Annotated in this window: 53 protein-coding genes and 1 tRNA gene (1 of these 54 running past the window's edge); 22 read left to right on the top strand and 32 right to left on the bottom strand. The window is 53.1% G+C overall.

All coding sequences use genetic code 11. From position 1 onward, the window contains the following. A protein-coding gene (gene fsr, locus BZK41_RS12590; protein ID WP_003021788.1) for a fosmidomycin MFS transporter crosses the window boundary here: on the bottom strand, nucleotides 1-286 show its start. 935 nt of this gene lie to the left of the window's left edge; the window shows 286 of its 1221 coding nt (coding positions 1-286); it begins with the start codon at nucleotides 284-286; its stop codon lies off the left edge, out of view. A 174-nt stretch (nucleotides 287-460) separates the two neighbouring features. Between fsr and ushA the strand changes: the two genes are divergently transcribed. Beyond that, entirely contained in the window at nucleotides 461-2113 is a 1653-nt protein-coding gene (ushA, locus tag BZK41_RS12585) for a bifunctional UDP-sugar hydrolase/5'-nucleotidase UshA (RefSeq protein WP_079938349.1), read from the top strand. A 181-nt stretch (nucleotides 2114-2294) separates the two neighbouring features. On the opposite strand, the gene ybaK is transcribed toward ushA, so the two are convergent. From ybaK to BZK41_RS12535, 10 genes are all read right to left on the bottom strand, one after another. Then, nucleotides 2295-2774, bottom strand: a complete 480-nt coding sequence (ybaK, locus tag BZK41_RS12580; protein WP_003831056.1) for a Cys-tRNA(Pro)/Cys-tRNA(Cys) deacylase YbaK — start codon at nucleotides 2772-2774, stop codon at nucleotides 2295-2297. 201 nt (nucleotides 2775-2975) lie between these two features. Then, a complete protein-coding gene (locus tag BZK41_RS12575; protein ID WP_048226266.1) occupies nucleotides 2976-3770 on the bottom strand; it encodes a TraB/GumN family protein in 795 nt (264 codons plus the stop codon). A gap of 153 nt (nucleotides 3771-3923) precedes the next feature. Beyond that, a complete protein-coding gene (gene copA / locus BZK41_RS12570) occupies nucleotides 3924-6425 on the bottom strand; it encodes a copper-exporting P-type ATPase CopA (protein WP_079938348.1) in 2502 nt (833 codons plus the stop codon). A 361-nt stretch (nucleotides 6426-6786) separates the two neighbouring features. Continuing rightward, entirely contained in the window at nucleotides 6787-7557 is a 771-nt protein-coding gene (locus BZK41_RS12565) for a heme ABC transporter ATP-binding protein (protein ID WP_079938347.1), read from the bottom strand. Beyond that, nucleotides 7554-8546: an iron ABC transporter permease gene (locus BZK41_RS12560; RefSeq protein ID WP_079938346.1), complete on the bottom strand. Its 993-nt coding sequence runs from the start codon at nucleotides 8544-8546 to the stop codon at nucleotides 7554-7556. The genes BZK41_RS12565 and BZK41_RS12560 overlap by 4 nt, the downstream gene beginning before the upstream one ends. A gap of 51 nt (nucleotides 8547-8597) precedes the next feature. Beyond that, entirely contained in the window at nucleotides 8598-9221 is a 624-nt protein-coding gene (chuY, locus tag BZK41_RS12555; protein ID WP_079938345.1) for an anaerobilin reductase, read from the bottom strand. Further along, nucleotides 9221-9715 carry a heme utilization cystosolic carrier protein HutX gene (gene hutX, locus BZK41_RS12550; protein WP_079938344.1) on the bottom strand — a complete coding sequence of 165 codons (495 nt, stop codon included), beginning with the start codon at nucleotides 9713-9715 and terminating at the stop codon, nucleotides 9221-9223. Before hutX ends, chuY begins: the two co-directional genes overlap by 1 nt. A 12-nt stretch (nucleotides 9716-9727) precedes the next feature. Continuing rightward, nucleotides 9728-11065: a heme anaerobic degradation radical SAM methyltransferase ChuW/HutW gene (gene hutW, locus BZK41_RS12545; RefSeq protein WP_079938343.1), complete on the bottom strand. Its 1338-nt coding sequence runs from the start codon at nucleotides 11063-11065 to the stop codon at nucleotides 9728-9730. Nucleotides 11066-11083: 18 nt separating this feature from the next. Further along, entirely contained in the window at nucleotides 11084-11908 is an 825-nt protein-coding gene (locus BZK41_RS12540; protein ID WP_079938342.1) for an ABC transporter substrate-binding protein, read from the bottom strand. 2 nt (nucleotides 11909-11910) lie between these two features. Next, nucleotides 11911-14055, bottom strand: a complete 2145-nt coding sequence (locus tag BZK41_RS12535) for a TonB-dependent receptor (protein ID WP_079938341.1) — start codon at nucleotides 14053-14055, stop codon at nucleotides 11911-11913. A gap of 290 nt (nucleotides 14056-14345) precedes the next feature. Between BZK41_RS12535 and cueR the strand changes: the two genes are divergently transcribed. Continuing rightward, nucleotides 14346-14756, top strand: coding sequence for a Cu(I)-responsive transcriptional regulator (gene cueR / locus BZK41_RS12530; RefSeq protein ID WP_079938421.1), 411 nt, complete (start codon nucleotides 14346-14348; stop codon nucleotides 14754-14756). On the opposite strand, the gene BZK41_RS12525 is transcribed toward cueR, so the two are convergent. Genes BZK41_RS12525 through BZK41_RS12510 form a run of 4 tightly spaced genes read right to left on the bottom strand, consistent with a single transcriptional unit; the run spans nucleotide 14753 to nucleotide 18975 of the window. Then, entirely contained in the window at nucleotides 14753-15469 is a 717-nt protein-coding gene (locus BZK41_RS12525) for a DUF3142 domain-containing protein (RefSeq protein ID WP_079938340.1), read from the bottom strand. The genes cueR and BZK41_RS12525 overlap by 4 nt on opposite strands. Beyond that, complete coding sequence (locus tag BZK41_RS12520; protein ID WP_079938339.1) at nucleotides 15439-17583, bottom strand: hypothetical protein; 2145 nt, start codon at nucleotides 17581-17583, stop codon at nucleotides 15439-15441. The genes BZK41_RS12525 and BZK41_RS12520 overlap by 31 nt, the downstream gene beginning before the upstream one ends. A 19-nt stretch (nucleotides 17584-17602) precedes the next feature. After that, on the bottom strand, nucleotides 17603-18061 hold the full coding sequence (locus BZK41_RS12515) for an NfeD family protein (RefSeq protein WP_079938338.1): 459 nt from the start codon (nucleotides 18059-18061) through the stop codon (nucleotides 17603-17605). Further along, a complete protein-coding gene (locus BZK41_RS12510; protein WP_003831073.1) occupies nucleotides 18058-18975 on the bottom strand; it encodes an SPFH domain-containing protein in 918 nt (305 codons plus the stop codon). Before BZK41_RS12510 ends, BZK41_RS12515 begins: the two co-directional genes overlap by 4 nt. A gap of 134 nt (nucleotides 18976-19109) precedes the next feature. On the opposite strand from BZK41_RS12510, the gene fetA reads away from it, so the two are divergent. Next, the gene (gene fetA / locus BZK41_RS12505) at nucleotides 19110-19787 is read left to right on the top strand and encodes an iron ABC transporter ATP-binding protein FetA (protein WP_079938420.1); all 678 of its coding nucleotides are present in this window, start codon (nucleotides 19110-19112) and stop codon (nucleotides 19785-19787) included. Beyond that, nucleotides 19774-20553 (top strand): iron export ABC transporter permease subunit FetB, encoded by a 780-nt coding sequence (fetB, locus tag BZK41_RS12500; RefSeq protein WP_079938337.1) that lies wholly within the window; start codon nucleotides 19774-19776, stop codon nucleotides 20551-20553. Before fetA ends, fetB begins: the two co-directional genes overlap by 14 nt. Before the next feature lie 80 nt (nucleotides 20554-20633). On the opposite strand, the gene BZK41_RS12495 is transcribed toward fetB, so the two are convergent. The 3 genes from BZK41_RS12495 to tesA form a co-directional block, all read right to left on the bottom strand. Next, a complete protein-coding gene (locus tag BZK41_RS12495) occupies nucleotides 20634-21488 on the bottom strand; it encodes a co-chaperone YbbN (RefSeq protein ID WP_048226259.1) in 855 nt (284 codons plus the stop codon). Between the two features lie 58 nt (nucleotides 21489-21546). After that, nucleotides 21547-22317 carry an SDR family oxidoreductase gene (locus tag BZK41_RS12490; RefSeq protein WP_003835790.1) on the bottom strand — a complete coding sequence of 257 codons (771 nt, stop codon included), beginning with the start codon at nucleotides 22315-22317 and terminating at the stop codon, nucleotides 21547-21549. Nucleotides 22318-22480: 163 nt separating this feature from the next. Beyond that, the gene (tesA, locus tag BZK41_RS12485; RefSeq protein WP_087051704.1) at nucleotides 22481-23098 is read right to left on the bottom strand and encodes a multifunctional acyl-CoA thioesterase I/protease I/lysophospholipase L1; all 618 of its coding nucleotides are present in this window, start codon (nucleotides 23096-23098) and stop codon (nucleotides 22481-22483) included. Between tesA and ybbA the strand changes: the two genes are divergently transcribed. The 6 genes from ybbA (at nucleotide 23066) to BZK41_RS12455 (ending at nucleotide 30308) form a co-directional block, all read left to right on the top strand. After that, nucleotides 23066-23752: a putative ABC transporter ATP-binding protein YbbA gene (gene ybbA, locus BZK41_RS12480; protein WP_079938336.1), complete on the top strand. Its 687-nt coding sequence runs from the start codon at nucleotides 23066-23068 to the stop codon at nucleotides 23750-23752. The two genes, tesA and ybbA, sit on opposite strands and share 33 nt — an antisense overlap. Then, nucleotides 23749-26163 (top strand): putative ABC transporter permease subunit YbbP, encoded by a 2415-nt coding sequence (ybbP, locus tag BZK41_RS12475; protein WP_079938335.1) that lies wholly within the window; start codon nucleotides 23749-23751, stop codon nucleotides 26161-26163. The genes ybbA and ybbP overlap by 4 nt, the downstream gene beginning before the upstream one ends. 187 nt (nucleotides 26164-26350) lie before the next feature. After that, nucleotides 26351-27484, top strand: a complete 1134-nt coding sequence (locus tag BZK41_RS12470; RefSeq protein ID WP_079938334.1) for a porin — start codon at nucleotides 26351-26353, stop codon at nucleotides 27482-27484. A gap of 261 nt (nucleotides 27485-27745) precedes the next feature. Further along, on the top strand, nucleotides 27746-28576 hold the full coding sequence (locus tag BZK41_RS12465; RefSeq protein WP_063941337.1) for a MetQ/NlpA family ABC transporter substrate-binding protein: 831 nt from the start codon (nucleotides 27746-27748) through the stop codon (nucleotides 28574-28576). A 63-nt stretch (nucleotides 28577-28639) separates the two neighbouring features. Next, nucleotides 28640-29656, top strand: coding sequence for a virulence-associated ABC transporter ATP-binding protein SfbB (gene sfbB / locus BZK41_RS12460; protein ID WP_043015452.1), 1017 nt, complete (start codon nucleotides 28640-28642; stop codon nucleotides 29654-29656). Beyond that, on the top strand, nucleotides 29649-30308 hold the full coding sequence (locus BZK41_RS12455) for a methionine ABC transporter permease (protein WP_003831085.1): 660 nt from the start codon (nucleotides 29649-29651) through the stop codon (nucleotides 30306-30308). Before sfbB ends, BZK41_RS12455 begins: the two co-directional genes overlap by 8 nt. Here BZK41_RS12455 and mnmH read toward each other — a convergent pair whose 3' ends face one another. The 5 genes from mnmH to ppiB form a co-directional block, all read right to left on the bottom strand. Continuing rightward, the gene (mnmH, locus tag BZK41_RS12450; RefSeq protein WP_079938333.1) at nucleotides 30309-31394 is read right to left on the bottom strand and encodes a tRNA 2-selenouridine(34) synthase MnmH; all 1086 of its coding nucleotides are present in this window, start codon (nucleotides 31392-31394) and stop codon (nucleotides 30309-30311) included. 96 nt (nucleotides 31395-31490) lie between these two features. Continuing rightward, nucleotides 31491-32558, bottom strand: a complete 1068-nt coding sequence (gene purK / locus BZK41_RS12445; RefSeq protein WP_079938332.1) for a 5-(carboxyamino)imidazole ribonucleotide synthase — start codon at nucleotides 32556-32558, stop codon at nucleotides 31491-31493. Next, nucleotides 32555-33064, bottom strand: coding sequence for a 5-(carboxyamino)imidazole ribonucleotide mutase (gene purE, locus BZK41_RS12440; RefSeq protein ID WP_079938331.1), 510 nt, complete (start codon nucleotides 33062-33064; stop codon nucleotides 32555-32557). The genes purK and purE overlap by 4 nt, the downstream gene beginning before the upstream one ends. Nucleotides 33065-33302: 238 nt before the next feature. After that, nucleotides 33303-34025 carry a UDP-2,3-diacylglucosamine diphosphatase gene (gene lpxH, locus BZK41_RS12425; RefSeq protein ID WP_079938330.1) on the bottom strand — a complete coding sequence of 241 codons (723 nt, stop codon included), beginning with the start codon at nucleotides 34023-34025 and terminating at the stop codon, nucleotides 33303-33305. 2 nt (nucleotides 34026-34027) lie between these two features. After that, nucleotides 34028-34522, bottom strand: a complete 495-nt coding sequence (ppiB, locus tag BZK41_RS12420; protein ID WP_003021875.1) for a peptidylprolyl isomerase B — start codon at nucleotides 34520-34522, stop codon at nucleotides 34028-34030. A gap of 173 nt (nucleotides 34523-34695) precedes the next feature. On the opposite strand from ppiB, the gene cysS reads away from it, so the two are divergent. After that, complete coding sequence (gene cysS / locus BZK41_RS12415) at nucleotides 34696-36081, top strand: cysteine--tRNA ligase (protein WP_079938329.1); 1386 nt, start codon at nucleotides 34696-34698, stop codon at nucleotides 36079-36081. Nucleotides 36082-36171: 90 nt separating this feature from the next. Here cysS and BZK41_RS12410 read toward each other — a convergent pair whose 3' ends face one another. From BZK41_RS12410 to folD, 3 genes are all read right to left on the bottom strand, one after another. Beyond that, the gene (locus tag BZK41_RS12410) at nucleotides 36172-36696 is read right to left on the bottom strand and encodes a metal-dependent hydrolase (RefSeq protein WP_079938328.1); all 525 of its coding nucleotides are present in this window, start codon (nucleotides 36694-36696) and stop codon (nucleotides 36172-36174) included. Nucleotides 36697-36821: 125 nt separating this feature from the next. Beyond that, a complete protein-coding gene (gene ybcJ, locus BZK41_RS12405) occupies nucleotides 36822-37034 on the bottom strand; it encodes a ribosome-associated protein YbcJ (protein ID WP_003831111.1) in 213 nt (70 codons plus the stop codon). Between the two features lies 1 nt (nucleotide 37035). Further along, the gene (gene folD / locus BZK41_RS12400; RefSeq protein ID WP_079938327.1) at nucleotides 37036-37902 is read right to left on the bottom strand and encodes a bifunctional methylenetetrahydrofolate dehydrogenase/methenyltetrahydrofolate cyclohydrolase FolD; all 867 of its coding nucleotides are present in this window, start codon (nucleotides 37900-37902) and stop codon (nucleotides 37036-37038) included. 575 nt (nucleotides 37903-38477) lie between these two features. Between folD and fimA the strand changes: the two genes are divergently transcribed. The 6 genes from fimA (at nucleotide 38478) to sfmF (ending at nucleotide 44547) form a co-directional block, all read left to right on the top strand. Next, entirely contained in the window at nucleotides 38478-39032 is a 555-nt protein-coding gene (gene fimA, locus BZK41_RS12395; protein ID WP_032934356.1) for a type 1 fimbrial major subunit FimA, read from the top strand. A gap of 77 nt (nucleotides 39033-39109) precedes the next feature. Continuing rightward, a complete protein-coding gene (gene fimI / locus BZK41_RS12390) occupies nucleotides 39110-39643 on the top strand; it encodes a type 1 fimbrial protein subunit FimI (protein WP_079938326.1) in 534 nt (177 codons plus the stop codon). A 41-nt stretch (nucleotides 39644-39684) separates the two neighbouring features. Further along, nucleotides 39685-40377, top strand: coding sequence for a type 1 fimbria chaperone FimC (gene fimC / locus BZK41_RS12385; RefSeq protein ID WP_048235943.1), 693 nt, complete (start codon nucleotides 39685-39687; stop codon nucleotides 40375-40377). Between the two features lie 7 nt (nucleotides 40378-40384). Continuing rightward, a complete protein-coding gene (locus BZK41_RS12380; RefSeq protein ID WP_079938325.1) occupies nucleotides 40385-43006 on the top strand; it encodes a fimbrial biogenesis usher protein in 2622 nt (873 codons plus the stop codon). Nucleotides 43007-43055: 49 nt separating this feature from the next. Then, nucleotides 43056-44018 carry a type 1 fimbria D-mannose specific adhesin FimH gene (gene fimH, locus BZK41_RS12375; RefSeq protein ID WP_253193761.1) on the top strand — a complete coding sequence of 321 codons (963 nt, stop codon included), beginning with the start codon at nucleotides 43056-43058 and terminating at the stop codon, nucleotides 44016-44018. 31 nt (nucleotides 44019-44049) lie between these two features. Next, on the top strand, nucleotides 44050-44547 hold the full coding sequence (sfmF, locus tag BZK41_RS12370; protein WP_139762608.1) for a fimbria assembly protein: 498 nt from the start codon (nucleotides 44050-44052) through the stop codon (nucleotides 44545-44547). 49 nt (nucleotides 44548-44596) lie between these two features. Here sfmF and fimZ read toward each other — a convergent pair whose 3' ends face one another. The 3 genes from fimZ to fimW form a co-directional block, all read right to left on the bottom strand. Further along, nucleotides 44597-45229, bottom strand: a complete 633-nt coding sequence (gene fimZ / locus BZK41_RS12365; protein WP_079938322.1) for a fimbria biosynthesis transcriptional regulator FimZ — start codon at nucleotides 45227-45229, stop codon at nucleotides 44597-44599. Between the two features lie 586 nt (nucleotides 45230-45815). After that, entirely contained in the window at nucleotides 45816-46538 is a 723-nt protein-coding gene (locus tag BZK41_RS12360; protein ID WP_079938321.1) for a fimbriae Y protein, read from the bottom strand. Between the two features lie 386 nt (nucleotides 46539-46924). Next, nucleotides 46925-47518: a fimbria biosynthesis transcriptional regulator FimW gene (fimW, locus tag BZK41_RS12355; RefSeq protein ID WP_079938320.1), complete on the bottom strand. Its 594-nt coding sequence runs from the start codon at nucleotides 47516-47518 to the stop codon at nucleotides 46925-46927. A gap of 256 nt (nucleotides 47519-47774) precedes the next feature. On the opposite strand from fimW, the gene BZK41_RS12345 reads away from it, so the two are divergent. Then, nucleotides 47775-47851, top strand: a tRNA-Arg gene (locus BZK41_RS12345). A 37-nt stretch (nucleotides 47852-47888) separates the two neighbouring features. Here the strand turns inward: BZK41_RS12345 and torS are convergent. Continuing rightward, on the bottom strand, nucleotides 47889-50654 hold the full coding sequence (torS, locus tag BZK41_RS12340) for a TMAO reductase system sensor histidine kinase/response regulator TorS (RefSeq protein ID WP_079938318.1): 2766 nt from the start codon (nucleotides 50652-50654) through the stop codon (nucleotides 47889-47891). A gap of 82 nt (nucleotides 50655-50736) precedes the next feature. Here torS and torT point away from each other — a divergent pair, with 82 nt between their 5' ends. Further along, nucleotides 50737-51768 (top strand): TMAO reductase system periplasmic protein TorT, encoded by a 1032-nt coding sequence (torT, locus tag BZK41_RS12335; RefSeq protein ID WP_079938317.1) that lies wholly within the window; start codon nucleotides 50737-50739, stop codon nucleotides 51766-51768. On the opposite strand, the gene torR is transcribed toward torT, so the two are convergent. Next, nucleotides 51741-52433: a two-component system response regulator TorR gene (gene torR, locus BZK41_RS12330; protein ID WP_003021912.1), complete on the bottom strand. Its 693-nt coding sequence runs from the start codon at nucleotides 52431-52433 to the stop codon at nucleotides 51741-51743. The genes torT and torR overlap by 28 nt on opposite strands. A gap of 131 nt (nucleotides 52434-52564) precedes the next feature. Between torR and torC the strand changes: the two genes are divergently transcribed. The 3 genes from torC to torD are packed head-to-tail and all read left to right on the top strand — an operon-like array spanning nucleotide 52565 to nucleotide 56896. Next, nucleotides 52565-53743: a pentaheme c-type cytochrome TorC gene (gene torC, locus BZK41_RS12325; protein ID WP_003831126.1), complete on the top strand. Its 1179-nt coding sequence runs from the start codon at nucleotides 52565-52567 to the stop codon at nucleotides 53741-53743. After that, complete coding sequence (torA, locus tag BZK41_RS12320; protein WP_079938316.1) at nucleotides 53733-56273, top strand: trimethylamine-N-oxide reductase TorA; 2541 nt, start codon at nucleotides 53733-53735, stop codon at nucleotides 56271-56273. Before torC ends, torA begins: the two co-directional genes overlap by 11 nt. After that, nucleotides 56270-56896 carry a molecular chaperone TorD gene (gene torD, locus BZK41_RS12315; protein WP_079938315.1) on the top strand — a complete coding sequence of 209 codons (627 nt, stop codon included), beginning with the start codon at nucleotides 56270-56272 and terminating at the stop codon, nucleotides 56894-56896. The genes torA and torD overlap by 4 nt, the downstream gene beginning before the upstream one ends. A gap of 43 nt (nucleotides 56897-56939) precedes the next feature. On the opposite strand, the gene uspF is transcribed toward torD, so the two are convergent. Beyond that, nucleotides 56940-57368 (bottom strand): universal stress protein UspF, encoded by a 429-nt coding sequence (gene uspF, locus BZK41_RS12310; protein WP_079938314.1) that lies wholly within the window; start codon nucleotides 57366-57368, stop codon nucleotides 56940-56942. Nucleotides 57369-57671: the final 303 nt, after the last annotated feature.

Below are 57671 nucleotides of genomic sequence, written 5' to 3'. Positions count from 1 at the left end.
CAATGGGTAGCGACCACGGCATCGGGTATTTGTCCGTCCAGTAACCCACCACCGGTTGCAGCAGCGAAGAAGCAAGCTGGAAGGTTAGGGTGATCATCCCGATCTGCATAAACGTCAGCGAGAACTCTGACTGCAATAGCGGATAAATCGCCAGGATCAGCGACTGAATCATATCGTTTAGCAGATGGGAGAGGCTGATCGCTCCTAAAATGCCAAATGAGGTGCGTGCTTTAGCAACCGACGCTGACGCGCCAGCCACAGGCTGGGTTGGTTCACTTATTGCCATAGAAAGTCACTTCTGTTTGGGTTGCGATTATGAGGGTAATCTATTTTGTTATTATTACCTGACTAACATACCTGCGGAAGGTGTTTGAAGGAAGTCTCATTTCTGAAAACATTTTCGACTATTATTTCATATCATTGTAATTTCAGTCGTTGATTTTGGCTCAGGGAGAGAAATATGAAGTTTTTAAAACGGGGCGTGGCGCTGGCGTTATTCGCCGCATTTACGCTGGCAGGTCAGCCTGCACAGGCGTACGAAAAAGATAAAACCTACAAAATTACCATTCTGCATACCAACGATCATCACGGTCACTTCTGGCGCAGCGAATACGGAGAGTACGGGCTGGCGGCGCAAAAAACGCTGGTGGACAGTATTCGTAAAGAGGTGGCAGAGGAAGGGGGCAGCGTACTGTTGCTTTCCGGTGGCGACATTAATACCGGCGTACCGGAGTCCGATCTGCAGGATGCAGAACCTGATTTTCGTGGGATGAACCTGATTGGCTATGACGCAATGGCAGTCGGAAACCACGAGTTTGACAATCCTATGACCGTATTGCGCCAGCAGGAAAAATGGTCCAAATTCCCTTTTCTCTCGGCCAATATCTATCAGAAAAGCACCGGCGAGCGTTTATTTAAGCCGTGGGCCATCTTCAAGCGCCAGGATTTAAAAATTGCCGTACTCGGTTTAACCACTGACGATACCGCTAAAATAGGCAACCCCGAGTTCTTTACCGATATTGAGTTCCGTAAACCTGCTGATGAAGCCAAACTGGTTATCCAGGAACTGAATATGGGTGAAAAGCCAGACATCATTATCGCGACCACCCATATGGGACATTATGACAACGGCAACCACGGCTCGAACGCCCCCGGCGATGTCGAAATGGCGCGTAGCCTGCCGGCGGGATCGCTGGCGATGATTGTCGGTGGTCACTCGCAGGATCCGGTGTGTATGGCTTCAGAGAACAAGAAGCAGGTTGATTACGTACCGGGTACGCCGTGTGCGCCAGACAAGCAAAATGGGATCTGGATTGTGCAGGCGCATGAGTGGGGGAAATACGTGGGCCGGGCGGACTTTGAGTTCCGTAACGGCGAAATGAAAATGGTTAACTACCAGCTCATTCCCGTCAACCTGAAGAAAAAAGTGACCTGGGACAACGGTAAAAGTGAGCGCGTACTCTACACCCCGGAAATAGCTGAAAATCAGCAAATGCTTTCGCTGCTGACGCCGTTCCAGAATAAAGGTAAAGCGCAGCTCGACGTGAAAATCGGTAGCGTTAATGCGCGCCTCGAAGGCGACCGAAGCAAAGTCCGTTTCGTGCAGACCAACATGGGGCATTTGCTGCTGGCTGCGCAAATGGCGCGGACCAGCGCTGATTTTGGCGTGATGAGCGGCGGCGGTATCCGTGATTCCATCGAAGGTGGCGATATCACTTATAAGAGCGTGCTGAAAGTACAGCCGTTCGGAAACATCGTGGTGTATGCCGACATGAGCGGGAAAGAGGTGATTGACTATCTGACCGCGGTGGCGCAAATGAAGCCGGACTCCGGGGCCTATCCGCAGTTTGCTAACGTCAGCTTTGTGGCGAAAGACGGCAAGCTTAACGATTTGAAAATCAAAGGCGAACCCGTTGACCCAGCCAAAACCTATCGTATGGCGACCCTGAGCTTCAACGCGACCGGCGGCGATGGCTATCCGCGAATTGATAACAAACCAGGCTATGTGAATACCGGGTTTATTGATGCGGAAGTGCTGAAAGAGTACGTGCAGAAGAACTCACCGCTGGATGCCAGTATGTATGAGCCGAAGGGTGAAGTTACCTGGCAGTAACAGGGCTATTTTGTTCGCCATTTTGAACGCGGGCAGTGCTCGGAATCCTCACGTACTACATGTACGCTCCGGTTCCTGCGCGCTGGCCGCGTCCAAACTGCCTTCACCAATAACGCCCTGTTGAGTATTCGATTTATAGGCCTTAAAGCTGCGCGCCATCAGGCAATCATTCTATAACCGCTTAATCACGGCGTGCGATGTCGGCGAATTTCGCATCCAGAATTTTCGCCAGATCGCCCGCTGCCAGTTCGATATCCAGCCCGCGTTTGCCGCCGGAAACATAAATGGTGTCAAACGTCTGGGCAGGGGCATCAATGAGCGTTGGCAATCTCTTTTTCTGTCCTAATGGGCTGATCCCCCCCACCAGATAACCGGTGGTTCGTTGCGCAACCATTGGATCGGCCATATCGACCTTTTTAGCCCCCAGCGCCTTAGCGACCTTTTTGAGATCCAATTGACCGGCTACAGGCGTGACCGCAACCGCCAGATGCTTCATATCGCCATTCACGGCAACCAGCAGCGTTTTGTAGACCTGGTCCGCATTCAGACCTAACTTGCGCACCACTTCATCACCAAAGTTCGTCTCGGACGGATCGTGATCGTAGGTGTGGATCTGGAAAGAGATTTTGTTTTTTTCGAGTAATTTAACGGCGGGTGTCATAGAAATTTTCCTGGACCAGACAAAATACGACTCAAGCATACGCCTGATGTCTGTCTAAAAAATAGTACCATCTTGCGCAATAGTATTGGCAGGATGATGACTTTGAGCGACAATCGAACTACACCGATGCTTTAAGCATTGGGATCATAATAATGATGAAATTCCTCTTTGACGGGCCAATAGAAATATTGGCCATTTTTTTTACCGTAACATCTCCGGCAAATTTCCTTCTCCGTACAGATGCAACGCGCCAACGGCCACGACGTAATGACCAGCAGGCATCGCTCTGAGCCGATCGCGCCAGGCGGTGTTGCGTTGATGCATCAATACGTCATACAACGACTGGCTAAAGGTATTGGGAAGCGTCAGTTCGCTATTGCGTGGCGGTGTTTTAAGCCACCAACCCATCATCTGTTGCAACAATCTGGCATTGGTATGCCAGTGCGTCAGAGTATCGTCCAACAAGGCCAGCCCGTTATCAGGCAACTGACATAACAGCTCGATTTGGCTGGATGCGCCTTCCAGTTCGATGACGGGTTTATGCGCTTGTTTTGCCGCTTTCAGCAATTGGTAATCAATTCCGTATTCCGCCCGTAGCCCCAACTGCTGTGCCTGTGTCGCCTGTAATACCATGGCGATTTGCCACAACGGCTGAGTAGATAACAGGGATGGGGAAATGCCCAGTTCGTTGGTGACTTTACGCAGGTTTTCTAACTGCTCCGGGCTGATACGTTCTTCGAGTGCGGCAAATGCAGGAAGGTTAGCAAACGGCGCGTCGTCACCGGAAACATCTGCTTCGACAATCAGCGCGTCGGCATGGTTGAGTTTTTTGAGTAATTTGGCAGGCAGAGGTGCCATATCGCGACTGCCCATGTGAATACTGCCAATCAGATGAAAATGGCGGTTGCCGGGCAATGAAATGTCGATGGCAGGCCAGGTATAGTGGTTGCCGCGTAGCGCGGTGAAAAATGTTTTTACCCGGTATAACAGATCCATACGACCTCCCTAAGTAGACTTTCATGCTAGCGCGTGGTCCAGGAAGGTGCAATGCGAGAATCGCCGGATGGCGACGCGAAATCGTCTTATCCAGCCTACAATGTTACCTGCAATTTGTAGGCCGGATAAGCGTGAGCGCCATGCGGCAGAGGGTTATTCTTTCGGTTTGAAGCGCAGCAGTCGGTTAGCGTTGCTCACCACAGTAATGGAGGAGAGCGCCATCGCCGCCCCTGCAACGACCGGATTCAGCAGTGTTCCGGTGAACGGCCACAGGATCCCAGCGGCAACGGGGATACCGATGCTGTTATAAATAAACGCGCCGACCAGGTTCTGCTTCATATTACGCAGCGTTGCCCGGGAGATAGACAGCGCATCCGCAACGCCCATCAGGCTATGACGCATCAGTGTAATCGCGGCGGTTTCAATCGCCACATCGCTGCCGCCACCCATGGCAATTCCGACATCGGCCTGAGCCAGCGCAGGTGCATCGTTGATACCGTCACCCACCATGGCAACCTGACGCCCCTGGCTTTGCAGACGTTTAATCGCCTCGGCTTTACCATCCGGCAGAACACCGGCAATCACCTCATCAATACCGGCTTCTTTGGCAATAGCGTTAGCCGTGGTTGGGTTGTCACCGGTAAGCATCACCAGACGATACCCGTTGCGGTGCAGGCGCTGAAGTGCTGCCACGCTGTCGCTACGCAGTGGATCACGCACCGCTAACAGCGCCGCCGCTTTGCCATCAATCGCCAACAGGACCGGGGTTGACCCCTGGGATGCCTGAGCGGTGATTTCAGCTTCCATTTCAGTGGTATCTACCTGCTGTTCATTGAGCAGCGCCTGGTTGCCCAGCAGCAGCGAATGACCCTCTGTTTCGCCACTGACGCCTAAACCACGCAGCGTACGGAAACCATTGACCTGTGGCAGCGTAACATCACCGGCTTTGTCCAGTATCGCTCTGGCCAGCGGGTGGCTGGATCCCTGTTCAAGGGCTGCTGCCAGACGAATTGCCAGCGCTTCATCGGTGTTGCCAAACGTTTTGATGGCGACAACCTGCGGTTTACCTTCTGTCAATGTCCCGGTCTTATCAAACACGACGGTATCGAGCGTGCTGGCGCGCTGCAGCGCATCGGCATCACGTACCAGAACCCCAAACTCAGCGGCACGACCCACACCGGAAATAATCGACATTGGCGTTGCCAGGCCCAGCGCACAAGGGCAGGCAATAATCAGTACGGTGGTGGCTATCACCAGCGTATAAACAATTTGTGGTGCCGGCCCGAAGAAATACCAGATTGCCGCACTCACCAGCGCAATGACGACGACGACCGGAACGAACACTGAGGAGATACGGTCAGCCAGTTTACCAATCTCCGGTTTACTGCTTTGCGCCTGGCGCACCATACGAATAATGCGTGACAGCGTGGTGTGGCTGCCAACGGCGCTGGCGCGGAACAGCACGCTACCGTCCTGTACGACTGTACCGGCGTGGACGCTATCGCCTTCGCCTTTTTGTTGCGGAATAGGCTCTCCGGTCAGCATGGCTTCATCCAGCCAGGCTTCGCCCTGAGTGATTTCGCCATCTACCGGAACGCGGTCACCAGTGGTCAGGCGCAGCAACATTCCCGCCTGAACGTCTGCCAGCGGCACGTTCTTTTCACCTTCGTCGGTGACAACACGCGCGGTCGGCGGCGTCAGATCGAGTAATTTTTCCAGTGCTTTGGACGAGCGCTGACGAGCCCGCGCTTCCAGCATGTGCCCGAGGTTAATCAGACCGATAATCATCGCACTGGCTTCATAATAGAGGTGTCTTGCTTCCATCGGGAACCATTGCGGCCAGAGGTTGACGCTCATGGAATAAAGCCATGCCACCCCCGTACCCAGTGCCACCAGTGTATCCATGGTCGCGGTGCCGTTCATCAGGCTTTTCCACGCATTGCGGTAAAAATGACCGCCCGCGAAAACCATCACGGCAAGCGTTGCCAGACCAATCGTCAGCCACAGGCTGCGGTTGTCGGCAGTGACCATCATGTTTTCACCAATCATTCCCCATACCATGACAGGGATACCTAACAGCAGCGCGACGGCCGCCTGCCAGCGAAAACGTTTCATGGTTGCCACGGCGGTTTCTTGCTGACGCTCGCGGCGCTTAACATCATCTTCAATAGCTTCTGCGCCGTAGCCCGCTTTCTCCACCGCTTTCACTAATTGGTCGGCGGACGCACTGCCCATTACCAGCGCAGTTCGTTCCGCCAGGTTTACCCGTGCCTGCGTGACACCCGGTACGCTTTGCAGAGCATCTTGTACGCGGATAACACAGCTGGCGCAGCTCATGCCGTTTAACAGCAACTGTTGGCTGTCATCATCAGCCGTAGCTGCCGGAAGCTCGGAAGGGACCGCTGCCAGTGCTTCCGACGGGATTGATGACTCCGTCAGCGGTTTAGCCTTTGGGTGGCTTAACTCCGCGCCGTAACCGGCTTGTTTGATGGTTTCAATCAGCGCTTCAGCACTGGCGCTCCCGGTGATGTGCGCTTCAGTCACAGTGACATCCGCTTGCTCAACGTCCGGACGTTGTTCCAGACTTTCTTTAACGCGTTTTACGCAGTGACCACAGGACAAGCCGTCCAGGGTTAGATCGATTGTTTGAGACATAACCAACTCCTTTATTGCAGGATTAACTGACTGTGATAAAGGTTAAACCTTCCATCTAGGGGAAGGTCAAGCATTTAGATCGCTGATTGAGAATCGATTTTTAAATCAGCGTTCACACTTCGAAAAAGTGTCCACAAAACAAAGATAAAGCCTTGCAAAACCTGCAGGGCTTTTTTTGTTCCATCAGTTTACTAATTTTAGATAAAGGAATTATAAATGTTTGTTTTATAACTATATGAAAATATAGGATAAAAATATAAAAATAAAGGGTGGAAATATGAAGCAAGACTTTTACTAACAGCAACGTGCATTATCGCTCTTGTGTTTCCCCTCAGCCTTGCTGAGGGGAGTACACGTACTGTTATTGATTGAGAACAATAAGCGGCGTTCGATGCTCCGGTTCATTTATCACCGTGAGATCGGCACCGTACAGTGCATTTAGTGACGATTGCTGCAGAACATCCTGCGGACGACCGTTATCAACTATCCTGCCGCGTTCCATCAATACCACGCGGTCAGCATAGCGCGCCGCAAGGTTAAGATCGTGCAGGACGCAGCAGACGCTGAACTGTCGTTCACCTACCAGACGACGCAGCAGACGAAAAAGATGCTGTTGGTGGTGAATATCCAGGGCGGAGGTGGGTTCATCGAGAAACAGCCATTTTGGCCTGGGTTCGGGCTCCCAAAGCTGAACCAGCAGGCGCGCCAGCTGTACCCGCTGTTGTTCTCCTCCCGACAGATGTCGGTAATCGCGCGTGGCCAGCGCCTGACAGTCACACAATGTCATGATGTGCTCCGTTTCATCGCCCGTGTTGCGCGTACGATACGGATGCCTGCCCATGCGGATGACCTCCTGCACGCTAAACGGGAAGGCCATATGACTGTTCTGGCGCATCACGGCGCGGGTTTTTGCCAGCTCGGTGATTGACCACTCGTTCAGCGGCTTGCCAAACAAGCTACAACGCCCGCTGTGGGGCTGCAGATAGCCCGTAAGCTGGCGAAGCAGCGTCGATTTTCCGGCCCCATTCGGACCAAGAATCGCGATGATTTCTCCATCAGGTAGCGTCAGAGAAACGTCATCGGTCAGTCGTCTGCCCTGAATGTGGTAGACCAGATTTTCAGCGACGATCATGACATCCTCCGGCTACGCAGTATTAACCACAGGAAATACGGTCCACCGATCAGGCTGGTTAACAGGCCAACGGGCATTTCGGCAGGCTGAACAAGTGTGCGGGCCAGCGTGTCGGCAATCAGCAGTAAACAGGCGCCGGCCAGCGTAGAGCAGGGAATCAACCAGCGATGATCGGCGCCGGTAGTCATTCTGATCAGATGCGGGATCACCAGGCCAATAAAGCCAATCACGCCGCTGACGGAAACGGCAGCACCGACAAGGAGCGAGCTGAGCAACAGTAGCTGCTGGCGCTTACGTTTGACGTTTACGCCGAGGTAATGCGCCTCTTCATCACCCAATTGCAGCAAATTAAGCGTTCCCGCCATACAGATGGTGACAGCAATGGCTGGAAGAATAAACGTGCTGGCAACCAGCAGCGTTGGCCACTGGGCCTGGCCGAGATTCCCCATCATCCACAGCGTAAGTTGACGTAGCTGTTGTTCGTCGCCCACATAGCTCAGCACGCCAATAGCCGAACCGCACAGGGCATTGATAGCGATACCGGCTAACAGCAGTTGCATCATTCCGCCGTGGTTATGACGCTGGCTTATCAGAAAAATAATCGTGCAGACCACCATGCTGCCCGCGACGGCAAAAATCATCTGCTCATACAACACCAGCACTACGGGGAATGAAAAGGGGATAACTATCGCGATGCCGACCATCAGCGCGGAGCCGCTGCTGACGCCAAGCAGGCCAGGATCGGCCATTGGATTGCGAAAAAGCCCCTGCATAATGACCCCTGCCGTAGCCAGCGCAGCACCGACCAAAACGGCCAGCAGCACGCGGGGCAGGCGGATGTTCAACCAGATATCACGGTATTCGTCGTTGAACAGGGCGCTGAAGCTAATGTTCAACGCCCCCTGGCTGGCACCGAACAGCATCAGAGCGACCAGCAAGAGAGAAAGGCCCGTCAGAATGCTGACGGAAGAAAGCGAGTCCTTAAGCACGCAACGCTCCATAACGTCTTTGCGGCGCGAAATTTCCGCGCCGCGAGGGGTTTACGCGGGTTTCAGTCCCGGCTCAACTAAACTGTAAATCTGGTTATTGAGTGCCGGCGCCGTGGCCAGTTCGTGAATGTGCCTGGCAACATCTGCGCGCATCACAAAGCCATGACACTCCTCGGCCTGTATTCGTTGCGCCAGGCCTGTGGCTTCACCGTTCAGCAAACCGCCGGGGCGGAGAATGGCGTAGTCCAGTTGACTGGTTTGTAGCCAGCTTTCAGCCAACGATTTTTCCCGTACGGCCTGGCCAAATGCAGCCCTGGCGCGTGGGGACAAAAAGAGCCAACTGTCGCCACAGCCCAGGGAGGTGACCAGAATCATGCGTTTGATCTCAGCTTTTTCTGCTTCATCAATGACGGTTCTGTGCGCCAGATAATCCTGGGCACCACCCATGGAGGAGATCACCGTGGCATGCTGACCCGCTGCGCGACAGGCGCAGGCGGTGACCTGGCTGTCGCAGGCGTCGCCAATAAAGACCTGCACACCTTTTTCCTGCATCCCGGCAGCGACCTGCGCGTTGCGAACGACGGCAATTACCGGGCGTTGTTCTGCCAGCGCGAGTTCCAGCGTTTTCGCGCCGACGCCGCTACCGCCTGCACCAAAAATGAGCCATGGAGCCATCAGGCATGTTCCTTTAAAGATGAAGACAACGCGTGAAAGGCGCTGACCTGTTCGGCCAGTAGCTGTCGATGCTCATCGCGACCGAGGAAGATTTTGAACATAGCGCTACCCGCCTGGTTGAAGAAGAGAATGGACGCAGTGTCCATTCCCATAAATTTGCGTTCAATCAGAGCAATATGCGTGCAGTTTTCTGCCTTGATATGCCCGGTCATGCCTTTTTTTCCGCGCAGGTTGAAGTAACCGTGGCGGTGGAATCCGGAAGGTAATTCACCGGTGAATTCCAGAATGACATCAGCAGTATGGACCAGGGTGGTGACTTTGCCCCATTCGCAGACGGTTTCCCAGACGGTATCAAATTGACTGCCGGAAACCAGCGTCGGGGAAGGGAGGTTTTTCACCACCTCCAGCAATGTAGTGTTGTACTGGGCTGCGATAGCTTCCAGCGTACCGTCCGGCTCAGTTTTCAAAAAATCCTGTAAAGAGACATGGCTCATAATTCACTCCTTTTATGGTTGCTCTACCGCAATGTGCGGCGCGTTAAGTGCCTGAATCAGTTCATCAAGAGACTGCAAAATATTGCTCGCCCAAAAACGCCCTTCATTGGTCAGGCGTACACAGGTGCTGGCATCTCGCGTCAGTCCTGCGTGATGCCATTGGGTCAGTAGCGGGGCCAGTTTTTGTGCATGAGGCGTCAGTTCATCCAGCGGGACGCGGGCCGTCTCAATACCGGCCTGCAGAGTGTGTCGCCACTGGAAACCACGCTCGGCGGTGCGCATCATCATCATTAGCGGTTTTTTTCCGGCGGCGATAGATTCATGCCATGTATTCAGGTTGCGCTCGACCATCCAGGAATAGCCATTGACTGACCCTCCTGCGCCAGAGCCGAATGCCAGACAGTCTGCACCCTGTTTAATCAGCAGGTTATACAGATTGCGTTCCCGTGTGGTGCGCGCCCAGTGACTGTTGCTGATGCAGCGCCAGCCCGCGCTGTCCATGAAATCGCAGCCCTGAAGGTAGAGATCGCGGCGTTCGGCGGGAGAGGGAACGGTTGTGCGCCCGGTTTCAACCGCTTTGCCAAGCGGTGTATTAGGGATCAGATTCAGCGCATAAAGATCTACGCCATCGAGGCCGATGTCGCGGGCAATCGCCAGATCCTCGCCCCACAGTTTTGCGTCTTGTCCTGGCAGACCAAACAGCAGATCGCACACCACGGCGGCACGATCCCGTTTTACCAGTCCCTGCATAAAGGCCGTCGCAGTCGGGCCGTCCGAAGTACGCGCCATTTTTTTACGGATTCGGCTGTTAAAAGACTGAATACCGATTGAAAATCGATTGGCGCCAGCGTCAAGGCAGGCATCGATTCGCGCATCGTCAAAATTGAGCACTCGCCCCTCAATGGTGATTTCGCAGTCCGGCGCCAGCGGTAGCTTGTCACGTAGCTTGGTGATGATTCTGGCCAGGTCCTGTGCAGACAACGCAGAAGGCGTACCGCCGCCAAAATAGACGGCGTGAATGGGGGCCGACTGATGTAATGCGCTATCAGCTTCCATCTCTATTTCACGCAACAGCGCGTTGGTGTAGCGGGCGCAGTTGTCTTCTTCAAACCGGTTTTGATAAAAACCGCAGAAAGTACAATGTGTTGCACAAAAAGGGATATGCAAGTACAGCAGCCGTTTACGCGGCGGGGTTGGCTGGCTGATGACCTCCTGCCAGGTTTGTGACAATAGCTCTTTGGCAACCGGGATCGCCCCACGCCAGGGCATCGTGGCGCGGCGATCCTTAAATGGCTGACTTCCCTCGAGCGCAAAATGCGCGGTGAGATCCAGCGAGTGTTCAGTTTTCATTCTTCTTAATAAATCCAGTTAGTGAGGCCAGAATTGCTGGTGTAGGGCTTCAACCGCATCGGCGACGCGAGGTCCCATCCCCAGAATCAGCGCCTGGTCTACCGCCACAATGCGCTGGTTTTTCCAGGCCGCAGTATGGGTAATACCGGCAATTGCGCTCAGACGAGCCAGATCGCCATCCACCATTTGCGACGTCACCACGATCACCTCCGGGTTGGCGGCGATCAGTGACTCCGCGCTGTAGCTTTTATACTGCGCATGGGTGGCAACATTTTGTGCGCCTGCGAGGGTCATAATGGCATCGGCAACGCTGCCTTTTCCGGCAACCTGAGGCGCGCTGCCGCCAGCAGAGAGAATGAACATCGCTTTGACCGGCGCGTTTTTCGCCGCCACGCTGTGCTGAACACGCTCCAGACGTTGCTGCAGGCGATTGACTAACGCCTCGCCTTGGTCAGAAATGTGCAGTGTTGTAGCCAGTTCCCGAATGTTGGCGTACATCTGTTCGACGGTGGCCGGTACGCGCGGCAACGTCACGACGTTAACCTTTTGCGCCCGCAGCTGATCCAACACGATTTGGGGGCCTGCATCCTGCCAGGTGATAAAACTGTCCGGATGCAGCGACAAAATGCCCTCGCTGCTTAACTGCTTCCAGTAGCCGATATGCGGGAGTGCGGCAGTTTCGGGCGGATACGAGGTGGTTTCATCAACGCCGACCACCCGGTTGCCGACGCCCATGGCGTATATCAGTTCGCTAAGCGAGCCGCCCGCCACCACCAGGCGGTCGGCGGACTGGGCACTGAAAACGCAGGCGAGGCTCAGTAAGCCAATCATGAGTTTTTTCATCGTCAGAAATTCCACGCAAAGCCAACGGCGGCATTGAAACCAGCGTCTGGGATAGATTCATGTGCGGTTCTGTAACGCTTGTCGGTCAGGTTGTTGAGCGCGAGGTTGACCTGATACTGGTCCTGCGGACCGAACTCGGTGTTGAATGCGAGGTTAAGTGTGGCCCAACCTGGGTAGTTGATTTCCGTGGTGCCGGTATTATCTTTAGCGCTGGACGCCGCGCGGATAAAGACATCGGACGTCACGTTAGCGACATTCATCAACCAGGTATGTTTCAGACCGACGCGCCCGGTCAGCGTGGGTTCGCCGGTATCCCAGGTTTTTAGGGTATTGCCTTCGTACTGACGGCGAATGAGATTACCGCTCAGGTAAGGTGAAACCGCCCAGCCGTTGTATTCTGCGGTGAGTTCCATGCCCCAGGTTTTGGCCCGATCGATGTTATCGTAGTAGTAATAGCCGCCCCGTGAAGAGGTGGTATTACCGCTGCAAACGGGTTGGCCTGAACAGGCCAGGCTGGCGATATAGTCTTTGGCTTCGGAGTAATAAATGGCGCCGTCAATCAGCCACATATTCCCTTTATACCGTGCGCCCAGCTCATAGTTATTCGAGTGTTCCGCCTTCAGGTTTGGGTTGCCGTAGGTCACGCTTCCGCCTGCGGACGTCTGCATAAACAGCTGAGTCAGCGTGGGGAAGACGTAGCCCTGGGCATATGCTGCCCGGAGTTCAAGATCTTTAAAACCGGAATAGCGTAGGCTGGTTGAGGTCACGAGTTCATCATCGTGTACTGAATTTCCTCCGGTGGATTGCCAGGTGCTGCCGCTGCTTTGCAGGGTTTGCGTATCGTTGCGATTGAGCTTCGAAGACAGCCAGTACTGGCGTGCGCCTACGGTCCACGTCCAGTCATCGGCAAAGCGCCAGTCGTTTTGCGCGAACAATGAGGTGTTGCTTTGCTCCGCTTCGTTGTATGACAGGGTACGGGTTTGCGTATCGAAGAAGCCGGTAGCTGCGGTCTGGCGCGTACTGCCGTCCGTGTCCTGTTTGATTTTGTCATGCTGATATTGAGTGCCAATCACCAGCTCGTTGTTAGCGGGAAGGGAGAAATTGCCCTGCAGCGTTACCCCCTGGGTATACTGTTTGTCGTTGGTATTGGTTTGATTGCTTATCGTCAGCGCTTTAATCGCCGGGCTGGGGATTACCTGGGTCGTTTTGACCCGGTTTTCAAATTTGCGCTCTATTGTCTGGGTGTATGCGTCAAGATGGATTTTCTTCAGGTAATCTCCGTCGGCCGCATAGTCGTAGAAAAGACCGATTTTCTCGCGTTCCAGCTTAGGTATTTTGACGCTAAAGTCGTCGAACTGGCCCTCTGGATCGTCAAACCAGGTTTGAGTAGACAGTTTGTAACGATCGAGGGAGAGTCCGATTTTATGGCGATCGAAGTTGTAGCCAAGCCACACGCCCTGGCCGTTATTACGGAAATTGGTGTCGGGCAATCTTCCGTCAGGCGTATCGCGGTCCCCCTGGTCGGAATAGCTGCCATTGATGCGGTAGTCAAAGTTTCCGATGCTGCCCCAGGCCGCTGCTGATTCTTCCCATCCTGCCGTTGCGGAGTTATAAACGGCCTTAACGCTGCCGCCGAGAGGCTTATCGCCGCCTTTTTTGGTAATAAAGTTTACGACGCCGCCAATCGCCTGCGAACCATAGAGGACAGAGTAGGGGCCTTTGACCACCTCAATGCGCTCCAGTGCGGATTCGTCAATCAGCAAACCGGCTCCGTAGTTTTGTCCGGCGCGCTGGTAGCTGACGACCTGGCCGTCGATCAAAATCAGCACCCGCGAAGAGGCTTCGCCACGGATACGAATTTGTTTCCGGCCAGCGAGGGCGTTATCGGTGACTTCGACGCCGGGAATATCTTGTAAATCATCAGCAATAGAAACGCTAGTGGAGTTTTGCAGCGTCTGGCGATCGATAACCTGAATAGTTGCCGGGCTATCCCAGAGACTACTTTCAGAGCGGTTAGCCGTGACGATCACCGTATCATCGTCGGGCGTTGAAGCGTGTGTTGTAGAGGTAGCTGCAGAAGCAGCGCCGGACATGCATAATGTCAGGGCTGAAAGAATAAATGGCCTTTGGTTAATCCGTGGCAACATAAGAGAACCTTTATTGAATGTAAATGATCATCATTATCATTCGCGTTTATATATAAAATTGTTTCCTTTTGTTCAAGACGAAAGGTGCAGAACCAATACACCTTTTGATTTGAGTCAATTTTGTGCGGTCAAGAAATGCAGAAATGTGATCTGAATCGGATATAACAATGTGAATTAAAAGGACTTGTGCATTGCGGTGTTGGTGGGAAATGTGCCGGGTTCTCGGGTAAACGATTACGGCAATCTGGGCTATAATGTGGCTCAGCACCAACAAGCTCCGCGGGGGAAATGTGAATATTAGTGATGTTGCGAAAAAAACCGGTTTAACCAGCAAAGCCATTCGCTTTTATGAAGAGAAAGGACTGGTGACGCCGCCGCTGCGTAGTGACAATGGCTATCGCACTTACAACCAACAGCATCTGAATGAACTGACTCTGCTGCGCCAGGCGCGCCAGGTTGGTTTTAACCTGGAAGAGTGCGGCGAGCTGGTAAACCTGTTTAACGATCCGGCGCGTCACAGCGCGGATGTGAAAAAGCGCACGTTAGAAAAAGTGGCGGACATTGAGCGGCATATCAGAGAATTGCAGGCCATGCGCTTGCATTTGCTGGCGCTGGCAGACAGTTGCCCCGGCGACGATAGCGCCGAATGCCCAATCATTGATAATCTCTCAGGCTGCTGCCATCACAAAGCCAAGGCTTAACGGCGAGAGGGATTGAGCATAAACACCACCGTGCCGCGATACCACGGGGATTTCTCAAGCTGCGCTTCAGCCTGTGGATCACGGTTACCGTTTTGCACCAGTCCCAGCTTAAATGGAATGCGCAGGCGGCTGAGCGCGGGCAGATACGCCTGATAATTCGTCACCGTGTGACGCCCCTGATAGCTTTGCACCACCAGTTCATCGACCGCCAACGCGTTCAGCGTGGCGACATCGCCCGTTTTTGCCCAATCCAGTAGTCCGGTTACGCCTAGCGCAAACTCGGTCGGGAGCTGTTGGCGTAGTTGCTGCAGAAAGCGGGCGTAGTCGGCAAGCTGATGGGTCGCCGCGTCAAAATCAACCTGCAGGCCGATGACGTGATTCCCGGCGGTCTGCCAGCGCTGCATCAACCGTATGATACGCGCCGGGATCTCTTCCGGCACGTCGAGGGTTGTAAAGCGTACGGTCAGCCAGATTGAGGGAAAAGACAGACGACTGACCGGCAAACCGAGACGCTGGAAAACCACGTTACCGGAACGAATCAGTACCTCGCCCTGGTGCAGATAGACCGTTTGCGCATCTTTCAGCTCGTCACTGGCTTTCACCCCAGACCACAGCCAGAATGCTGAGTGTTCACGGGCGGCGACGATATCCGCCGCCTGTGCCTGGCCCAGCAGCAGCGCGGTTACCAGTAGTATTTGAGTTTTTGCGCCCACGGGCTTCCTGGATACTGCGTTTTCAGTTGGGTGAACCAGCCCTTACGCTGCAGTTTATCCACTTCCTCGCCGCCACATTCGTTAGCGCCTGACGGCGCATAACACATGATGGCGCGATACAGCGCGAAGCTCTTATCTTCGACTTCCGCGGTGGGCGAGGTGATTACCTGCTGGTAGTAACTCTGTCTGTCGAACTGGCCGAACGGTTTCTTGCGCGAGATAGCTGATTCAAGCACGTCGTTGCCAGCGCTGTTTTTCCACAGATCAACTTGTGTTTGCGTGGTGCGGAAGAATTCGCCCAGGCAGTTCAGCGCGTGAGCATCATCCGCTTTTTTGCTCAATACCGTTACCGTTTCATTGAGGCTGCGACACGTATAGCCCGCCTGCGCCGTGTCGCCATTCCAGTCGAATATGCTCAGGTTAACGTCAGCAAACGCTTCGCCAATGACCGGAGGCGTAATCGCGCTGGCCAGTTTTCTGTCATTCAGCCAGTCGCTAAAGCGGTTTTCAGTAAGATCCCGCACCAGCAGCGTATGCAGCGCAATGGTACGCTCTTCGTTATTAGGACCGTGGACGGTCTGCTGGCGCAGCAGTTCTGGTGTGGCCTGTGTTTTCAGCACCTGCGAGCGAAAGCGCAGGTTGGTCACAGCGCTATTCGGTGCGAAGATTGCTGCCACGTCGCCGCTATACACCAGCGTGGCGGCCAGTTTGGCCTGTACATATTGCTGCTGTTCGTTATCCTGGCTGAGTTTTAACAACTGCTGCCAGAAATCGCGCGCCTCGGCCCATTTCTTCTGACCCATTAGTGCTTCGCCGTAAAGTACCTGTTCGCTGAAGGCGAGAGTATCGTGAGCGGCAAGCTTCTGCGCTGGCGTAACTGCCTGAATAATCGCGGCGTAGTTGCTCGTCGCCAGCCACAGATTCAGTTGCAGATCGCGCCACAGCGCCAGTTTTTGGCTCTGTTCAAACACCGGTTTGCTGGCATCGAGCTGTGCCTGCGTCAGCGTCGGTTTGCTGTTGTTATCCAGGCGCAACGCGCGTAGCAGTTCGATATAGCTGACTCGCGGCGCGTCGGGGAAGGCCTCAACGACGGACTGGTCGTAGAACGCCATGCCATAGACATTATCGTATTCGATGACATTTTCGCGCAGTTGATGTGCGTCAGCCGACTGCTGAAGCGTCTGCTCATACAACCCGGCTAACTGCGGCCATGACTGTAAATACCAGTTAATCCGGCGCAACATGCTGCGCGCTGAGTCGGCGTAGAGTCCTTGAGGAAAACGCTGCAAATAGGCCTGCGCCAGCGTCTGAGCCTGAGTAGCGTCCTCGCGGTTAATTTTCGCGATATCAAAATCGCCGTACTCGCCTACGCTGTTCTGACTGCTCTTGTTCAACGCCGTGCGCATCAGCATGTATTGCGCGGTCTCTGCCAGCCACGGACGATCGCTTTTGGCAAGCTGAGTGAAATCCCGTTCGGCACTGGCATAATCACCGGCATAGAAACTGGCGGCTGCTGCCAGATAGCTTTTATAGGGCAGAGCAGGAGAATCTGCCGGGAAGGTAGCAAGAGCAGACTCAATTTGCTCGCGGGTTGCTCCGGAAAGCAGTCCCGTACGCGCCTGGGCTAAGGCCTGACGCTGCTCCGCCGTTAACGTGGAATCGGCCAACAGCGCGGCAAAAAACGCGCTGACGCTCTCGGTGTTATTCGAAATATGGCGATTCTCAAGCTCAGCGTCGTTGATGTTTATTTCGTCGGCGCTAATGTTCAGCTCGGCCATCTGTCGGGAGAGAGGGCTGTCTGCGGCGGATGCCGGAGCAGCGGCTGGCTGCGGGGCTGCCTCATCCCACTGCGGGTGATAGGCAAAATAGAAATCACGGGAGCGGGTGATGTCTGCGGGCATTGATTGCACCGGCAGAGCAAATGATTTTTCCTGGCTCAGCAGCCGCAGCAGGTTGTCGCGGCTGTCGTTTTCAGGGTTAAAGGTCGGCGTTCCCTTTAGTAGACAGCTGTCGTCGCTCCATTTGCAGTCTTCCATATCGAACGAAGCGAATGCATGCGGAGCGGCGGTCAGTAATGTGCAAAGGGCAAAGGCAAGGGGTGTCTTCCTGACCATAGTCTTATTTCCTGTCTCTTTAGTGTGATACCGCTTTTATAATCAGGGTGATTCCCTCAACGGCAATGACTTCAACCTGCGTTCCGGCGCTCAAATCATCGCGGGCGCTAACGGGCCAGGAGCTGTCGCCGACGCGCATATGTCCCCGGCCATTGACCAGGGCGGTTTCCAGAATAAATCGACGGCCAACCAGCTGTTGTCCGCGCTGGTTCAGATGGCTGTCGGCGGGTTTCTGTTCCTGAACGCGCTTTGCCAGCCACTTCCACCACAGCCAGGCCGCCAGCAGAGTGAGGACAGCGAACATTGCCCCCTGCCACGGCCAGTCCAGCGGAACGAGCCAGACGACTAGACCGGTAATCACCGCAGCCACGCCGCTCCACAGCAAATAGCCGTTGCCGCCCAGCATCTCGGCGGCGAGTAGCAAACCGCCGAGGCTGAGCCAGAAGATGTGCGGGTGCACCAGAATCATCGCTATCATGATTTTTTCCGCTCGCTGGCGCTGTCCTTAACCAGTTCGGCGATCCCGGCAATGGAGCCCATCAGGCTGCTGGCATCCAGCGGCATCATCACCACTTTGCTGTTATTCGACGAACCGATATGCTGCAGCGCTTCGGTGTATTTCTGCGCCACGAAGTAGTTCACGGCCTGAATATCTCCGGCGGCAATGGCCTCAGACACCATCTGCGTTGCGCGGGCCTCTGCTTCTGCGGAACGTTCACGCGCTTCAGCCTGTAAAAACGCGGACTGGCGTTCACCTTCCGCGATGAGGATTTTCGACTGCTTCTCACCTTCGGCTTTGACGATTTCTGCCTGACGGATCCCTTCTGCTTCAAGAATGTAGGCACGCTTGGTACGTTCGGCTTTCATTTGCGCGTTCATGGCGTCGATAAGTTCCGCAGGAGGACGCACGTCGCGGATCTCAATACGGGTGATTTTGATGCCCCAGGGATTCGTGGCCTCATCAACGATATGCAGCAGGCGCGTGTTGATGTTGTCGCGCTGGGAGAGCATTTCATCGAGCTCCATCGAGCCGAGAACCGTACGAATGTTGGTCATGGTCAGGTTGATGATCGCCAGTTCCAGGTTGCTGACTTCATACGCGGCTTTCGGCGCGTCGATCACCTGAATAAAGCACACAGCATCAATCGAGACGTTGGCGTTATCTTTGGAGATGACTTCCTGAGAGGGGATATCAAGCACCTGTTCCATCATGTTGATCTTACGACCAATGCGGTCCATGAACGGTACAACAAGGCTTAAACCCGGTTGCAGGGTTTTGGTGTAACGGCCAAAACGCTCTACCGTCCACTGATATCCCTGCGGGACGATTTTGACGCCTGCGCCGACGATGACCAGCGCGACAAAAATAAGAATAGGAATAAAAATGAGCATTGATGAAACCTCCTGTTGTGCTGTCCTTTACTGCCTCATTAGTCAAATTATACCCGATTTATCAAGGTGAGCTCCCCTATAATAAATTACAGGGATACACTGTCAGCACGAAAGAGGTAAAAAAGGGATTGGTAATGGAAGAAAGCAGCATTCTGCTTCAGTTAAAAAATGTCGCATGGCAGGCAGGGGCGACGCAGGTTCTTAATAACATCTGTTTTGATCTCCGCGCCGGAGAATTTAAGTTGATTACCGGCCAGTCCGGGTGCGGTAAAAGCACGTTACTCAAGATAGTCGCGTCGTTAATTAGCCCAACTGCCGGTGAAATACGCTTTGAGGGCAAAGAGATAAATACCCTCAAGCCGGAAACGTATCGCCAGCAGGTCTCTTATTGCGCGCAAACGCCCGCTTTGTTTGGTGACACCGTTTACGACAATCTCATTTTCCCCTGGCAAATCCGCAACAAAAGTCCGGATCCGGATGTGTTTCTGACCGATCTGGCCCGCTTTGAGTTACCCGAGACGATCCTCAAAAAAAACATCAATGAGCTGTCCGGCGGCGAAAAGCAGCGCGTCTCGTTAATTCGTAATTTGCAGTTTCTGCCGAAAATTCTGCTGCTTGATGAAATCACCAGCGCGCTGGATGAAGCCAACAAGCGTAATGTGAACGAATTAATTCACCACTATGTTCGCGATAAGAATATTGCTGTGCTGTGGGTGACGCATGACAAAGATGAAATTGATCATGCAGATAACGTCATAACCCTTCAACCGCACGCCGGTGAAATGCAGGAAGTAAGCAATGAACGAGCATAATATTACCAATGAATCCCTGGCATTAGCGATGATGCTGGTGGTGGTCGCGATACTGATCAGCAACAAAGAAAAGCTGGCGCTGGAAAAAGATATTCTCTGGAGCGTTTGCCGGGCAGTGGTTCAGCTTATTATCGTGGGCTACGTGCTGAAATATATTTTCGGCGTCAACCATAGCATTCTGACCTTATTGATGGTGCTGTTTATCTGCTTTAACGCGGCCTATAACGCGCAAAAACGCAGTAAATATATTGATAACGCTTTTCTCTCGTCGTTTATTGCCATCACGGCGGGGGCGGGGTTAACGCTTTCGGTGTTGGTTCTTTCTGGCTCTATCGAGTTCACACCGATGCAGGTCATCCCGATCTCCGGCATGATTGCAGGCAATGCGATGGTGGCCGTGGGGCTGTGTTACAACAATTTGGGGCAGCGATTTAACAGCGAGCAGCAGCAAATTCAGGAAAAACTCAGCCTCGGCGCAACGCCGAAAGTGGCCTCTGCGCCGCTTATTCGCGACAGCATTCGCGCCTCGCTGATCCCGACGATTGATTCAGCGAAGACCGTGGGGCTGGTGAGTTTACCGGGGATGATGTCAGGATTGATCTTTGCAGGTATTGACCCGGTAAAAGCGATTAAGTATCAGATTATGGTGACGTTTATGCTGCTATCAACCGCCAGCCTGTCGACCATTATTGCCTGCTACTTAACTTATCGAAAATTCTATAATTCGCGCCACCAATTAGTTGTAACGCATTTGAAAAAGACGTGATGTGATGCCGGAGGGATTGGCATTTGTCGAATTTACAGGCCCGATAAGCGCGCAGGCGCCATCGGGCAAAATCAAATGGATTAGTACAGCAGCGCGTACAGCTGGCGGCGGTACTTCGAGGCCAGCGCGTCGCCCGTACCCAGTGCGGCGAGGATCTCCTGGAAAGTCTTACGTGCCTGACCATCGGCAGCCGTAAGATCTTTCTTCAGGTGGCTGAACAGTAATTCCAGTGATTCTTCGTTACGTCCGACCTGGTGTAACTGAATAGCCAACTGCGTTGCCAGTGCCGCATCCTGCGGATTGCTGGCGACCTGCTGCTGCAACTGTTGGATTTCCGGCGTATCAGCTGCCTGCTTCAGCAGTTCAATCTGTGCGATCAGCCCCTGATAGCGGGTGTCCTGATCCTGCAACGGAATGGTTTTCAGTACCGCTTCGGCTTCATCAGAACGGTTCAGGGCGATTTGTGTTTCCGCCAGCAGCAGACCAATTTCGCTGCTCTGGTTGGAGATCTGCCAGGCTTCTTTCAGCAACGGCAGTGCATCCGCGTGATTACCGGCTTCGATGAATTCGATCGCCTGGCGTGCTTTCAGCTCTTCTTCGCTCGGCAGCACTTTCTCCAGCAGCGCGCGAATAACTTCTTCCGGTTGCGGGCCCTGGAATCCATCGACCGGCTGGCCGTTCTGGAACAGATAAACCGTAGGGATCGCACGCAGACCAAACTGGGAGGCGATCATCTGCTCGGCGTCGCAGTCCAGCTTAGCGAGAATAAACTGACCGTTATACTGGGCGGCAAGGCTCTCCAGTACCGGCGTTAATTGCAGACAATGCTGGCTGCGCTCAGACCAAAAATAGAACAGGACCGGCGTGGTCATCGACTGTTCAAGGGTCTGCTGTAGGTTCGATTCGTTAATGTTAACAATATTCTGTGTGGACATGGAGTTACTCTCTTTTGTCGATTTCTTGTTACATGGGGGCTGACGCGCGAGCTTCAACTCAACCCTGTAAAATTTTGTCCATTATGCGGCCTGGCAACAGGCGTTTAAGCAGCATCACTGCCCAGGTCACCAGCGTAACCGGATAACGTAGCTTCGGTTTATCGCTCTCAAACGCATGACGCACTTTGGCGACAACCGCTTCTGGTCCCAGCGTAAAACGCGCGGCAATGCCGGGGTTTTCCACAGGAGCATCGCTCTGGGTTTGGTTGACGTTTTCGGTAAAGCGGGTACGGATGGGGCCGGGTTCAATCAGGCTGACCTTAATCCCGCTGTGGCGCAGTTCCATACGCAGCGCGTCGGACCAGGCTTCCAGCGCATATTTGCTGGCGGCATAGGCCCCACGTCCCGGCGTTGAGATCAATCCCATCACCGATGAGGTCATCACAATGCGCCCTTCACCGTGGGGTAACATGGCGGGCAACAGGCGCATGGTAAGCTGATGTGCGCCAAAGAAGTTGGCGGAAAACTGCTGCTCCATCTGTTCGCGGCTGATGGTGGGCAGGGGGCCATAGACGCCGTATCCGGCGTTGTTAAAGATCCCATATAAACGATTATCGGTCAGGGCGATCACCTCGTCGGCGGCGCGATCCACGCTTTCGGGTGAATCCAGATCCAGCAATACGCCGGTGAATCCCATGCTGTTCATACGCGCGACATCGTCAGGTTTGCGACAGCCTGCCAGAATTTGAAAACCCTGGCGCTTTAGCTCAAGCGCACTTTCCAGGCCGATTCCGCTGGAACATCCTGTTATTAAGACCGATTTTTGCATAACTTTACCTGTCAGGATCTCCGTTGAATTACGAGTCGTGATTTACTATATCCGTCATACTTCAAGTTGTCTGTGCGTTGGCTACGCTCGCTCCCCCCAGTCACATAGTTATCTATGCTCCTGGGAACTCTCTCACTTGCCGCCTTCATACAACTCGAATTATTTAGGATAGAAAAGGGGTGAGATGTTGCGCCATCCAGTCGGCGATAAACGGCTGGGCGTCACGGTTAGGATGAATACCATCATCCTGCATCCACTGGGGTTTCAGATAAACCTCTTCCATGAAAAATGGCAGCAGAGGAATATCAAACTCTTTGGCGAGCTTTGGATAAATCGCGCTAAAGGTTTCATTATAACGGCGACCGTAGTTTGCCGGCAGACGAATTTGCATTAGCAGCGGTTCGGCATTTGCCGCTTTCACGTCCTGCAAAATTGTTCGCAGAGTTTGTTCGGTTTGCGCAGGCGCAAAGCCGCGCAGGCCGTCGTTGCCGCCAAGTTCGACCAGTACCCAACGCGGCTGGTGCTGCTTGAGTAGTGCAGGCAGACGGGCCAGACCTTGTTGCGAGGTGTCGCCGCTAATGCTGGCATTCACCACCGGTGTTTTGGTTTGCCATTTATCATTAAGTAGCGCAGGCCACGCGGCGCTGGCGGACATACGGTATCCGGCGCTCAGGCTGTCACCCAGAATTAATAACGTGTCCGCAGCGGCGGCGCGGAAAGTTAACAGGACCAGGAACAGGAAAGGCCAATGCCAGCGGAAAACATTGTTGAAGTTCATCATCTTAAGAAATCCGTCGGTCAGGGTGATCATGAGCTATCCATCCTTACCGGAGTTGAACTGGTTGTCAAACGCGCCGAGACCATTGCGTTGATTGGCGAGTCGGGATCGGGGAAATCCACGCTGCTGGCGATCCTTGCTGGGCTGGACGATGGCTCCAGCGGTGAAGTCAGCCTGGTGGGGCAGGCGCTGCATACCATGGACGAAGAAGCCCGGGCGCAGTTGCGGGCGCGGCACGTAGGTTTTGTCTTCCAGTCATTCATGTTAATTCCGACCCTCAACGCGCTGGAAAACGTCGAACTACCCGCGTTGTTGCGCGGCGAGAACAGCGGAAAAAGTCGTGACGGGGCAAAAACGCTGCTGGAGCAACTGGGGTTGGGAAAACGTCTTGATCATCTTCCGGCCCAGCTTTCCGGCGGGGAGCAGCAGCGCGTGGCGTTGGCGCGGGCCTTTAACGGTCGCCCTGACGTGCTGTTTGCCGATGAACCAACGGGCAATCTGGACCGCCAGACCGGAGACAAAATCGCCGACCTGCTGTTTTCTCTGAACCGGGAACACGGTACTACCCTGATTCTGGTAACCCATGACCCGCAGCTGGCGGCGCGTTGCGATCGGCGTTTACGTCTGGTGAACGGACAGTTGCAGGAGGAGGCATGATTGCACGCTGGTTCTGGCGCGAATGGCGCTCGCCTTCATTACTGATTGTCTGGCTGGCGCTGAGCCTGGCGGTAGCTTGTGTGCTGGCGCTGGGCAATATCAGCGATCGTATGGAAAAAGGGCTGAGCCAGCAAAGCCGTGAGTTTATGGCGGGCGATCGGTCGCTACAAAGTTCGCGTACCGTGCCGAAAGCGTGGATTGACGAGGCGCGACAGCGTGGCCTGAAGGTGGGGGAACAGCTCACCTTTGCCACCATGACTTTTGCCCGCGATACGCCGCAGCTGGCGAACGTCAAAGCGGTGGATGATGTGTATCCAATGTACGGCACGCTGCAGACCAATCCGCCGGGACTGAAACCACAGCCTGGCTCGGTGCTGCTGGCCCCGCGACTGATGGCGCTGCTCAACTTAAAAGTCGGTGATTCCATCGATGTTGGCGATGCCACGCTGCATATCGCTGGGGAAGTGGTGCAGGAACCGGACTCTGGTTTTAATCCGTTCCAGATAGCGCCGCGCCTGATGATGAATATGGCGGATGTCGAAAAAACGGCAGCGGTCCAGCCGGGAAGCCGCGTGACCTGGCGCTATAAATTTGGCGGCACGCCGTCGCAACTGGAAGCTTATGAAAAGTGGCTGTTACCGCAGTTAAAGCCTGAACAGCGTTGGTATGGGCTGGAGCAGGATGAAGGGGCGCTGGGGAAATCACTGGAGCGTTCGCAACAGTTCCTGCTGCTGTCGGCGCTGTTAACGCTGTTGCTGGCGGTCGCCGCGGTTGCCGTGGCGATGAGCCATTATTGCCGCAGCCGTTACGATCTGGTGGCTATTCTGAAAACCCTCGGCGCGGGCAGAGCGCAGTTGCGCAGGCTGATTGTTGGTCAATGGCTGATGGTGCTGGCGCTGTCTGGCGTGACCGGCGGACTGTTCGGGCTGTTATTTGAGCGCGTGCTGGTGCTGCTGCTCAAGCCGGTTCTGCCCGGCGAACTACCGCCTGCCAGCCCCTGGCCGTGGCTATGGGCATTAGGCACCATGACGGTGATTTCGCTCTTGGTGGGGTTACGTCCTTATCGCCTGCTGCTGGCAACGCAGCCGCTGCGGGTGCTGCGCCGTGACGTGGTGGCAAACGTCTGGCCGCTGAAGTTTTATTTGCCGGTGGTAGTGATAGTCGTGATTGCACTGCTCGCCGGACTGATGGGCGGAAGTCCGCTGCTGTGGGCGGTACTGGCTGGCGCGGTGGTACTGGCGCTGTTGTGCGGGGTGCTCGGCTGGATGCTGCTCAACGTGCTGCGTGGTCTGACGCTCTCCTCACTGCCGCTGCGTTTGGCGGTCAGTCGACTGTTACGCCAGCCGTGGTCAACGCTCAGCCAGCTATCGGCATTTTCGCTTTCCTTTATGCTGCTGGCGTTGTTACTGGTGCTGCGCGGCGATTTGCTCGACCGCTGGCAGCAGCAAATGCCGCCGGAAAGTCCGAACTATTTTCTGATCAACATTGCCACCGAGCAGGTAGTTCCGCTAAAGGCTTTCTTGTCTGAGCATCAGGTGATCCCGGAATCGTTCTATCCGATTGTGCGGGCGCGTCTGACGGCTATCAATGACAAGCTGACCGAAGGCAATCAGGATGAGGCGTTGAACCGCGAGCTTAATCTGACCTGGCAGGATACCCGACCGGATCATAACCCGATAACCGCCGGAAGCTGGCCACCAAAAGCGGGCGAAGTGTCGATGGAAGAGGGGCTGGCGAAACGGCTGAACGTCAGACTTGGCGATCGGGTGACCTTCATGGGCGATACCCAGGATTTCAGCGCCACGGTCAGCAGTCTGCGCAAAGTGGACTGGGAAAGCCTGCGGCCCAACTTCTTCTTTATCTTCCCATCCGGCGCACTGGACGCTCAGCCGCAAAGCTGGTTAACCAGCTTTCGTTGGGAGAACGGCAACGGCATGCTGACGCAGCTTAACCGCGAATTCCCGACCATCAGCCTGCTGGATATTGGCGCCATCCTCAAACAGGTGAGCCTGGTGCTGGAGCAGGTGAGCCGCGCACTGGAGGTGATGGTGGTACTGGTCACCGCCTGCGGTATGCTGCTGCTATTGGCGCAGGTCCAGGTCGGTATGCGCCAGCGTCACCAGGAGTTGGTAGTCTGGCGCACGCTGGGCTCGGGCAAGAAACTACTGCGTACCACGCTGTGGTGCGAGTTCGCCATGCTCGGGATGGTCGCCGGACTGGTAGCGGCCATCGGCGCGGAAACCGCATTGGCGGTGCTGCAAACCAAAGTGTTTGATTTCCCCTGGGAGCCAGACTGGCGACTGTGGGTCGTGTTGCCGGTTTGTGGAGCATTGCTGCTCTCTTTATGCGGCGGATGGCTCGGTTCACGTCTGCTAAAAGGTAAAGCGTTGTTCCGTCAGTTCAGTAGTTAATTCATATTAGTGATGATTACGCACCGGTTTTTTAAATCGGTGCGTTTTTTTATCTATGTAGCACAAATTGATAACTCGTTGATATTTAACAGCACAGAACAATAAAAACCCGACAACACGAGTGTATTAATAAACGTTAATATTTGTACGCTGAATAATTGGCAGGCTATCTATCAAGGTACAAATAATGACTATAAAAAAAACAGCGCTGGCAGTATCGATCGGCGCAGCAGTGGCATTAACGACTTTCGCTTCTCAGGCGGAAATCACGGTCCTGAAACAAGATCCGCAGGCGGGCAACCCGCTGAGCCGTCTTAATTTCACCGTCGGCGGGAGTATTCGTCCGCAGTTCCAGAATATGACCGGTGACGATGGTAAGAATGGCTACAAACGTAATGGCTTCGATGGCGGTACACGTTTCCGCTTCGCCGCTGATTACTATCTGTTTGATGATATCAGTTGGGTGAGCTACTACGAGTTGGGCGTTAACTTCCCGGCGATGTTCAACTGGGATAACCACTACGCTGACGGTGCCAACGATACCACGCGTCGTATGTTGTACACCGGTCTGAAGAGTGCAACCTGGGGTACGCTGACCTTCGGTCAACAGAACAGCATTTACTATGATGTAGTCGGTGCGAAAACGGATATCTGGGACTATGACATGATCGGTCAGGCACCGGGTAACGGTATCAATGGCGACTATGACGGTTCCTATCGTACGCGCAAATCTCTGAAGTATAAGAATACCGTTGGTGATGTTGATCTCTACGCCTCCTACCTGTTTAGCGATGATTACAACCCGAACAACGGTCTGCGCTACAAACGTAAAGGCGGCGGCTCGCTGGGTGTGGATTATCACATCACCGATGATCTGACCTGGGGTACGGCGTGGAACTACACCCGCGCGGAAATGCGTGGCAACACCAGCAAAACCTACGATCAAAACATCGTCGGTACTGCGCTGAGCTGGAAACCGGATAACTGGACCTTCTCGCTGGGCGGCGGTTGGTATCAAAACTTCATGACCACCAAAAAAGTGTCTGTTAACGATTACTTTGCCGGTGATGCGTGGGGTCTGGAATACTTCGCGGGTTACACCTTCCCGGTGGGTCAGTATGCGCTGAAATCCGTTCAGCCTTACTTTATGGGCGACCGTATTGAGTACGTGAATGGCCGTAACTACCTGCGTACCGACAACGGCGTGGGTATCAGCTTCCAGCTGGATTACGGTTTCCGTGTTGATTACGAACACGTATTCACTTCCAGCACCGACAATCTGGGTGATATGAACCTGGTTCGTCTGCGTTACGACTTCTAATCGAACGCCTGCCGCCCGATACGCTTGCGTTTATCGGGCCTAAGAGAGTTGTTGTAGGCCGGATAAGGCACTTGTGCCGACATCCGGCTTTTTCATGCCTTCTCACATTTAAAAACATACTCTGCAACATCATGAAATAATTTCAAGGACAGCAGGTTGTGATCTGTGTCATGTTAACAATCAGCCTGTTAACGGGCCAACAAGAACAACGCCGCAAGAACGGCGTGAGACATGACACCACAACGTTAAAATGGAGAGAATATGGGATTGCGTCAGAGTTTACGCGTCGCGACCGGGGCGCTGTTACTGGCCTGTGGATTACAGTTTGCTCATGCGAACAGTGACCCGCACACAATCGTGTTTGGCGTCGCGCCTGGGCCATACGGAGATATGGTGAAACAGGCCATTGCTCCGACGCTGAAAGAGAAAGGCTATAAGGTAGTGGTGCGCGAATTCAGCGACTACGTGCAGCCGAACATGGCGCTCTCCAACGGTAGCATTGATGCTAACCTGTTCCAGCATTCGCTCTACTTTGACAAATTCACCGCCGATAAAGGACTTAAGCTGAGTAAGCTGATTGTGGTCCCGACGGCCGGAATGGGGTTTTACTCACATAAAATCAAAAGCCTGGATGAGTTGAAAAAAGGGGATGTGATCACGCTCTCCAACGATCCCACCAACCTGGCTCGCGGTCTGCGTTTTCTGCAGTCTATTGGCCTTATCACCATCAAAGACAATATTGATCCAACTAAAGCCTCCGAGCGCGATATCGCCAGCAACCCGAAAGGGCTGGTGTTTAAACCGCTGGAAGCGGCACAGCTGCCACGTACGCTGGACGGTGTGACCGGTGCGCTGGTCAACGGTAACTTTGCCGTGGCGGCAAAAATGGATCTCGCCAGCGCCATCAAGCAGGAACACCTGGACGAAAATCTGAAAAATATCATCGCGGTACGCACTGAAGATGCGGATAAACCGTTCGCCAAAGATATTGTTGAGGCGGTGAAATCTCCGGCGTATCGCGCGGTGATCGACGATCCGCAAAATATCTACAGCGCCTTCCAGAAACCGGAATGGATGTCGGCAGCCCAATAATCGCTGCGCACAAGGGTTAACAGGGGCAGCGACGACTGCCCTTTTCGCATTTCTGAGGTGGCTATGATTGAGATAGAGAAAGTTTGCGTGGATTTTAGCGCAGGCCGTGGACCATCAACCCGGGCGGTTGATGACGTCAGCTTGCGCATCGGCGCAGGTGAGATATTTGGCATTGTCGGGACCAGCGGCGCGGGGAAAAGTACGCTGCTGCGTACCCTGAACGCCTTAACGCGTCCGAGCCAGGGAAGCGTTAAGGTGAACGGCGTAGAAATCTCTGCGCTGGAAGGCGCGCATCTCCGTAAAGCCCGTCAGCGTATCGGGATGATTTTTCAACATTTTAACCTGATGCATACCCGTACCGTGGCGCAAAATGTCGCCTTTAGCCTGAAGGCTGCCGGATGGGAGCGCAGTAAAATTGGCCCGCGCGTGAGCGAAATCCTGGCGCTGGTGGGGCTGTCAGACAAGGCGAACCGCTTTCCGGTTCAGCTCAGCGGCGGACAAAAGCAGCGTGTGGGTATTGCCCGTGCGATTGCCAATCACCCGGATGTGCTGCTGTGTGATGAACCTACTTCGGCGCTGGACCTCGAAACCTCAGCCACGATTCTGGCGTTGCTTAAGCAGATCAACCAACAGTTGGGGATCACGATCGTGCTGATCACTCACGAGATGAACGTGATCAAATCGATTTGCGATCGCGTGGCGGTGATGTCCGGCGGCAAGGTGGTGGAATCCGGTGAGGTGTTTGACGTTTTTGCTCACCCGCAGCACGCGTTCACGCAGCAGCTGGTGTCACATACCCTCAATTTGACGCTGCCCGAGCGTCTGCGCCAGCATCTGCCCGGCCAGTTGCTAAAAATTCTGTTCATCGGCGATTCGGCGGAACAGCCGGTGTTGTCAGAAGTGGCGGTTAAATTTGGCGTGGCAGTGAACATTCTGCACGGCAAAATTGAATATATTGGCGAACGTGCGCTGGGGATTCTGGTGGTGCAACTGACCGCGCCGCACAACCCTTCAGCGGTGGAAGTCGCCGTGGAACATATTCGTCAACGTACTGCACAGGTGGAGGTGATTCGTGGATGATTTATTGCCTGATTTAACGCTGGCGTTTAATGAAACTTTCCAGATGCTGAGCATCTCTACGGTGCTGGCGATTATTGGCGGTCTGCCGCTTGGTTTTCTGATTTTTGTCACCGACCGGCATTTATTCTGGCAAAACCGTTTTGTGTATCTGCTCAGCTCCGTGCTGGTGAATATCATTCGTTCGGTGCCGTTTGTGATCCTGCTGGTTCTGCTGCTGCCGCTAACCCAGTTTTTGCTCGGGAATACCATTGGCCCGATTGCGGCGTCGGTCCCGCTCTCAGTGGCGGCAATTGCCTTCTATGCCCGTCTGGTTGATAGCGCGCTACGTGAAGTCGATAAAGGGATTATTGAAGCGGCGGAAGCGTTTGGCGCCAGCCCGATGCGCATCATCTGCACCGTTCTGTTACCAGAGGCGAGCGCGGGTCTGCTGCGTGGGTTGACGATAACGCTGGTGAGTCTGATCGGTTACTCAGCGATGGCCGGGATCGTTGGCGGCGGTGGAGTCGGCGACCTGGCGATTCGCTTTGGTTATTACCGCTACGAAACCCAGGTCATGATTGTCACCGTGGTGGCGCTGATTATTCTGGTGCAGGTCGTTCAGGTGCTGGGTGACTGGCTGGCAAAACGCGCAGATAAGCGCGACAGACACTGATCACCGTGCGTTAAGCCAGTCGGCGACGTCCTGCCATGTGCCGCGAAAGACGATTTTCGCGGCTTTCTTTTCCAGCTGATAGCGATACATCGGGTCGTAATACTCGTTGAGCAACGGCACCAGCCAGCCCATATGGGCGTCGGTGCTGCCCGTTGCCTGCTGTTCGCGCAGAGCCACGTCTAGCAGGGTGGTCAGCTCGGCAAAACGTTGTAAACCCAGACGACGGCGGATAGCAAACAGGCCATGGTGCAGATACTCGCTGTACTCCTGCCAGCCCTGGCTCTCGCCATAAGCGTGGGTAAAATCGTGGTGCATCTTCACGAAATACTCTTCGCGCAGTCGCTCCAGACGACGCTCAAAAGGATCGTCCACCACCGCAATTGATGCCTGGACCATGCGCTCGCGCAGGCATTCGGGCAGATGATTAGCCCCGATCATGCGGCCTTCATCTTCCAGTACCCACAGACGTAAATCCTGACGGCTATCGGTTTTGAGCATTTCAACCGCCAGCAGGTTTTCAAAACTTGCCTGACTCAATTGAGGTTCAACGGTACGACCAAACGAGGAGCCGCGATGGTGCGCCAGACCTTCGAGATCCACACCGTTTGGCTGCTGTTGCACCAGCTGGGTTTTACCGTTCCCGGTACAGCCGCCAATTAAGACGATCGGCTTTTGTACTAATTCTTCAGTCAGCTGTATTACAGCCTGGCGCAGGGCTTTGTAACCGCCTTGTATCAGCGGATAGTCAATGCCGGACTCATGCAGCCACTGCTGCACAATGTGCGAACGTTGACCGCCGCGTGCGCAGCATAAATAACCCGTAGAATTTTGACGGCAGGTATCCAGCCAGGCGCTCATGCGCTGTTGACGGGTTTCACCCGAAACCAGTTGATGGCCAAGCGCGAGGGCAGCTTCAGGTCCCTGGCGCTTGTAACAGGTACCCACGGCGGCACGTTCGTCATCGTTCATTAAGGGAAGGTTGATTGCGCCCGGCATTGCGCCTTGCTGAAATTCGACGGGGGCGCGTACATCGATTAAAGGCGTACCGGCGAGCAAAATTGCGCGGTAGTCCGTTCCATCGTTCATGTTTGATCCTGAAAATACAAAACAGCAATGGAGGGGATTTTACGCGCCAGAGGAGGGACCGGGGAAGGATAAAATCAACTCCCCGGCATTAATGGCTTATTTCAGCTTTGACTGCGCCCAGATAATACCGCTGGCATATTCCGGCGGCAGCAGGGGGATAAGCGCTTCCAGCGTCGCGCTAAGGCGTGCGGTATCGCTGTCGCTCAGGTTCAGGTGACCCACCTTACGTCCTTCACGCACTTCTTTGTCATACCAGTGCAGACGCACCAGCGGCAGCTTCAGCCAGTCGTAGTTCAGGTCGCTACCAATCAGGTTTACCATCACCGAAGGGTGGTTCACCACCGGCGTTGGTAACGGCAGGTTGGTAATGGCGCGCAGGTGCAACTCAAACTGGCTGATGCTGGCGCCGTTTTGCGTCCAGTGCCCGCTGTTGTGCACGCGCGGAGCCAGTTCGTTAATCAGCAGACCTTCCGGGGTGATGAAACACTCCATCGCCATCACGCCGACATAGCCCAGCTCCTGCATGATGGCAGAGAGCATTGCTTCAGCCTGTTCCTGCTGTCTGGCGTTAGCCTGCGGGAATACCACGCTGGTGCGCAGAATACCGTCCTGATGCAGGTTATGGGTCAGCGGATAGAAAACGGTGCTGCCGTCATGCGCCCGAGCGCCAACCAGTGAGACTTCACCAGAGAAGTTGATTCCCCGTTCGACGATGCACTCGCCGTAGCAGTCGTCCGGCAGTTGCTCGGTTTCATTTGCGCGTAAACGCCACTGCCCACGTCCGTCGTAGCCGCCGACACGACGTTTCACAATCGCCAGCTCGCCGAGTTTGTCGAATACCGCAGACCATTCGCTTTTATCTGCCAGCAACTGCCACGGTGCAGTCGCCAGACCGAGCTTGTCAAAAAGCTGCTTTTGTGTCAGACGGTCGGCAATAATCGGGAAGACGTCGCGGTTAACAAACGCCGGGTGGCGTGCCAGTTCGCGGGTGAGTGCCGTTTCCGGCCAGCGCTCAATCTCAGCGGTAATCACGCTTTGCTGAAAAGGGACCGCAGCCGGTTCAGCGTCCAGCCCGACGGGCCAGACTGCTATGCCCAGTGGCTCACCGGCCTGGCGCAGCATGCGCCCTAGCTGTCCGTTGCCAAGTACACAGACCTGCTTCATTCGACACCTCGTGGGTCCGGGTTCTCCAGCACCTCATCGGTTTGCGCTTTGCGCCAGTCGTTCAGACGCTGATGCAATTCTTTATCGTGTGTAGCCAGAATTTGTGCTGCCAGCAGGGCCGCATTTGCCGCGCCCGCTTTGCCGATCGCCAGCGTGCCGACCGGAATACCGCGCGGCATTTGAACGATGGAGTAGAGGCTATCTACGCCACTCAGCGCTGCGCTTTGCACCGGAACACCGAGAACAGGCACCAGCGTTTTCGCCGCAATCATGCCAGGCAAATGCGCTGCGCCACCGGCCCCGGCAATAATCACCTGATAACCGTTCTCTTCAGCGCTTTCGGCGAAGCTAAACAGTTTGTCTGGGGTGCGGTGGGCGGAGACGACTTCAACATGATGTGGAACGTCCAGGATTTCGAAGATTTCGGCGGCGAACTGCATGGTAGCCCAGTCGCTTTTGGACCCCATCACGATGGCGACACGCGCCGGATTATTGCGGGAAGACATGCGTCTGAAAACTCCTGTGGTGCACTACACTCGACTTTTGAGGCCACAGAGAATAGCATAATTCACCGCCAAGGAAAACGATTGCGCGCTTTGCACTTCACTCTTCAAGCTGCCTCTTTGTTGGCTGCATCTGCTCACCCCAGTCACTTACTTTTGTAAGCTCCAGGGGACTCACAGACTTGCCGCCTCGATGCAACTCGAATAGTTTTGTGTAAAGAGGAACTGGGTATCTGCAGAATTAAAACGGAAATGCGATCAGTTCAACGTCGTCAGGGGTGACTTTGACCATCGAACCTTCGGTGTGCCATGCGCCTAATACCACGCGGAAAGCGGGTTGCTCATTGGCCGTAAGCTCATGGACGGCCGGGCGGTGGGTATGGCCGTGAATTAACCACTGAACCTGATGTTTTTCCATCTCGCTAATCACGGCCTGCGGATTCACATCCATGATCTCCAGTGACTTGCTACTGTTAGCCGCTTTGCTGTTGGCGCGCATTTTCGCAGCGATTCGCTGGCGAACGAACAGCGGCAGGGCGAGGAACAGCTTCTGTAACCAGGGTTGATGCACTTTGGCGCGAAACGCCTGATAGCCTGCGTCGTCGGTGCATAAGGTGTCGCCATGCATGATCAGCACCTTGCGGCCATACAGGTCGAGCACTTTTTCTTCGGGAAGCAAGGTCATGCCGCTCGCACGGGCAAAACGTTTGCCGAGCAGAAAATCACGGTTGCCATGAATAAAAAAGCAGGGAACGCCGGAATCAGCCAGTGATTTTATCGACGCGGCCATTTCACGGTGCAGCGGATTAGGATCGTCGTCGCCAATCCAGGCTTCAAACAGGTCGCCAAGAATGTATAGCGCATCGGCCTTTCGCGCATCACCGGCTAAAAAACGCAGAAAACCGGCGGTGATCGCCGGTTCTTCTGTGCAGAGGTGAAGATCTGCAATAAACAGTGTCGCCACGATTACTCGCTGACGGTCACGTTTTCGATGATAACGTCTTCTTTTGGCACGTCCTGATGCATACCGCTGCGACCAGTGGAAACGCCTTTGATTTTATCAACCACGTCCATGCCTTCAACAACTTCAGCAAACACGCAGTAACCCCAACCCTGCATGCTTTCGCCGGAGAAGTTCAGGAAGTCGTTGTCTGCAACGTTGATGAAGAACTGTGCGGTTGCGGAGTGCGGAGCCTGAGTACGCGCCATCGCCAGCGTACCACGGGTGTTTTTCAGACCGTTGTTCGCTTCGTTTTTGATCGCTTCTTTCGTGGCTTTTTGCTTCATGCCTGGCTCGAAACCGCCGCCCTGGATCATGAAACCGTTAATAACACGGTGGAAAATGGTGTTGTTGTAAAAACCTTCGCGGCAGTAGTCCAGGAAGTTTTTAACTGTTTCAGGCGCTTTATCATCAAACGTTTTGATTACGATATCGCCGTGATTAGTGTGGAAAGTAACCATTTTTGCATCCTGTTCCGATAGATTGGTGCTTCGACCCCGTCAAGGGTCAGAGTTAGGGGTGTGTTATAGCATAACCGCAAGCTGCGATCACCTCGCAAAGTGTGCTGCTTCCGGTCTAAATTATGGGTATTATACAGACTTTACTATCCACACACGTCTACACGGAATCTTCGATGTTAAAAATCTTTAATACACTGACGCGCCAAAAAGAGGAATTCAAACCTATTCATGCCGGGGAAGTCGGCATGTACGTGTGTGGTATTACCGTTTACGATCTCTGTCATATTGGCCACGGACGTACCTTTGTTTCTTTCGACGTCGTCGCGCGCTATCTGCGCTTCCTCGGCTATAAGCTGAAGTATGTGCGTAACATTACCGATATTGATGACAAAATCATCAAGCGTGCGAATGAAAACGGCGAAAGCTTTGTGGCGTTAGTCGACAGAATGATCGCGGAAATGCACAGCGATTTCGACGCGCTGAATATTCTGCGCCCGGACCTGGAGCCGCGTGCTACGCATCATATCGCTGAAATTATCGAAATCACTGAGCAGCTGATTGCCAAAGGTCACGCTTACGTTGCTGATAACGGCGACGTGATGTTCGACGTGCCGACTGACCCGAACTACGGCCAGCTGTCACGCCAGGATCTGGATCAGCTGCAGGCCGGCGCGCGCGTTGACGTGGTTGATGTGAAGCGCAACCCGATGGACTTCGTGCTGTGGAAAATGTCCAAAGAAGGCGAGCCGAGCTGGCCGTCTCCGTGGGGCGCGGGCCGTCCGGGCTGGCACATCGAATGTTCTGCGATGAACTGCAAGCAACTGGGCAACCATTTCGATATTCACGGCGGCGGTTCGGACCTGATGTTCCCGCACCATGAAAACGAAATCGCTCAGTCCACCTGTGCGCATGACGGTGAGTACGTTAATTACTGGATGCACTCCGGGATGGTGATGGTTGACCGCGAGAAAATGTCCAAATCGCTGGGCAACTTCTTTACCGTTCGCGACGTGCTGAAATACTACGACGCCGAAACCATTCGCTACTTCCTGATGTCTGGTCATTACCGTAGCCAGTTAAACTACAGCGAAGAGAACCTCAAGCAGGCGCGTTCTGCGCTGGAGCGTCTGTATACCGCGCTGCGCGGCACCGACAAATCCGTTGCTCCTGCTGGTGGCGAAGCCTTTGAAGCGCGCTTTATTGAAGCGATGGACGATGACTTCAACACCCCGGAAGCCTACTCGGTGCTGTTTGATATGGCGCGTGAAGTTAACCGCCTGAAGGGTGAAGATATGGCGGCGGCTAACGGCATGGCTGCGCATCTGCGTAAGCTGTCGAGCGTACTGGGCCTGCTGGAACAGGATCCAGAAGCGTTCCTGCAAAGCGGTGCGCAGGCGGATGACGGTGAGATTGCTGAAATTGAAGCGTTAATCCAACAGCGTCTGGATGCACGTAAGGCGAAAGACTGGGCGGCAGCTGACGCCGCGCGTGACCGTCTCAACGAGATGGGCATCGTGCTGGAAGACGGCCCGCAGGGTACCACCTGGCGTCGTAAGTAACTCTGTAATGCCCGGTGATGCCTACGCTTACCGGGCGTACAAAAGAGCGAGTGTAGGCCGGATAAGACGCAGCGCGTCGCATCCGGCAGATTAATATTTTCGATACCACCACAGCACACCCATCATTACGATCCCCGGCAGCCATACCCACATCAACTCCGACATGATCACCTGGTGCCCGTACGGCGTGGCATAGCGTGATAGCGCAAATGGGGCGACTTTAATCACCTGCCATGGCGCGAAGAAGCGCTCATCCGACCACGGCCACAGCCAGCCGACGCCTTTGCCGCCGGTGGTGACAGAATCCAGCAGACTGTGTGACAGCAGTGAAACCGTCAGGAATAGCCAGCAGCGAATCAATCCCGCCTTAAACCATCGTCGGCCAATCAACACGCAGAGCAGCGGTACCACGAAGGCGAACAGCAGTGAGTGGGTAAATCCCCGGTGACCAAACACGTTGCCGTAGGCGACACCGAGTTTAAATGACAACACGTCGGCATCTGGCAGCATGGCCAGAACGACGCCAGCAAACAGTAATCGTGGGGGGATGACTTTAAGTCCGAGACCTAAGCCTAAACAGAGCGGAACGGCCGCGTGCGTAACGATAGTGGGCATGATGATCGCTTCGTGTGGAAAAACAACATGCTAACAGTTCACTGTGAAGCGGGGATGAAGTCATTATCTGAAAACGAGAGGGGAAAGTGGCCGGATACGGTGTTAACCTCATCCGGCACTTAGGGTCACGCTACGACGTTAATGCTGTGGCCTTCAAAGCTGACGGTCTGTCCGGCAACGATTTTGCAGCGTTTACGCGTTTCAACAACGCCATCGACCTTCACTAACCCTTCGCCAATAGCAATTTTTGCCTGGGCGCCGCTTTCGCTCCAGCCTTCCAACTTCAGCAAATCGCAGAGTTCAACGTGTGGGTGTTTACCCAGTGAAAATGTGGCCATCTTAAACGTCCTTTACATCATGATATTCAACACACGCCTGCAGCGTGTTTTCGATAAGTGTGGCGACCGTCATTGGGCCTACGCCGCCGGGGACCGGCGTGATATATGACGCACGTGCGGCTGCATCGTCAAAGACCACATCGCCAACAACCTTACCATTCTCCAGACGGTTGATGCCGACATCAATCACAATCGCGCCTTCTTTGATCCACTCACCAGGAATAAAGCCTGGTTTACCGACGGCAACAATCAGCAGGTCAGCATGTTCTACGTGGCGGCGCAGATCTTTGGTGAATCGGTGGGTGACGGTGGTGGTGCAGCCAGCCAGCAGTAGCTCCATACTCATTGGGCGACCGACAATATTCGAGGCGCCAATGACCACGGCATTCAGACCGTAGGTATCAATGTTGTAACGCTCAAGCAGGGTAACAATACCGCGCGGAGTACATGGGCGCAGGCGCGGCGCGCGCTGGCACAGACGACCGACGTTATACGGGTGGAAACCGTCAACGTCTTTATCTGGCGCAATACGTTCCAGGACTTTCACGTTGTCGATACCCGCCGGCAACGGCAGCTGTACCAGGATACCGTCGATGGTGGCATCTGCATTGAGCGTATCGATCAGCTCAAGAAGCTCCGCCTCGCTGGTGGTTTCAGGCAGGTCATAGGAGCGGGAGACAAACCCCACTTCGTCACAGGCTTTGCGTTTACTCGCAACATAAATCTGCGAAGCCGGGTTGCTACCTACCAGCACAACAGCCAGGCCTGGGGCGCGTAATCCAGCCGCTAAACGCGCCTGAACTTTTTGAGCAACCTCAGAGCGCACCTGCTGCGCAATCGTTTTACCGTCAATAATCTTTGCTGCCATCAGAGAGAGAATTCCGTCTGTTACGTTAAACCGAAGGGGATGCCACTATTTTGTCAGAAGCGGGGCGTGCTGTCAGTTTTCGTTTGCGTTTTTACGTGCGATAACGGGCGTCATGGTCAGAGAATGGGATCAGCACAGGGGCTGAAGTCCCCCAGATAATTAATGAGCATGCGAATTAAAATTAACGTGAATGAAACAATTCATCACCCTGGTGTTTTCAGGGGTAATGCGCCATAAACCAGTCTGTTACGTACCTTTATGGGAGGATTTAAGTAATATTTACCCAGATTTTTCCTAGGTCCCAATAAGAATTGGCCAGGGCCAATAAAAGGATTTGCAGGTATTTTTCATTAATTGAAATGTTTAATTTAACCCTGTGACGAATAGTCATATTCGCGAAGATTAATTAGTGAATCAAATACTCAGGAGAGTTGGGGTAAAAGGTTAGCTAATTCTCTTGCGATATATATCTTTACAGGATGCAGAGATAATTAGCCTGACATTTAATGTCGATAATGATTCAAACGGATCCCGCAGGATGCCGGAGCCGGATGTATGTAATTCAAGGGAAATCCATGAAACGTAAATTAATGACCTCTTCTGTTATTGCCAGCCTGATGTTAGTTGCAGGTGCAGCGGTTGCAGCCGATCCGGTAAGCGTTAGCGGCGGTACTGTGCATTTTGAAGGTGAACTGGTCAATGCAGCCTGTGCAGTCAGTACTCAGTCATCCGATCAGGTTGTCACCTTAGGCCAGTATCGTACCGCCAGTTTTACCGCAGTTGGCGATACAACGGCGCAAATTCCGTTCTCAATCGTGCTGAACGACTGTGATCCGAAAGTTGCCGCAACCGCAGCCGTGGCTTTCTCTGGTCAATCCGATATTACCAACAACAACCTGCTGGCTGTCACTTCTGCAGACAACGGTACCACTGCCAGCGGTGTCGGGATTGAAATTCTGGACAATACGTCCACCGCGCTGAAGCCGGATGGAGCCACCTTCTCTACCGCTCAGGCACTGGTAGAAGGGACCAACACCCTGCGTTTCTCTGCGCGTTATAAAGCCACAGCCACCAGCGCTACGCCGGGTCAGGCAAATGCCGACGCAACGTTCATCATGAAGTACGAATAAGCCGTTTTGATTTGCGCAAGGATGCAGTGCGCCTCACTGGATGAGGCAATTTCCGGGGATGATGAAGGATGCGGCAGATGATGGGGAAAGGCGTGGCGCTGGCGGGAATGCTGTGCGTACTGCCTGTGTTTGCACATACGGTAATACTGGAAAGTGGCCGCCTTCACTTACGGGGGCAGCTCGTCAATGGTGCCTGTACGGTCGCTACCGACAGCCAAAATTTGCGGGTGCAAATGGGGCAGTATCGCACCAATGCTTTCTCCGGGACGGGAAGCTTTGCCTCTACCAGCGTGCCGTTTTCACTGCGCTTAACGTCATGCAGCTCCGATGTTTATGACCACGTTGGGATTGCGTTTGCAGGTGTGACGCCAGCGGAAGATCCGCAGGTTTTTCTTGCCAGTGGCGATTCTTCTGCGGCTTCGGGGATCGGTCTGGCGTTATTTGATGAGCGCCAACGGCAAATTATTCCGAATGCGCTGCCGCTTCATTATGCGCCGATTATAACGCAAGAGATGACGTTTCATTTCACTGCTCGTTATCGGGCTGTCTCGGAAAATATAACGCCGGGAACGCTTCGTTCAGACGTGTGGTTTACGTTGGTTTATCCCTGATTTATTTCCCAACGATAATCACACCAAAGGTATTTGTAGCTATGTTTAATTATCTAAAATCAGGTTTTATCCTTTTACTGGTCTTATTTCCTGTTGCCAGTGTTCAGGCTGCCGGAGGCATTGCATTAGGCGCTACCCGCGTTATTTATCCAGCTGATGCCAAACAAACGTCCCTGTCTATTAGCAATAGTGATACCAAAGAACGTTACCTGGTCAATTCATGGATCGAGAATAGCGCAGGCGTTAAAGAAAAATCGTTTGTGGTTACGCCTCCGTTGTTTGTCAGCGAACCCAAAAGCGAAAACACGCTGCGTATCATCTATGCAGGTGTTCCGCTGCCCAAAGATCGTGAGTCGCTGTTCTGGATGAACGTGAAAGCCATTCCGTCAGTCAATAAAAACAGCCTCGAGGGTAAAAACGTTCTGCAACTGGCGATTTTGTCCCGCATCAAGCTTTTTGTCCGTCCGAATAATCTGCCGCAAATTCCGGAAGATGCGCCTGGGATGCTGAAATTCTCCCGAACCGGCAACCACCTGAAAATCAATAATCCGTCAGCGTATTACGTCACCCTGGTCAATCTCAACGTGGGGAACTCGAAGATCGACAACGTGATGGTTGCGCCGAAAAGTGATGCGCAGGTCCTGTTACCAACGGGCGTTCAGGGCAACGTCACGTTCCAGACGGTCAATGATTATGGCGCCGTGACCCCGGCCAAAACGGTTAGCGTGCGTTGAGATAACGATGAATAAGACAACGTATTTTCCTGGCCTGTTACCGGGGGTTACGCCACCGCTGGCGGGGGTGGCGTTGTCCACGCTGGCGGCGCTCTTTCCCTCTTTAAGCCATGGGGAAAGCTATTTTAATCCGGCCTTTTTATCTGCGGATACGGCAACCGTGGCAGATTTGTCACGTTTTGAAAAAGGTAATCATCAGCCTGAAGGCGTTTATCGTGTGGATATCTGGCGCAACGATGAGTTTGTTGCCACTCAGGATATACGTTTTACGACCAGCGCGGGAAAAGCCGGGGAGAAGTCCGGTGGGCTGATGCCGTGTTTTGGACTCGACTGGGTGAAGCGCCTTGGCGTTAATATTGCCGCGTTTCCGGCACTCAGTAAGGAGCCGAACGATACCTGTATCAATCTACCTGAGGCGATTCCAGGCAGCGAGATTGCATTTGATTTTTCTACCCTGCGCTTAAACGTCAGCCTGCCGCAGGCGTCAATGTTAAACAGCGCGCGTGGCTATATTCCGCCAGAGGAGTGGGATGAAGGGATCCCGGCTGCTCTGGTCAACTACAGCTTTACCGGCAGCCGCGGCAGTGACACTGACAGCTATTTCTTAAGTATGCTCAGTGGCCTGAACTATGGCCCCTGGCGCTTGAGAAATAACGGCGCATGGAGCTATTCCAAAGGTGACGGATACCACTCGCAAAGCTGGAAAAACATCGGTACATGGCTTCAGCGCGCGATTATCCCGCTGAAGGGTGAACTGGTGATGGGCGACAGCAACACCGGTAACGACGTTTTTGACAGCGTCGGATTTCGCGGGGCGCGGCTCTATTCCTCAGACAGTATGTATCCCGACAGCTTACAGGGCTACGCGCCTACCGTTCGCGGTATTGCGCGCACCGCAGCGAAACTCACCATCCGTCAGAATGGCTATGTGATTTATCAAAGCTATGTTTCACCGGGCGCTTTCTCGATAACCGATCTCAACCCGACGTCATCCAGCGGTGACCTTGAGGTGACGGTGGACGAAAAGGACGGCAGCCAACAGCGCTATACGGTGCCGTACTCCACGGTTCCCCTGTTACAACGAGAAGGGCGTTTCAAATACGACGTGGTTGCCGGGGATTTTCGCAGCGGCAATAGCCAGCAATCTTCACCGTTCTTTTTCCAGGGAACATTAATTGCCGGGTTACCTGAGGGCTACACCGCATACGGTGGTACACAGTTGGCCTCACGTTACACGGCGGTAGTTTTAGGTACAGGCCGAAACCTGGGGGACTGGGGGGCGGTTTCTGTGGATTTAACCCATGCGCGCAGCCAGCTGGCGGATGACAGTACGCACCAGGGGCAGTCTCTGCGTTTTCTGTATGCAAAATCGCTGAACAACTTTGGCACTAACTTCCAGCTGTTGGGATATCGCTACTCAACGCGTGGCTTCTATACCCTCGACGATGTCGCGTATCGCAGCATGGAAGGCTATGAGTATGAATACGACAGCGAAGGCAATCGCCACGACGTGCCCGATGTGAAGAGCTACCACAATCTGAGTTACAGCAAAAAGGGCCGCTTCCAGATTAACATTTCGCAGAACCTGGGAGACTACGGATCGCTGTATGTCTCGGGCAGTCAGCAAACGTACTGGAACACCTCAGACACCAATACCTGGTATCAGGTGGGCTATGCCAGCGGCTGGCAGGGGATTAGCTATTCATTCTCCTGGTCGTGGAATGAGTCGGTAGGCATCTCTGACACAGACCGTATTCTGGCATTCAATATGTCAGTGCCGTTCAGCCTGCTAAGCGGACGGCGCTACTCGCGTGATAACGCGCTCGATCGCACCTACGCCACCTTTAATGCCAACCGCAACAGCAACGGACAAAACAGTTGGCAGAGCGGGATCGGCGGCACGTTACTGGATGGACGTAACCTGAGCTACAGCGTGAATCAGGGCCACAGCAGCACCAACGGCTACAGCGGAAACGCCAGCGCCAACTGGCAGGCGGCTTATGGCACGCTGGGCGTGGGATACAACTACGATCGCGATCAGCATGACTACAACTGGCAGCTCTCCGGCGGCGTAGTGGGGCATGCGGACGGTATTACGCTCAGTCAGCCGCTGGGGGATACCAACGTGCTGGTTAAAGCGCCTGGCGCGCAGGGCGTGCGGATAGAAAACCAGACCGGCGTGCAAACCGACTGGCGTGGATACGCGGTGATGCCGTACGCCACCGTTTATCGCTATAACCGCGTCGCGTTAGATACTAATTCAATGAACAACAATACCGATGTGGAAAATAACGTTAGCAGCGTCGTGCCAACGCAAGGGGCATTGGTGCGAGCGGCGTTTGATACGCGTATCGGTGTGCGGGCGCTGATAACCGCGAAATATGCAGGTAAACCTGTGCCATTTGGCTCCGTTGTGCGTGAAAACAACAGCGGCGTGACCAGTATGGTGGGTGAAGACGGGCAAATCTACCTGAGCGGCTTGCCGCTAAAAGGCGAATTACTGATCCAATGGGGGGAAAGCGCTAACGCTCGCTGCGTGGCGCACTATGCCTTGCCTGAGGAGAGTCTGAAACAGGCGGTGACGCTCACGAACGTGACGTGCGAATCTCCAACGGCACGACAGGAATAATACGATGAAACGACAAACGGGTTTGTTACTGGGATGCGCTTTACTGCTGATGGCCCATTCGTCCTGGGCGACGGTCTGCCAAAACTCGAATGGTACACCAACGGATGTTTTTTACGATCTGTCTAACGTCTTTAACAGCAGCAACAACCAGCCAGGACAGGTGGTGACATTACCGGAAAAATCGGGATGGATTGGCGTTAATGCTACCTGTCCGGCCGGGACGACGGTGAATTACACCTATCGAAGCTACGTTACGGAACTCCCTGTGCAAAGTACAGAAAATGGTTTTCAGTACCTGAAACTCAATGACTACCTGCTGGGAGCCATGAGCATCACCGACAGCTATGCCGGGTTGTTTTATCCTCCGCGCAATTATATCCGTATGGGGACTCACCCTAACGTATCTAAGCAGCAGCCTTTTGGCGTAATGGATTCAAAGCTGGTGTTTAAACTCAAAGTGATCCGCTCGTTTATTAACATGGTGCCGATCCCTCGGCAGACGATGTTCAGCGTTTATGTCACGACCAGTACCGGAGATGCGCTAAGCACGCCGGTTTACACCATCAGCTACAGCGGCAAGGTGGAGGTTCCACAAAACTGCGAGGTGAATGCCGGGCAGATTGTCGAGTTTGATTTTGGTGATATTGGTGCATCGTTGTTTAGCAAGGCGGGAGCAGGAAACCGGCCCGAAGGCATTAATCCGCAGACCAAAACGGTGGCGATAAAATGTACCAACGTCGCCGCACAGGCTTACTTAACCATGCGCGTAGAGGCCGAGAAAGCCAGCGGGCAAATGATGGTATCGGACAATCCCGACTTAGGATTTATTATCGCCGACAAAACCGGTAGACCGCTGACGCCCAATAATTTGTCCAGCACTATTCCGTTTCAATTGGATGATAACGCCGCTGCAAGCGTGAGTATTCGGTCATGGCCGGTCAGCGTGACGGGCAATAAGCCCACCGAAGGACCTTTTACAGCCCGTGGCTATCTGCGAGTAGATTATGACTAACAAGCAAACGCCAACTGCATGGGCATTTCTGATGATGCTGCCCATACTGACATTCACTTCGTTGTGCCATGCGTCCTCGTCGCTGGGGGAAATCAATATTGAACTACACGGTAACGTGGTGGACTTTACCTGCGCGGTGATTGCCAGTGACAGCAATAAGTCGGTTGAATTGGGCACCTGGCCAACAAAACAGCTGCAGACCAGCGGGGATACCACTCAACCGGTCGCGTTTACGCTAAAGCTGGAAGGCTGCCCGCCAGGGTCCGCCTCGATAACGTTTTCGGGTACTCCGGCCCCTGGCACGACGTTGCTGGCGCTTGACGATGCGGTGATGGCGCAAAAGGTAGCGATCGAACTGCACGACAGCGACCGTACGCGATTACCGCTCGAACAGGCCAGCCAGACCGTGGGGATTGATGAGAACGGCAATGCCACGCTGACCTTTTTCGCCAATTATATCGCGTTAGCAGATGGGGTTCAGCCTGGCCTCGCCAGGGCTGATGCCACGTTTATGATTAACTATAACTAATCAATGCGCGGATAAAACGCTCCCGAACGATATCTCGCCGGGAGTGCTATTACATTAATTCATGCATTTTTGCGTAATCGATCAGCTCAACGATGGTGTGCAATCCTAGCTTTGAGTAGATATTCGCCTTGTGAGCGCTAATCGTTTTATTGCTGAGTAACAGCTGCTCAGCAATTTCCTTATTGGACAGCCCGTTTGCCAGATAACGCAAAACCGTAACTTCGCGATTAGAAAGCGGCATGTCATTCAATACACCTTTTTTCATATTTATATTGTTAATGAAGTTAAGGGTGTCTGAAGGGAAAAAAGAATATCCCGATAAAATCATTTTTACCGCATTGTAGATATCATTCAAATCCTTTCGTTTACTGACAAACCCATTTGCACCCGCCCGGATAGCACGCCCGGCATAAAAAGACTCCGATTTAGAGGACAGAAACAGTACCCGAGTTTTCTCCTGCAGAGACTTTATTCTCTTGAGTAATGTAAATCCATCTGAACCAGGTAGTTCAATATCCAGAATGACAAGATCGACGGGGTACGTGCGCAGGTGCTCTATTGCCATACGGCTGTCATCGGTTTTCAACACAACCTGGATATTACTGTTTTTTTCGAGTAGTACTTCTATCGACATTCTGACAATAGGGTGTTCGTCCATAATGATAACGGATGCTGGTTTCATTGTTGTATGCCTCAAACTGTTTGCGTATCTTGCGAATTTGATAAAACATCAGGCGTTATAATATTGTCAAATAGCCAAGGGTTGTTCTGAGGGAGAGTCGAATAAATATTATGTCATCCTTGTTTATTCGGTTGTTCTTCTGCAGAACAATGAATTTGCGGAAAATCCATTTCACACCGGGAAAGCTAACAATTAATCAGGAAACTATGGGGATTATACCTGCTCTGTTCTTTCGGAAAAGACTTACGACATCCAGGTTGTTAATGTCAGTTAGGATGTTCTAAAAGATCCAGATGTGTTAATGACTATTGGCATTATTTTACTGCCGTTTGAATTATGGCAGACTGAAAAAAATTTTTAAATGGTAAAAACAATACAATAAACTAATTGTTTAGGATTTGTTAAGGTGAGAATGAGGCTATTTGTGGTGATATGCGCAGAATCAGTATGGTTTACTGGGATGGTGGAAGTTGACATAATACCAGGAATAGTTGTAAATATTAAATAGTTGTGAAATTTGGATCTTTTGTCTCATATTAAAATAAGTAATTTCCTAAAAAATCTTATGGCACATAGGGTTAGGGTGTTAAATTAAATGAGCGGTAGTAACACTGAGGCGACGTATCAGGTGCAAAAAACGCTGCCGATTTGGTAATCCCAAGTGTGTGATCAACTGGTTCAGACGATAGATGATGCGGTGGTAGGGGCGAGTTTGTAACAAAGCAATCTCTTTTAAGGAGTTACCTTGTAAAAGTAATGCCACCATCTCCCAATCGAGCTGGTTTATGTGCCTGGTGTGAATATAGTTAAGGACTGGCGATAATAAAGCGCGGCGCATCTCCGGAAGGTGCAGGCTACGTGACAAGATATAAAATGGACCGGACAAAGAAATAAAAGGGATTAGGTCTTCATCATGTCGGGAAAGCAATATGAAGATTTGGATGTTATTCCGCGGTTTAATTAGTTGACGCAAATACTCCAGAACATCAAAATAAGAGATTGTTAAACCTTCCATATCAACCACTAACTGACTAATTACCGACTCTCGCAGGCTGACTTTGACCGATTCAATGGTCTGGAAGATCGCGGTATGTGCACCTGAAAATAAATGTCGACCCAGCGCATAGGCAAGATAGTAATCTGTCGTAATAATCGCCTGAGATATAGTGTCACTCGGTAATGTGTATTCGAGTTTTTGCGTCAGATACTCAAGTTGGTCAAATACCTGTGATGTATAGTGAGGATATTGCCAGGTACAGTTAGTGTTTCGTATACGGCGATGTCGGTCCCGGCGTTTTGCGCTGTGCATCCTTTTCCATTCCATTTCTGTTGCGGCAGGTCTGGATAAGTTGCTGGCTATAAACATCCCTGACCCAAATTTTCTCCAGCGTAAAGGCGAGTTTCCTTGTGCTGTTGGGTTTCAATGCTTCAGCAATCATCAGACTGGCAATTGCGTATCCCATCAGAATAATCTGCCGGAAGTTTTCTGATGTCTTACTCAATGCCAAAAAAGTCGTTTTATCCAGTTCAACCTCTCTATGGGATTAGATAAAATATTACCGGGTGTGTCTTTTTGTTACCCCGGAAATAGTAAGCCAAGATTATTCTGGCAGCATGGAGATAGGTACAGTAGGTGCCGATACTTAATTGGTGATGAGATTTTTCGCAATAAAAAATCAGGCAGAGAGATGCCACCTAATTTTGTAGAAAGTTCAGATGTGCCCGGATGTATCTTAAGAATTGCTGATCGTTTTTCACATGCAGCTTTTTCATAATGCTGCGGCGGGTGGCTTTGGCGTGAATTTCGCTTACCGAGAGCAAGTGAGCCGTTTCGGCTAAGGTATAGCCGCTGGCGAGAAACATTAAGAACTGGCGTTCTGCGATGGAAAAATTGCGGGTGGTACAGTAATGGCAGATAGTTGCGGGCACGTTGTTGCGCAGCGCACGTTTTTGCAGGATGAGGACTAATTTTTTAGTCATTTCCTCAACGTCATCTTCCCGATAGATCAGCGGTAACATGTACAGGCAGGGCCGGAACATCAGCTTATCTTTATCGTTTCTGTTGCAGATGACAACCCGGTGTTGGCGGCGGGTATGGACCGGAATCTGATAGCAATCGGCGCTGAGCCAATCTTCATCCAGGGAAATAAATGCGATGTCAGCGCGATCGATATCCTCGACTGGCAAAAAGCAAATCTCCTGATGCCACTGATTTGCCAGATGGGAGATGATGATTTTCAGCCCGTGTTCGAAGTGACTGTTTTCTTCCTTGATGGCGATACTTAACATTAAAGAGTTCCTGAACCGCTGGAGATGGGATAAAGGAATGTTAAGCAAAATCATAAATATTCTAAATACATGTATCCCTAAATCTGATGTTTTGCGGGCTGAGTTGTTACCAGGTGATTTCCTGGATACCCTTGAACGAGCAGAAAAAATCAACATTCGTACACTTCGCCAGCAACTGAAACAAAAGGCATTGACTCAGCAGACGCTGACCGTATAATTCACGCGTTTCATCTGCATGAAGTAATCACTTCGCAATGCGCCCTTAGCTCAGTTGGATAGAGCAACGGCCTTCTAAGCCGTAGGTCGTAGGTTCGAATCCTACAGGGCGTACCATTCAAAGTCAGTCCCTATGCTCAGCTTCAACGTACCGTTACGCGCGGGACGGTTTTTCTTTTTCCAGCCAACGTTCTACCTCATAAAGACTTTGTTGGATCTCCTCTCTGAGTGAAAAATCAGCCAACGGCTGCTGTTCAAGTGCTGTACACATCGTGCAGGCTGAGCGCATTCCCATGCTGGCGCAGCTGCTTTTGAGCTGATGTGCCAGACGTTTTATCTGCTCGTGCTCATTTAAATCGCGCGCCGCCTCAATTTCATCTAATAAAGGAAGGGCGTGTTGCTTAAAGAGCGCTAACCATTCGTACACCTTTTGCCATCCCATGGCCTGGATATCTCCAGTCAATTGCTGAAAATCTAACCGTTTGTTGTCATTTTCTGATGCAAGCGGGAGAGGCGCACTACCGTGTAGATAATGCGTAATAAGTCGACTGAGTTCGTCCTGAGGAACCGGTTTTTGAATAATGCCGAGGAACAGGGTGCTGGTTCTTTGGCTGAGCGTTTCATCGATGACGTGTGCGCTAAAGCCGATCAGGCTAAGTGCCGGATAGTCGTGGGCTAACTGCTGCGCCAGCGTGATCCCGTCGATATCAGGAAGATCGAAATCAACCAGAGCAGCATGAAAGCTGGCATTTTCCCGCAGCAGGCGTAACGCCTCCGCGGCACAGTCGGCAGCGGTGACCTGTGCGCCATTGAGGGTGAGCATTTCAGCACTGATACGTTGTGTAAGAGGATTATCCTCGATAAGCAATAAGCGTAAGCCCTGTAACGATATGGCCCGCAGAACGGATTTCTCTACCGGCATCGCGCCAGCCCGCAATGGCAGACGCAGCTGGAAACAACTCCCGACGCCAGGTGTGCTGGTGACGCTCAGCTCTCCCTGCATTGCCTGGGCGAGACTGGCACTGATGGTTAGTCCGAGTCCGGTTCCACCTCGTTTACCGCTTACCTGAACAAACGGCTGAAAAATATCGTGCTGGCGGGCAGGATCAATTCCACATCCCGTATCTTCAACTTCGATGTACCAGTTTTTGCCCTCACATCGGCTACGCAGGATGATGTGTCCCCGATCGGTAAAGCGCAGTGCGTTGTTTAATAAATTAGTAATGATTTGCCGGATGCGGCGCGGATCGCCACGTAGGGAAGCGGGAACGTCATCAGCAAAATCCGCAACCAGCACGACCGGGCGACCAGCAACGCGGCTGTTCATGAGTTGAAGCGTACTTTCCAGCAAGGGTTTGGGTTCAAAAGGCTCATCGCCTATCGCCACATTTTTTCCACCGGCTTCGATGGCGGAATAGTCGAGGATATCGTTGAGGATGGTCAGCAAAGACTCACCCGAGTCGGTGATGGCGCGTAGATTTTCCCGATGCTGTGCCAGGGCGGGATTGTCTGAGAGCAACTGCGCAGTGCCGAGGATACCATACAGCGGGGTGCGTATTTCATGGCTCATGGCGGCAAGAAAAGCCGATTTTGCCCGGTTAGCTTTTTCGGCTTCTGCACGGGCCTGTCGGTGTTCAGATACCATAGAGCGCAGCTCGGCGGTGCGAGCTTTAACCTGGGCGGCCAGATGTTCGCGATGGCTATTGAGGGCGTGAACGCTGCCGCGAAAGGCATCCATCAACCGCCCGATGGTATCCAGTTCACGAACGCCTGCGGTTTCCGGGAATGGGGAGTCAATATCCCCCTCAAGCAGACGCTGTAACGCCTGGGTTTGCTGAGCCAGTGGGCGTGTGACTGAGCGATAAACCACACGCCAAAGTATAAGAATCAGCAAACATAAGGACACGCCACCTAACAGCAGGAGCAAGTGTTGCCCACGCTGGCTGGCCTGTTTGAGATGCGCCAGTCCGCTTTGATTGCGTTGGCCGATGATTTCTACCAACTGGCTGACTTCGCTACTGAAACGGGTAAATTGCTCGATATTATTCTGCGATAAGATCTGCAATTGGGTGGTGATGTCATTATCCTGGCGATACAGGGCCAGCAGTTCGTCATAACGGCTAATCGTACTCACGGCGTCGGCAACCTGAGTGCACACCACCGGATCTTCGATACGGATTTGTCGGCGGTGAAGTACTCTGACGGCGGCATTTAGCTGGCTTTCCAGCGCCGCGAGGTTATTCTGCGCCTGGTTATTCCCCAGGTTCATGACCATTTGCTGCACGCGTAGCGCACTCAGACGCAGTTCATTCATCTGGTTATAATATTCCAGATCGATATCGATGAGCCTGTCCAGCGCGTGTTCAGCGGCCTGCCCCTGATGGCTCTCAATCAAATCGTAAATGCTGGCCTGTGTCGCACCCGCCGACGTGGCGGCATTACTGGCCTGACCGCGTGCCATTTCGGCAACGTCAGCGGTGGCCTCAATAATTTGCTGGCTGAGTTGTTGCTGTTGAATGCGTAATTTCAGGCGTTCGCCAACCATCTCCCCTTGATGGCTTAACGACCGGGCGATTTCTTTCTCCTGCTGTTCAATGGCAGAAGTATCAAAGTCCTGTTCACGAAGGGTTTTGAGTAATGTGGTAATTTTCAGACTCTGGGCGGTTAGCATTCTCCCCTGAGCCAGCCACATGTTTTCATTGTCTGCGGTGGTCAGATTTTGTGCGGAAAACAGTTCCCAGGCACTGGCCTCGCTGAGCTGGCGCGCCATATCCATAGTTGGAATTAGCGCCTGGGTATTGGCCTGCTCAACCTGGCTGACAAAACGCAGGTTATACCAGCCTGTCAGCGTACTGATAAGAGTCAGTGCCGCCATCAGGGCAAAGCCTATCCACAGTCGTTTGGTCAGAGATAAATTCACTGTCTGGTCGCCACAGATTAAAAAGGTTGAGTCCAAAAGAGGAAAGCAACTAGGATAAAGCCTTATCAATGTTGAGGCTATCATGCGCGTATTGCTTTTCCTGCTTATAACGCTTATTCCCGGCCTGGGTCACGCGACCGGGTCCGCATTGCTGCGCTGGCAGGATACGCAGCAGGCAGTCCCGGAACGGCAAACGGACGTTACTGCAAACAAAGTCTGGAAACTGTGCGCGCTGTATCCCAGCCTGAAAGATTCCTATTGGCTTTCCGTGAATTACGGCATGCTTGAGGCGGCGAGAAAATATGGAGTAAGCCTGAAGGTGTTAGAGGCGGGAGGGTATCGTCAGTTCTCCACGCAAAAAACACAAATCGCCCAGTGTCAGCAATGGGGAGCGGATGCCATATTGCTGGGAAGCAGCACGACGACCTTCCCGGATCTTTCCGTGCAGGTGGGCGCGTTGCCGGTCATTGAGGTAGTGAATGCGATACACGATCCGACGGTGAAAGCACGGGTCGGCGTCCCGTGGTTCCAGATGGGGTATCAGCCGGGCCGCTATCTGGTCAAGTGGAGTGGCGGCAAACCGTTAAAGGTTCTGCTATTGCCAGGACCTGATGACGCCGGAGGCAGCCGTGAAATGGTGGCAGGATTCCGTCAGGCGATTGCCGGTAGCCAGGTGCACATCGTGGATGTGGCGTTGGGGGATAATGATATTGAAGTTCAGCGCAACCTGTTGCAGGAGATGCTTGAGCGTCACCCGGATGTCGATGTGGTTGCCGGTACGGCAATTGCTGCGGAAGCGGCGATGGGAGAGAAGCGGAACCAGGGGACGCCGCTCACCGTGGTCTCATTTTACCTGTCGCATCAGGTATATCGTGGACTTAAACGCGAAAGAATCATTATGGCTGCCAGCGATCAGATGGTCTGGCAAGGTGAACTGGCGATTCAACAGGCGATCAGGGTGTTACAAGGGCAACCGGTACCGGAAAATATCAGTCCGCCGATTCTGGTGCTCACCCCGAAAAATGCCGACAGCCAGCATGTTCAGTGCTCGCTGTCTCCTGGTGGGTTCCGTCCGGTTTATTTGTATCAGTACACGTCGGCCGCTAAGAAATAACCTTCGCCGTGCTGTGTAACCAGCAAATCAGCCCGCAGCTTGTGGCGCAAACGGCGGATCAATACATCCACGGTACGTAAGTCTGGATTGTCTACCCGTCGTGCCGAAAGCATACGCAGTAAACGTTCGCGGCTGAGAATTTCCCCCGGATTGGTGACAAAGGCGACCAGCATTTCATACTCGGCGCGGGTGAGTTTGATCGTCTCATCGCCCAGCTCCAGGGTATGCCGGGAGACATTCAGACAGTACCCGGCAAACTGATAGCAGTTATCTTTGGTCTCCGGCTGTGCCTGGCGGGCAAGATCGATACGCCAGAGCAAGTTTTTAACCCGGACCACCAGTTCACGTAGCTCCAGTGGCTTGGTGACATAATCATCAGCGCCCATTTCCAGGCCAACGATCCGGTCAATTTGATCGCTACGGCCTGTCACCAGAATGATCCCCACCGTTGAGCGTTCGCGCAGGGCGCGGGTCAGCATTAAGCCATTTTCGTCCGGGAGGTTGATATCCAACAGAATAAGATCGACAGGATGTTGTGACATGATCTCACGTAGGCCTGTAGCGCTGGCGGTGACCGAGACGTGGTAACCCTCCTGTTCAAAGTATGCCTGCAACCTCGCCTGGGTGACGGGTTCATCTTCAACAATGACAATGTGATGCGACATCCTGATGGCGTTCTCTTTCTGTTCATATCTGTTCACATTGTGCAGTAAGCCATTCATCCTGACCAGTGTTGCTGTTCACATTTGCGAAATAAGATCCTCTGTAACTAAACCATAAGAATACAGGGGCTATTATGCGGAAACTATGGAGGGCGCTGCTCAGACCGAGCGCACGTTGGTCAGTGTTGGCGCTGGTCGTTATCGGGATTGTGGTCGGTATTGCGCTGATCGTCTTGCCGCACGTTGGTATTAAATTAACCAGCTCAACCGAGTTTTGCGTGAGCTGCCACAGTATGCAGCCAGTTTACGAAGAATATAAACAGTCTGCGCATTTTCAGAATGCCTCCGGGGTGCGCGCAGAATGTCATGACTGCCACATTCCATCTGATATTCCAGGCATGGTGAAACGTAAGCTGGAGGCCAGCAACGATATTTACCAAACCTTTGTTGCCCACTCTATTGATACTCCAGAGAAATTCGAAGCCAAACGCGCTGAGCTGGCGGAACGAGAATGGGCGCGAATGAAGGAGAACAACTCCGCGACCTGTCGTTCTTGTCATGACTATGATGCGATGGATCACGCTAAACAACATCCTGAAGCTGCGCGCCAGATGAAGATTGCAGCCAAGGACAACCAATCCTGTATCGACTGCCATAAAGGTATTGCGCACCAGCTTCCCGATATGAGCAGCGGTTTCCGCAAGCAGTTTGATGAGCTACGCGCCAGGGCGAATGACGATGGTGAGACGCTCTACTCTCTGGATATCAAACCTATTTATGCCGCCAAAGGTGATAAAGAACCTGCAGGCTCACTGCTGCCCGCCTCTGAAGTGAAAGTGTTAAAGCGTGACGGTGACTGGCTGCAAATTGAAATTGTGGGTTGGACTGAGAGCAATGGGCGTCAGCGCGTGTTGGCGCAACTGCCGGGCAAGCGCATTTTTGTGGCCTCCATTCGTGGCGACATCCAGCAGCACGTGAAGACGCTGGAGCAAACCACCGTTGCGGAAACGAATACGCCATGGAGTAAATTGCAGGCCACTGCCTGGATGCAGAAGGGCGATATGGTCAACGACATCAAACCTATCTGGGCCTATGCCGACTCGCTCTATAACGGAACCTGTAACCAATGCCACGGCGCGCCAGAGAAAGAACACTTTGATGCTAACGGTTGGATTGGCACGTTGAACGGCATGATTGGATTTACCAGTCTGGATAAGCGTGAAGAACGTACCTTGCTGAAATATTTGCAGATGAATGCCTCTGACACTACGGATAAGCCGCATGGCGATAAGGGAGAAAGCAATGAAAAATAACGATCTCTTTCAGGCATCTCGCCGACGTTTTCTACTGCAGTTGGGCGGCTTGACCGTAGCCGGTATGTTGGGACCTTCTTTGCTCACGCCCCGTAGCGCCAACGCCGCAGAAGTCCAGGGCACTGGCGTCAAAGAGGGAATTCTGACCGGATCTCACTGGGGGGCAATTCGTGCCACCGTGGTTGACGGTCGTTTCATTGAGGCCAAGCCGTTCGAGCGCGATAAATACCCGTCAAAAATGATCGCCGGACTGCCGGATCACGTACACGGTGGAGCGCGAATTCGCTACCCGATGGTCCGCGTGGACTGGTTGCGTAAGCGCCATCAGAGCGATACCTCGCAACGTGGAGATAACCGCTTTGTGCGCGTTTCGTGGGATGAAGCGCTGGATTTCTTCTATCAGGAGCTGGAGCGCATTCAGAAGACCTATGGTCCGAGCGCGCTGCTGACGGCCAGCGGCTGGCAATCGACCGGCATGTTCCACAATGCTTCCGGGATGCTGGCACGCGCCATTGCGCTGCATGGTAACAGCGTGAGCACGGGGGGCGACTATTCCACCGGTGCCGCTCAGGTCATTTTGCCGCGCGTGGTAGGGTCAATGGAGGTATATGAACAGCAGACCTCCTGGCCACTGGTACTCGAAAACAGCAAAACCATTGTGTTGTGGGGTTCTGACCTCATCAAAAACCAGCAGGCGAACTGGTGGTGTCCGGATCATGATGTCTACGAATACTACGAGCAACTGAAAGATAAAGTGGCGCGGGGCGAGATTTCGGTCATCAGCGTTGACCCGGTCATCACCTCGACTCACGACTACCTGGGCCGCGACAAGGTTAAGCACATCGCCGTGAACCCGCAGGCTGATGTGCCGCTACAGCTGGCGCTGGCACACACGCTGTATACCGAGAAGCTTTACGATAAGCATTTCCTCGATAACTACTGCGTTGGGTTTGAGCAATTTCTGCCTTATCTGCTGGGAGAAAGTGACGGACAGCCTAAAGATGCCCAGTGGGCGGAAAAAATCTGCGGAATTGATGCGGATACGATTCGTGAACTGGCGCGGCAGATGGCGGGTGGCAGAACGCAAATTATTGCCGGCTGGTGCGTGCAGCGTATGCAGCATGGGGAACAGTGGGCGTGGATGATTGTAGTGCTGGCCTCAATGCTCGGGCAAATTGGCTTACCCGGCGGGGGATTTGGCTTTGGCTGGCACTACAACGGCGCGGGCACCCCGGGGCGTAAAGGCGTTATCCTGAGCGGATTTTCTGGTTCCACCACCGTTCCACCGGTACATGACAGCTCCGATTATAAGGGCTATAGCAGTACCATCCCGATCGCGCGTTTTATCGATGCGATTCTGGAGCCGGGCAAGAGCATTAACTGGAACGGTAAAACCGTCAAGCTGCCGCCGTTGAAGATGTGCGTTTTTGCCGGGACCAACCCTTTCCATCGTCACCAGCAGATCAACCGTATTATTGAGGGCTGGCGTAAGCTGGAAACCGTTGTCGCCATCGACAATCAGTGGACCTCGACCTGTCGGTTCGCTGATATCGTATTGCCGGCGACGACCCAGTTTGAACGTAACGATCTCGACCAATATGGCAACCACTCCAACCGCGGAATTATCGCCATGAAGCAGTTGGTGCAGCCGCAGTTTGAAGCGCGTAATGATTTCGATATTTTCCGCGATCTTTGCCGCCGCTTTAACCGTGAAGAAGCGTTCACTGAAGGGCTGGATGAGATGGGCTGGTTGAAGCGCATCTGGCAGGAAGGAAGTCAGCAAGGGAAGGGACGCGGTGTTCATCTTCCGGCCTTCGACGTTTTCTGGGATCAGCAAGAGTACGTTGAATTTGATCATCCGCAGATGTTTGTACGCCATCAGGCCTTCCGCGAAGATCCCGACCTTGAACCGCTGGGGACGCCGAGCGGTTTGATCGAGATATATTCGAAAACTATTGCCGATATGCAATATGACGATTGCCAGGGACATCCGATGTGGTTTGAGAAAATCGAACGTTCACACGGTGGGCCTGGGTCGCAACGTTGGCCGCTGCATCTGCAATCCGTCCACCCGGATTTCCGTCTGCATTCACAGCTCTGCGAGTCCGAAGCGCTGCGTAAGCATTACGCGGTAGGTGGCAAAGAGCCGGTGTTTATTAACCCGCAGGATGCCAGCGCCAGGGGGATCCGCAACGGCGATATAGTTCGTGTATTTAACGCGCGTGGACAAGTGCTGGCCGGAGCGGTTGTTTCCGATCTCTACTCGCCGGGCGTGGCACGCATCCATGAAGGTGCCTGGTACGATCCTGATAACGGTGGAGAAATCGGAGCGCTGTGTAAATACGGCAATCCGAACGTGTTAACCATAGATATCGGCACGTCTCAGCTGGCGCAGGCGACCAGTGCGCATACTACGCTGGTGGAAATTGAGAAATATACCGGTAAGGTGGATATCGTGACGGCGTTCAGTGGCCCGATAAAAATGGTGGCGCAGTGTGAATATGTCCCGGCTGAGCAGGTGAAGTCATGATGAAACACATCTCCCTGACGACAGAACAGATGGCCTGTGTTTATGCATGGTTGGCGCAAATGTTTTCCCGGGAGCGTGACAGTGAGGGATTAGCGCAATTGCAGTCCAGCGAAATGGCTGAGTGGTTCACCGTACTCAAAGGCGAGCCGCTGCTTGAGGCGCAGGTCCTTCAGTTGGAAGCGAAAATTGCCGCGCTTAAGGTGCGTGAGGATGCCACCCTGGAACTGGCGGCTGATTTTTGCAGCCTGTTTCTGATGTCGGATAAACACGCGGCGTTACCCTATGCGTCGGCTCATCTTGAAGGAGGGCCAAACTACGGGGTCATTAAACAACTGTTATCTGATGCGGGCATGCAGGTAAGTGATACGTTTAGCGAATCAGCCGATCATCTGGCGATTTTTATCGAACTGCTGAGCCATCTGCATTTTTCTCTTGGAGAGCCAGAGGTTAGCCGTCAGCGTATTGATGCGTTGCGCAGAGAAACGCTGGCTGGGCTGTTACGCTGGTTACCGGAATTCACCACCCAATGCCACCGGTATGATGACTTTGGTTTTTACGGTGCATTGAGCCAGCTGTTGCTGGCGTTGGTAAGACTGGATACTCAGAACGAAGGGATGGCCTGAGCCACAAAAAAACGGGAGCACTTTCGCTCCCGTTTTAACCCTATCACCGCACAACCAGCACTGGGCATTTCGCGTGGCGGACTACGGCTGCCGCCGTAGAACCCAGCAGATAAGTGCTAAACCCCGGCTTATGTGAGGCAATGACAATAAGTTCGGCGTCAACCGCCTCCGCCACCTTGAGGATCTGATCTTTTGGTGGGCCGTAAACGACGTGGGTCTGACTCCTGCCGGCAGGAATATTGAACTGCTTAATAATCTCTTCGAGTTTTTCGCTGGCCTTGGCCTGCAGACCACTTCTGTCCGGGAATTCGGTAGAGTAGGCCAGCCCCAGCGAGGCATAGAACGGAACGGTAGGAATAACGGCTAAAAAGTGAACCTTCGCGGTTTTAGCATGCGCCTGGACCTGCGGAACAACATGACGAGTTAAATCGGTTTCAGAGATATCAATGGGCACCAGAATTGAGCGATACATATTCACTACCTCCTGTTTGTTTACCTCTACCCTGAGTGTAGCGAAAGTCGTCTCTGTATAATAAGTGACCAGATCAAGGTTACGTGCATAAATGCGCGTCAATGAAATGTGTGTGTCGCATGTCTGGCCGTATATGTATATGTGAGGAAAACTGTAAGACAGGTATCTTCATTAATACGTGTAATCACAAAATAGAAAAAGGTTTTTTTTCATATGTTTTCATTGTATATTTTATTATATAACGAGTACTGCCACGGGATTAATTTCAGCGACTTTTAGTGTTTATTAAATTTTTATTCTTAA

The sequence above is a fragment of the Citrobacter sp. A316 genome (assembly GCF_002042945.1).
Lineage (GTDB): Bacteria > Pseudomonadota > Gammaproteobacteria > Enterobacterales > Enterobacteriaceae > Citrobacter > Citrobacter portucalensis.
This window is presented reverse-complemented; position numbering and strand designations above follow the sequence as displayed.

Bases quoted from the DNA above. Each gene is read 5' to 3' on its own strand.
- ushA (WP_079938349.1), top strand. From the start codon at position 461: ATGAAGTTTTTAAAACGGGGCGTGGCGCTGGCGTTATTCGCCGCATTT.
- ybaK (WP_003831056.1), bottom strand. From the start codon at position 2,774: ATGACACCCGCCGTTAAATTACTCGAAAAAAACAAAATCTCTTTCCAG.
- BZK41_RS12575 (WP_048226266.1), bottom strand. From the start codon at position 3,770: ATGGATCTGTTATACCGGGTAAAAACATTTTTCACCGCGCTACGCGGC.
- copA (WP_079938348.1), bottom strand. From the start codon at position 6,425: ATGTCTCAAACAATCGATCTAACCCTGGACGGCTTGTCCTGTGGTCAC.
- BZK41_RS12565 (WP_079938347.1), bottom strand. From the start codon at position 7,557: ATGATCGTCGCTGAAAATCTGGTCTACCACATTCAGGGCAGACGACTG.
- chuY (WP_079938345.1), bottom strand. From the start codon at position 9,221: ATGGCTCCATGGCTCATTTTTGGTGCAGGCGGTAGCGGCGTCGGCGCG.
- hutX (WP_079938344.1), bottom strand. From the start codon at position 9,715: ATGAGCCATGTCTCTTTACAGGATTTTTTGAAAACTGAGCCGGACGGT.
- hutW (WP_079938343.1), bottom strand. From the start codon at position 11,065: ATGAAAACTGAACACTCGCTGGATCTCACCGCGCATTTTGCGCTCGAG.
- BZK41_RS12540 (WP_079938342.1), bottom strand. From the start codon at position 11,908: ATGAAAAAACTCATGATTGGCTTACTGAGCCTCGCCTGCGTTTTCAGT.
- BZK41_RS12535 (WP_079938341.1), bottom strand. From the start codon at position 14,055: ATGTTGCCACGGATTAACCAAAGGCCATTTATTCTTTCAGCCCTGACA.
- BZK41_RS12520 (WP_079938339.1), bottom strand. From the start codon at position 17,583: ATGGTCAGGAAGACACCCCTTGCCTTTGCCCTTTGCACATTACTGACC.
- BZK41_RS12515 (WP_079938338.1), bottom strand. From the start codon at position 18,061: ATGATAGCGATGATTCTGGTGCACCCGCACATCTTCTGGCTCAGCCTC.
- BZK41_RS12510 (WP_003831073.1), bottom strand. From the start codon at position 18,975: ATGCTCATTTTTATTCCTATTCTTATTTTTGTCGCGCTGGTCATCGTC.
- fetA (WP_079938420.1), top strand. From the start codon at position 19,110: ATGGAAGAAAGCAGCATTCTGCTTCAGTTAAAAAATGTCGCATGGCAG.
- fetB (WP_079938337.1), top strand. From the start codon at position 19,774: ATGAACGAGCATAATATTACCAATGAATCCCTGGCATTAGCGATGATG.
- BZK41_RS12495 (WP_048226259.1), bottom strand. From the start codon at position 21,488: ATGTCCACACAGAATATTGTTAACATTAACGAATCGAACCTACAGCAG.
- BZK41_RS12490 (WP_003835790.1), bottom strand. From the start codon at position 22,317: ATGCAAAAATCGGTCTTAATAACAGGATGTTCCAGCGGAATCGGCCTG.
- ybbA (WP_079938336.1), top strand. From the start codon at position 23,066: ATGCCAGCGGAAAACATTGTTGAAGTTCATCATCTTAAGAAATCCGTC.
- tesA (WP_087051704.1), bottom strand. From the start codon at position 23,098: ATGATGAACTTCAACAATGTTTTCCGCTGGCATTGGCCTTTCCTGTTC.
- ybbP (WP_079938335.1), top strand. From the start codon at position 23,749: ATGATTGCACGCTGGTTCTGGCGCGAATGGCGCTCGCCTTCATTACTG.
- BZK41_RS12470 (WP_079938334.1), top strand. From the start codon at position 26,351: ATGACTATAAAAAAAACAGCGCTGGCAGTATCGATCGGCGCAGCAGTG.
- BZK41_RS12465 (WP_063941337.1), top strand. From the start codon at position 27,746: ATGGGATTGCGTCAGAGTTTACGCGTCGCGACCGGGGCGCTGTTACTG.
- sfbB (WP_043015452.1), top strand. From the start codon at position 28,640: ATGATTGAGATAGAGAAAGTTTGCGTGGATTTTAGCGCAGGCCGTGGA.
- mnmH (WP_079938333.1), bottom strand. From the start codon at position 31,394: ATGAACGATGGAACGGACTACCGCGCAATTTTGCTCGCCGGTACGCCT.
- purK (WP_079938332.1), bottom strand. From the start codon at position 32,558: ATGAAGCAGGTCTGTGTACTTGGCAACGGACAGCTAGGGCGCATGCTG.
- purE (WP_079938331.1), bottom strand. From the start codon at position 33,064: ATGTCTTCCCGCAATAATCCGGCGCGTGTCGCCATCGTGATGGGGTCC.
- ppiB (WP_003021875.1), bottom strand. From the start codon at position 34,522: ATGGTTACTTTCCACACTAATCACGGCGATATCGTAATCAAAACGTTT.
- cysS (WP_079938329.1), top strand. From the start codon at position 34,696: ATGTTAAAAATCTTTAATACACTGACGCGCCAAAAAGAGGAATTCAAA.
- BZK41_RS12410 (WP_079938328.1), bottom strand. From the start codon at position 36,696: ATGCCCACTATCGTTACGCACGCGGCCGTTCCGCTCTGTTTAGGCTTA.
- ybcJ (WP_003831111.1), bottom strand. From the start codon at position 37,034: ATGGCCACATTTTCACTGGGTAAACACCCACACGTTGAACTCTGCGAT.
- folD (WP_079938327.1), bottom strand. From the start codon at position 37,902: ATGGCAGCAAAGATTATTGACGGTAAAACGATTGCGCAGCAGGTGCGC.
- fimA (WP_032934356.1), top strand. From the start codon at position 38,478: ATGAAACGTAAATTAATGACCTCTTCTGTTATTGCCAGCCTGATGTTA.
- fimI (WP_079938326.1), top strand. From the start codon at position 39,110: ATGATGGGGAAAGGCGTGGCGCTGGCGGGAATGCTGTGCGTACTGCCT.
- fimC (WP_048235943.1), top strand. From the start codon at position 39,685: ATGTTTAATTATCTAAAATCAGGTTTTATCCTTTTACTGGTCTTATTT.
- BZK41_RS12380 (WP_079938325.1), top strand. From the start codon at position 40,385: ATGAATAAGACAACGTATTTTCCTGGCCTGTTACCGGGGGTTACGCCA.
- fimH (WP_253193761.1), top strand. From the start codon at position 43,056: ATGGCCCATTCGTCCTGGGCGACGGTCTGCCAAAACTCGAATGGTACA.
- sfmF (WP_139762608.1), top strand. From the start codon at position 44,050: ATGATGCTGCCCATACTGACATTCACTTCGTTGTGCCATGCGTCCTCG.
- fimZ (WP_079938322.1), bottom strand. From the start codon at position 45,229: ATGAAACCAGCATCCGTTATCATTATGGACGAACACCCTATTGTCAGA.
- BZK41_RS12360 (WP_079938321.1), bottom strand. From the start codon at position 46,538: ATGCACAGCGCAAAACGCCGGGACCGACATCGCCGTATACGAAACACT.
- fimW (WP_079938320.1), bottom strand. From the start codon at position 47,518: ATGTTAAGTATCGCCATCAAGGAAGAAAACAGTCACTTCGAACACGGG.
- torT (WP_079938317.1), top strand. From the start codon at position 50,737: ATGCGCGTATTGCTTTTCCTGCTTATAACGCTTATTCCCGGCCTGGGT.
- torR (WP_003021912.1), bottom strand. From the start codon at position 52,433: ATGTCGCATCACATTGTCATTGTTGAAGATGAACCCGTCACCCAGGCG.
- torC (WP_003831126.1), top strand. From the start codon at position 52,565: ATGCGGAAACTATGGAGGGCGCTGCTCAGACCGAGCGCACGTTGGTCA.
- torA (WP_079938316.1), top strand. From the start codon at position 53,733: ATGAAAAATAACGATCTCTTTCAGGCATCTCGCCGACGTTTTCTACTG.
- torD (WP_079938315.1), top strand. From the start codon at position 56,270: ATGATGAAACACATCTCCCTGACGACAGAACAGATGGCCTGTGTTTAT.
- uspF (WP_079938314.1), bottom strand. From the start codon at position 57,368: ATGTATCGCTCAATTCTGGTGCCCATTGATATCTCTGAAACCGATTTA.